The 56006-nt window shown below is 61.3% G+C and carries 57 protein-coding genes (2 of these 57 cut by a window edge); 28 read left to right on the plus strand and 29 right to left on the minus strand.

Annotated elements, in window-relative coordinates; genetic code table 11:
• From KW846_RS18785 to KW846_RS18800, 4 genes are all read right to left on the minus strand, one after another.
• Nucleotides 1-24: the beginning of a sensor histidine kinase gene (locus tag KW846_RS18785; RefSeq protein ID WP_218484181.1), read on the minus strand. 1470 nt of this gene lie to the left of the window's left edge; the window shows 24 of its 1494 coding nt (coding positions 1-24); its start codon is at nt 22-24; its stop codon lies beyond the left edge, outside the window.
• A 103-nt stretch (nt 25-127) separates the two neighbouring features.
• Entirely contained in the window at nt 128-1240 is a 1113-nt protein-coding gene (locus KW846_RS18790; RefSeq protein ID WP_218484183.1) for an SCO family protein, read from the minus strand.
• A 17-nt stretch (nt 1241-1257) separates the two neighbouring features.
• Nucleotides 1258-4065 (minus strand): multicopper oxidase domain-containing protein, encoded by a 2808-nt coding sequence (locus tag KW846_RS18795; RefSeq protein ID WP_218484185.1) that lies wholly within the window; start codon nt 4063-4065, stop codon nt 1258-1260.
• A gap of 185 nt (nt 4066-4250) precedes the next feature.
• A complete protein-coding gene (locus KW846_RS18800) occupies nt 4251-5696 on the minus strand; it encodes a HAMP domain-containing sensor histidine kinase (RefSeq protein ID WP_218484187.1) in 1446 nt (481 codons plus the stop codon).
• A 279-nt stretch (nt 5697-5975) separates the two neighbouring features.
• On the opposite strand from KW846_RS18800, the gene KW846_RS18805 reads away from it, so the two are divergent.
• From KW846_RS18805 to KW846_RS18820, 4 genes are read left to right on the plus strand one after another with little or no spacing between them, the layout of a single operon-like run.
• Nucleotides 5976-7322 (plus strand): hypothetical protein, encoded by a 1347-nt coding sequence (locus tag KW846_RS18805; RefSeq protein ID WP_218484189.1) that lies wholly within the window; start codon nt 5976-5978, stop codon nt 7320-7322.
• Between the two features lie 35 nt (nt 7323-7357).
• A complete protein-coding gene (locus KW846_RS18810) occupies nt 7358-9607 on the plus strand; it encodes an Ig-like domain-containing protein (RefSeq protein ID WP_218484190.1) in 2250 nt (749 codons plus the stop codon).
• Nucleotides 9608-9667: 60 nt separating this feature from the next.
• Complete coding sequence (locus KW846_RS18815; RefSeq protein ID WP_218484192.1) at nt 9668-10129, plus strand: curlin; 462 nt, start codon at nt 9668-9670, stop codon at nt 10127-10129.
• 29 nt (nt 10130-10158) lie between these two features.
• A complete protein-coding gene (locus KW846_RS18820) occupies nt 10159-11610 on the plus strand; it encodes a curlin (RefSeq protein WP_218484195.1) in 1452 nt (483 codons plus the stop codon).
• Nucleotides 11611-12271: 661 nt separating this feature from the next.
• Here the strand turns inward: KW846_RS18820 and KW846_RS18825 are convergent.
• Nucleotides 12272-12568 carry a DUF1330 domain-containing protein gene (locus KW846_RS18825; RefSeq protein WP_095967716.1) on the minus strand — a complete coding sequence of 99 codons (297 nt, stop codon included), beginning with the start codon at nt 12566-12568 and terminating at the stop codon, nt 12272-12274.
• 70 nt (nt 12569-12638) lie between these two features.
• On the opposite strand from KW846_RS18825, the gene ribBA reads away from it, so the two are divergent.
• The 6 genes from ribBA to KW846_RS18855 all read left to right on the plus strand — a co-directional run bounded on the left by ribBA (nt 12639) and on the right by KW846_RS18855 (nt 19986).
• A complete protein-coding gene (gene ribBA / locus KW846_RS18830; protein ID WP_218484197.1) occupies nt 12639-13748 on the plus strand; it encodes a bifunctional 3,4-dihydroxy-2-butanone-4-phosphate synthase/GTP cyclohydrolase II in 1110 nt (369 codons plus the stop codon).
• Between the two features lie 304 nt (nt 13749-14052).
• Complete coding sequence (locus tag KW846_RS18835) at nt 14053-15078, plus strand: ABC transporter substrate-binding protein (protein ID WP_218484200.1); 1026 nt, start codon at nt 14053-14055, stop codon at nt 15076-15078.
• Nucleotides 15075-16019, plus strand: a complete 945-nt coding sequence (locus KW846_RS18840; protein ID WP_007976229.1) for an ABC transporter permease — start codon at nt 15075-15077, stop codon at nt 16017-16019. The genes KW846_RS18835 and KW846_RS18840 overlap by 4 nt, the downstream gene beginning before the upstream one ends.
• A 6-nt stretch (nt 16020-16025) precedes the next feature.
• A complete protein-coding gene (locus tag KW846_RS18845) occupies nt 16026-16835 on the plus strand; it encodes an ABC transporter permease (RefSeq protein ID WP_007976227.1) in 810 nt (269 codons plus the stop codon).
• Between the two features lie 16 nt (nt 16836-16851).
• Complete coding sequence (locus KW846_RS18850) at nt 16852-18006, plus strand: ABC transporter ATP-binding protein (protein WP_104448743.1); 1155 nt, start codon at nt 16852-16854, stop codon at nt 18004-18006.
• A gap of 264 nt (nt 18007-18270) precedes the next feature.
• A complete protein-coding gene (locus tag KW846_RS18855; protein WP_218484202.1) occupies nt 18271-19986 on the plus strand; it encodes an amidase in 1716 nt (571 codons plus the stop codon).
• Nucleotides 19987-20029: 43 nt separating this feature from the next.
• On the opposite strand, the gene KW846_RS18860 is transcribed toward KW846_RS18855, so the two are convergent.
• A complete protein-coding gene (locus KW846_RS18860) occupies nt 20030-21028 on the minus strand; it encodes a bile acid:sodium symporter family protein (RefSeq protein ID WP_218484204.1) in 999 nt (332 codons plus the stop codon).
• 84 nt (nt 21029-21112) lie between these two features.
• Between KW846_RS18860 and KW846_RS18865 the strand changes: the two genes are divergently transcribed.
• Complete coding sequence (locus tag KW846_RS18865) at nt 21113-21901, plus strand: helix-turn-helix domain-containing protein (RefSeq protein ID WP_116582605.1); 789 nt, start codon at nt 21113-21115, stop codon at nt 21899-21901.
• Nucleotides 21902-22102: 201 nt separating this feature from the next.
• Here KW846_RS18865 and KW846_RS18870 read toward each other — a convergent pair whose 3' ends face one another.
• Nucleotides 22103-23203 (minus strand): polyamine ABC transporter substrate-binding protein, encoded by a 1101-nt coding sequence (locus KW846_RS18870; RefSeq protein ID WP_057395996.1) that lies wholly within the window; start codon nt 23201-23203, stop codon nt 22103-22105.
• Between the two features lie 15 nt (nt 23204-23218).
• Here KW846_RS18870 and KW846_RS18875 point away from each other — a divergent pair, with 15 nt between their 5' ends.
• Nucleotides 23219-23491 (plus strand): hypothetical protein, encoded by a 273-nt coding sequence (locus tag KW846_RS18875; RefSeq protein ID WP_218484207.1) that lies wholly within the window; start codon nt 23219-23221, stop codon nt 23489-23491.
• A 48-nt stretch (nt 23492-23539) separates the two neighbouring features.
• Here KW846_RS18875 and KW846_RS18880 read toward each other — a convergent pair whose 3' ends face one another.
• Nucleotides 23540-24865 (minus strand): OprD family porin, encoded by a 1326-nt coding sequence (locus KW846_RS18880; protein ID WP_218484209.1) that lies wholly within the window; start codon nt 24863-24865, stop codon nt 23540-23542.
• A gap of 347 nt (nt 24866-25212) precedes the next feature.
• Between KW846_RS18880 and KW846_RS18885 the strand changes: the two genes are divergently transcribed.
• Nucleotides 25213-25833 carry a glutathione S-transferase family protein gene (locus KW846_RS18885; protein WP_218484210.1) on the plus strand — a complete coding sequence of 207 codons (621 nt, stop codon included), beginning with the start codon at nt 25213-25215 and terminating at the stop codon, nt 25831-25833.
• A gap of 165 nt (nt 25834-25998) precedes the next feature.
• Here KW846_RS18885 and KW846_RS18890 read toward each other — a convergent pair whose 3' ends face one another.
• Nucleotides 25999-27405, minus strand: a complete 1407-nt coding sequence (locus KW846_RS18890; protein WP_218484213.1) for a cytosine permease — start codon at nt 27403-27405, stop codon at nt 25999-26001.
• A gap of 324 nt (nt 27406-27729) precedes the next feature.
• Here KW846_RS18890 and KW846_RS18895 point away from each other — a divergent pair, with 324 nt between their 5' ends.
• The 5 genes from KW846_RS18895 to KW846_RS18915 all read left to right on the plus strand — a co-directional run bounded on the left by KW846_RS18895 (nt 27730) and on the right by KW846_RS18915 (nt 31918).
• The gene (locus tag KW846_RS18895) at nt 27730-28215 is read left to right on the plus strand and encodes a flavin reductase family protein (protein ID WP_218484215.1); all 486 of its coding nucleotides are present in this window, start codon (nt 27730-27732) and stop codon (nt 28213-28215) included.
• A 167-nt stretch (nt 28216-28382) separates the two neighbouring features.
• Nucleotides 28383-29426 carry an LLM class flavin-dependent oxidoreductase gene (locus KW846_RS18900; protein WP_218484218.1) on the plus strand — a complete coding sequence of 348 codons (1044 nt, stop codon included), beginning with the start codon at nt 28383-28385 and terminating at the stop codon, nt 29424-29426.
• 213 nt (nt 29427-29639) lie between these two features.
• Nucleotides 29640-29792 carry a hypothetical protein gene (locus KW846_RS18905; protein ID WP_007976201.1) on the plus strand — a complete coding sequence of 51 codons (153 nt, stop codon included), beginning with the start codon at nt 29640-29642 and terminating at the stop codon, nt 29790-29792.
• Between the two features lie 90 nt (nt 29793-29882).
• Nucleotides 29883-30560 carry an isochorismatase family cysteine hydrolase gene (locus KW846_RS18910; protein WP_218484221.1) on the plus strand — a complete coding sequence of 226 codons (678 nt, stop codon included), beginning with the start codon at nt 29883-29885 and terminating at the stop codon, nt 30558-30560.
• A 5-nt stretch (nt 30561-30565) separates the two neighbouring features.
• Entirely contained in the window at nt 30566-31918 is a 1353-nt protein-coding gene (locus tag KW846_RS18915; protein WP_218484223.1) for a cytosine permease, read from the plus strand.
• Between the two features lie 302 nt (nt 31919-32220).
• Here KW846_RS18915 and KW846_RS18920 read toward each other — a convergent pair whose 3' ends face one another.
• The 4 genes from KW846_RS18920 to KW846_RS18935 form a co-directional block, all read right to left on the minus strand.
• The gene (locus KW846_RS18920; RefSeq protein WP_007976195.1) at nt 32221-33567 is read right to left on the minus strand and encodes a glutamine synthetase family protein; all 1347 of its coding nucleotides are present in this window, start codon (nt 33565-33567) and stop codon (nt 32221-32223) included.
• 20 nt (nt 33568-33587) lie between these two features.
• Complete coding sequence (locus KW846_RS18925) at nt 33588-34142, minus strand: helix-turn-helix domain-containing protein (protein ID WP_007976194.1); 555 nt, start codon at nt 34140-34142, stop codon at nt 33588-33590.
• Between the two features lie 25 nt (nt 34143-34167).
• Nucleotides 34168-35457 (minus strand): FAD-binding oxidoreductase, encoded by a 1290-nt coding sequence (locus tag KW846_RS18930; protein WP_116582614.1) that lies wholly within the window; start codon nt 35455-35457, stop codon nt 34168-34170.
• A 138-nt stretch (nt 35458-35595) separates the two neighbouring features.
• Complete coding sequence (locus KW846_RS18935) at nt 35596-36798, minus strand: NAD(P)/FAD-dependent oxidoreductase (protein ID WP_218484225.1); 1203 nt, start codon at nt 36796-36798, stop codon at nt 35596-35598.
• A 309-nt stretch (nt 36799-37107) separates the two neighbouring features.
• Here KW846_RS18935 and KW846_RS18940 point away from each other — a divergent pair, with 309 nt between their 5' ends.
• Nucleotides 37108-37668, plus strand: a complete 561-nt coding sequence (locus tag KW846_RS18940) for an Rrf2 family transcriptional regulator (protein WP_015095711.1) — start codon at nt 37108-37110, stop codon at nt 37666-37668.
• 148 nt (nt 37669-37816) lie between these two features.
• Here KW846_RS18940 and KW846_RS18945 read toward each other — a convergent pair whose 3' ends face one another.
• Nucleotides 37817-38152, minus strand: a complete 336-nt coding sequence (locus KW846_RS18945) for a hypothetical protein (RefSeq protein ID WP_218480568.1) — start codon at nt 38150-38152, stop codon at nt 37817-37819.
• Nucleotides 38153-38431: 279 nt separating this feature from the next.
• On the opposite strand from KW846_RS18945, the gene KW846_RS18950 reads away from it, so the two are divergent.
• The gene (locus tag KW846_RS18950) at nt 38432-38671 is read left to right on the plus strand and encodes a hypothetical protein (protein ID WP_116582618.1); all 240 of its coding nucleotides are present in this window, start codon (nt 38432-38434) and stop codon (nt 38669-38671) included.
• A 13-nt stretch (nt 38672-38684) separates the two neighbouring features.
• The gene (gene osmE, locus KW846_RS18955) at nt 38685-39035 is read left to right on the plus strand and encodes an osmotically-inducible lipoprotein OsmE (protein ID WP_218484227.1); all 351 of its coding nucleotides are present in this window, start codon (nt 38685-38687) and stop codon (nt 39033-39035) included.
• A 121-nt stretch (nt 39036-39156) separates the two neighbouring features.
• Here the strand turns inward: osmE and KW846_RS18960 are convergent, their stop codons facing one another.
• A complete protein-coding gene (locus KW846_RS18960; protein WP_102701582.1) occupies nt 39157-39357 on the minus strand; it encodes an SPOR domain-containing protein in 201 nt (66 codons plus the stop codon).
• A gap of 219 nt (nt 39358-39576) precedes the next feature.
• On the opposite strand from KW846_RS18960, the gene KW846_RS18965 reads away from it, so the two are divergent.
• Complete coding sequence (locus KW846_RS18965; protein ID WP_218484229.1) at nt 39577-39939, plus strand: NUDIX hydrolase; 363 nt, start codon at nt 39577-39579, stop codon at nt 39937-39939.
• A 3-nt stretch (nt 39940-39942) separates the two neighbouring features.
• On the opposite strand, the gene KW846_RS18970 is transcribed toward KW846_RS18965, so the two are convergent.
• From KW846_RS18970 to KW846_RS19010, 9 genes are all read right to left on the minus strand, one after another.
• A complete protein-coding gene (locus tag KW846_RS18970) occupies nt 39943-40641 on the minus strand; it encodes an alpha/beta hydrolase (protein ID WP_218484230.1) in 699 nt (232 codons plus the stop codon).
• Between the two features lie 42 nt (nt 40642-40683).
• Nucleotides 40684-41457, minus strand: a complete 774-nt coding sequence (locus tag KW846_RS18975; protein ID WP_218484232.1) for a 1,6-dihydroxycyclohexa-2,4-diene-1-carboxylate dehydrogenase — start codon at nt 41455-41457, stop codon at nt 40684-40686.
• Nucleotides 41458-41604: 147 nt separating this feature from the next.
• Nucleotides 41605-42618 (minus strand): benzoate 1,2-dioxygenase electron transfer component BenC, encoded by a 1014-nt coding sequence (gene benC, locus KW846_RS18980; protein WP_218484234.1) that lies wholly within the window; start codon nt 42616-42618, stop codon nt 41605-41607.
• A gap of 10 nt (nt 42619-42628) precedes the next feature.
• A complete protein-coding gene (gene benB, locus KW846_RS18985) occupies nt 42629-43117 on the minus strand; it encodes a benzoate 1,2-dioxygenase small subunit (RefSeq protein WP_007976171.1) in 489 nt (162 codons plus the stop codon).
• Entirely contained in the window at nt 43114-44478 is a 1365-nt protein-coding gene (gene benA / locus KW846_RS18990) for a benzoate 1,2-dioxygenase large subunit (protein ID WP_218484237.1), read from the minus strand. The genes benB and benA overlap by 4 nt, the downstream gene beginning before the upstream one ends.
• A 276-nt stretch (nt 44479-44754) precedes the next feature.
• Entirely contained in the window at nt 44755-45714 is a 960-nt protein-coding gene (locus KW846_RS18995) for an AraC family transcriptional regulator (RefSeq protein ID WP_305733737.1), read from the minus strand.
• A gap of 172 nt (nt 45715-45886) precedes the next feature.
• Nucleotides 45887-46816, minus strand: a complete 930-nt coding sequence (gene catA / locus KW846_RS19000; RefSeq protein WP_102672559.1) for a catechol 1,2-dioxygenase — start codon at nt 46814-46816, stop codon at nt 45887-45889.
• A gap of 53 nt (nt 46817-46869) precedes the next feature.
• Nucleotides 46870-47160, minus strand: a complete 291-nt coding sequence (catC, locus tag KW846_RS19005) for a muconolactone Delta-isomerase (protein WP_007978984.1) — start codon at nt 47158-47160, stop codon at nt 46870-46872.
• A gap of 10 nt (nt 47161-47170) precedes the next feature.
• Nucleotides 47171-48310, minus strand: a complete 1140-nt coding sequence (locus KW846_RS19010; protein WP_218484240.1) for a muconate cycloisomerase family protein — start codon at nt 48308-48310, stop codon at nt 47171-47173.
• Between the two features lie 124 nt (nt 48311-48434).
• Here KW846_RS19010 and KW846_RS19015 point away from each other — a divergent pair, with 124 nt between their 5' ends.
• Nucleotides 48435-49322 (plus strand): LysR family transcriptional regulator, encoded by an 888-nt coding sequence (locus KW846_RS19015; RefSeq protein ID WP_218484241.1) that lies wholly within the window; start codon nt 48435-48437, stop codon nt 49320-49322.
• A 220-nt stretch (nt 49323-49542) separates the two neighbouring features.
• Here the strand turns inward: KW846_RS19015 and KW846_RS19020 are convergent, their stop codons facing one another.
• Together KW846_RS19020 and KW846_RS19025 are read right to left on the minus strand one after the other, a co-directional pair.
• The gene (locus tag KW846_RS19020) at nt 49543-49782 is read right to left on the minus strand and encodes a DUF1652 domain-containing protein (RefSeq protein ID WP_007978990.1); all 240 of its coding nucleotides are present in this window, start codon (nt 49780-49782) and stop codon (nt 49543-49545) included.
• Between the two features lie 119 nt (nt 49783-49901).
• Nucleotides 49902-50801, minus strand: a complete 900-nt coding sequence (locus KW846_RS19025; RefSeq protein ID WP_218484244.1) for a polysaccharide deacetylase family protein — start codon at nt 50799-50801, stop codon at nt 49902-49904.
• A 172-nt stretch (nt 50802-50973) separates the two neighbouring features.
• Here KW846_RS19025 and KW846_RS19030 point away from each other — a divergent pair, with 172 nt between their 5' ends.
• Nucleotides 50974-51654, plus strand: a complete 681-nt coding sequence (locus KW846_RS19030) for an SOS response-associated peptidase family protein (protein WP_218484246.1) — start codon at nt 50974-50976, stop codon at nt 51652-51654.
• Nucleotides 51655-51841: 187 nt separating this feature from the next.
• On the opposite strand, the gene KW846_RS19035 is transcribed toward KW846_RS19030, so the two are convergent.
• The 3 genes from KW846_RS19035 to KW846_RS19045 all read right to left on the minus strand — a co-directional run bounded on the left by KW846_RS19035 (nt 51842) and on the right by KW846_RS19045 (nt 53063).
• Nucleotides 51842-51988, minus strand: coding sequence for a hypothetical protein (locus KW846_RS19035; RefSeq protein WP_218484248.1), 147 nt, complete (start codon nt 51986-51988; stop codon nt 51842-51844).
• A 65-nt stretch (nt 51989-52053) separates the two neighbouring features.
• On the minus strand, nt 52054-52365 hold the full coding sequence (locus KW846_RS19040) for an AzlD domain-containing protein (protein WP_165824817.1): 312 nt from the start codon (nt 52363-52365) through the stop codon (nt 52054-52056).
• Complete coding sequence (locus tag KW846_RS19045; protein ID WP_041474903.1) at nt 52365-53063, minus strand: AzlC family ABC transporter permease; 699 nt, start codon at nt 53061-53063, stop codon at nt 52365-52367. The genes KW846_RS19040 and KW846_RS19045 overlap by 1 nt, the downstream gene beginning before the upstream one ends.
• A 169-nt stretch (nt 53064-53232) precedes the next feature.
• Here KW846_RS19045 and KW846_RS19050 point away from each other — a divergent pair, with 169 nt between their 5' ends.
• From KW846_RS19050 to KW846_RS19065, 4 genes are all read left to right on the plus strand, one after another.
• The gene (locus KW846_RS19050) at nt 53233-54168 is read left to right on the plus strand and encodes a sensor domain-containing diguanylate cyclase (protein WP_218484250.1); all 936 of its coding nucleotides are present in this window, start codon (nt 53233-53235) and stop codon (nt 54166-54168) included.
• 286 nt (nt 54169-54454) lie between these two features.
• Nucleotides 54455-55330 carry a 4-hydroxy-tetrahydrodipicolinate synthase gene (gene dapA / locus KW846_RS19055; RefSeq protein WP_218484253.1) on the plus strand — a complete coding sequence of 292 codons (876 nt, stop codon included), beginning with the start codon at nt 54455-54457 and terminating at the stop codon, nt 55328-55330.
• Between the two features lie 60 nt (nt 55331-55390).
• Nucleotides 55391-55765, plus strand: coding sequence for a DUF2784 domain-containing protein (locus tag KW846_RS19060; protein ID WP_218484255.1), 375 nt, complete (start codon nt 55391-55393; stop codon nt 55763-55765).
• A gap of 42 nt (nt 55766-55807) precedes the next feature.
• Nucleotides 55808-56006 carry the start of a LysR family transcriptional regulator gene (locus tag KW846_RS19065; RefSeq protein ID WP_218484257.1) on the plus strand. 719 nt of this gene lie beyond the right edge of the window, so 199 of the gene's 918 nt are visible here — the first part of the coding sequence; its start codon is at nt 55808-55810; its stop codon lies beyond the right edge, outside the window.

Here is a 56006-nt window from a genome sequence, read left to right on the forward strand (position 1 = left end):
TTTTTGTTGTTCCAGTATCTGCATGGGGTCTGTCCTGAGTCCTTGAAAACCAGCCTTTCCAGCCCTGTATCAAGTCAGTGTAGGTAACATTGATAGCAATTGACTGGCCAACGTAACTATTTTGACGCTATTGCATTTGGGGCACGTTCGGTGGCGTAACTGAATGATGATGTTCAGGCTCCTCGCTACCACTGGCCAATGGCGCCACGGGCGGATGCTGACGGTCGGTTTCTTCGTGCAGGAAGTCGATGATGGACTGGGCGGACTTCTGGTCCAGCCGCAAGTTGGGCATCGAGATTCTGTTGTAGCGATCGAACAGCTCCATCGCAATCGGGTCCTTTTCCGCCAGCATGCGATCCGGTTCACGGATCCAGCGGTTGAGCCAGGTCGGATCGCGCTGACGAGTCACGCCGATCAGGTCCGGGCCGATGCTGCGCAAACCAATGCCCTGTCCGTCCTGAGGGCCGAGGCTGTGGCAAGACGCGCAGCGGGTGCGGAACAGCTCTTCGCCATTGCTTGGCGGACGAATTTCCGGTGCATCGACGTAGCTTTCTTCCACACTGGGCTGCTTCCAGTTCTGCAGGGTGTTGGCCAGTTGGTCGGCCAGGATCCACGGATTTTCGAACGGCGAGGCCTTCATCCAGCGGCCCGTTTCCTGGTTGCCGACGATCAGGCTCAGGTTGTGGTCCTTGTTGCGTCCGTTGTCGATGCCGTCGATGAACAGGCCCAGTTTCTGCCGCAGCTCGGTGACGTCGGCGAATTCCCCGGTGAGGAATTTCCACCCGGGCCCGACCTGGAAGCGTTGCGCATAGGCCTTGAGCACCTCGGGGGTATCGCTCAAAGGGTCGATGCTGATGGAGTAGAAGAAAATATCCTTGCCGACCCTGTCTCCCAGCAGTTTCTGCACCTGACGCAGACGCGCGGTTTCCAGGGGACAGGAGTCGCTGCACGTGGTGAAGATGAAATTGATCACCACCACCTTGCCTTTGATCATGTCATCGAAAAAACGCAGCTGCCGACCGTCCTGGTCGGTCAGCAGGGTGTTGGGGAAATAACCGGCACCCCAGGGGGTGGCGTCCTCGACGACAGCGGGTTCGGCAGCGGCTGCCGGAGCCGGTGTGGGCGTCGACAATGGCTGGCTGGCGACCAGCAGCTGGCTGGCCAGCAAACCGGTCACCAGCATCAGCACCAGGTGCATGCCCAAAGCGCGTGAGCGTGGTGAATGCAGCTTCGTGTTCATGTCGACACCCTCCCGGTTCATTTCGTGACGGTCACTTTCGGACCGTAACCATCACCGGTACGGAAGGTTGGCAGCGCGGCAGAGTTCACGTAGCGCACACCATCCCAGCTCGGCAGCGGTGTCGGCATCAACTGGAATTGCCCCGGGTGTTCAATGTCCCAGCGCAGCAGCATCGAGTTGTCCTCGTGCTGCGTGTTGTGACAATGCTCCATATAGGTCCCGGCGAATTCGCGGAAGTTGATCGCCATCTCTACGCTGTCCAGGCCATCCTTTTCCGTACCGATGCGGTACACGTCCTTGCGCGCCCATTTTTCCCACTCAGGCGGCGCCTTGCCGCCGCGGCTGAGAATGATCCCCTCCTCGAAGTGCACATGCACCGGATGGCTCCAGCCACCGCCGCCGAGCTTGATGTTCCACACCTCCAGGGTCCCGAAGCCCTTGACGCCGGCATCGGTCGGGCCACTGGCCAACTGGGTGGCCGTGTTCAGGCGACGTGGATCCATGTGGAAGCCGAAGCCACCATCGGTCTTGACCGTCCAGGGCGCCTCATCGGTGCCGTCGGAGCGGCCGAAGGTGAAGGTGCGATGGCGGGCCTTGGCCAGCAGTGCCTTGTCGACCGTGTTGTCGCGATGGATCTTCAGCGGGATCATCACCAGGCCTTCAGCCTTGCCTGGTTTGGCCGGCTCGTACAGTGCAGGGTCCATGGCCAGGTCCTGGCCGGTGTAGGCCTTGACGTTGAGCTGCAGGATCTTGCCCACCGCCGGATCACCCCTGTCCCATTGGGGCCCATTGCTGCTTTGCTTGATCACCGCCAGGTATTTTTCCGAGAGCACGTCCGCCAGCGCCACCGGCTCTTTCGGGCCTTTGCCGTCGTCATGCACCAGCAGGTTGACGAAGAAGATCTTGTCGCCGGGCTTGATGCCGTTTTTCGCGAAGTTGACGATGATGTCGAACCGCTCGGCAATGCCCTGGGTGGGCAGGATGGCGTTGTGGTTCTGTTTGTCGCCGTCGGCGTCCAGGTCCATGCTGCCGTCGAAAGGCACGCTGTGTTCCATGATGTTGCCGTCGTTGGCGATCATGTGGAACGGCACCCGGGCATAGGACACACCCGAGCCTTTGGGGCCCTGGAACTCGCCGCTGGTGCCCTTGATTTCACGTACGAGCGCCAGTTTGTAGTAACGCGATACCGAACCGTTGAGGATGCGGAACCGGTAGCTGCGGGCCCGCACGTCCAGGGTCGGTTTCCACTGCCAGTTGACCAGCACCTGGTCACCGATGAAGCCGTCGGTGTTGAACGGGTTGAACCATAGCTGACCAGTCTGATCCCAGGCCTTGTCGGCCACTACCAGGTTGACGTCGTAGTCGCGGTTACCCCAAGGCAAGGCGCTGCCGCTGGGGAAACGCAGGTTGACGCCGTCGTTCACCGATTCGTTGCCACGGTCCAGGGCGCTGTAGTAGTTCATCATCGCCGCGTTGCCCTTGTAGACATTCTGCGCGGTGAAATCGAGCATGTGGTCGTGGAACCAGTGGGTACTCATGGTTTCACGCCAGTCGCCGCGGATCTTGATGGTGCCGTGGTCGCAGGTTTTCAGGCCAGGGCTGCCGTCGTTGGTCCACAGGGTTTCGCCGGGCGAGCAAGGGAACGCCGCACGCGGATCCTTGGCATCAGTATTGATGCTGTCATAGCCGGCCAACTGGATCGGCCAGCGATAATCGTAATACTGTCCCGGAAAGAAAAACGCGTTGGCATAGCCGTCGCTTTCCGCCGGAGCGTGACCGTTGTGCTCGTGGGTGCTGATGGTGTGCAGGCCGAAGCCCATGTTCGCGCCCGGGTCGATCGGCAAGCCGTTGTAGTGACGCATCAACACCGGCTGGCCATACCTGACCATCAGCAGTTTCGGCGGCAAGGTGCCGTCGAAGGTCCACACCGAGTTGTGCTTTTGCACCGGCATGTTCGGGTGAAAACGTGCATCGACGCCCTTGGAGGTGCCATCGGTTGCCGGTACACCGGCGACGTTGTGATACAGACCGCCAGGACCGAACTCGCCCACGGCGTAGTGGTGCATTTGCCGGGCATCACGGATACCGCCATTGACCCGTGCGCCGGTCTGCACGGTTTTGTAGGCGTTCTGCGGGTAGAACTCGTTCCAGCGCTGATGGGACCAGCCCTTTCCTGGTGGACGACCTTCGGCGGCAGAACCGATATGACGGTTGAGGAAATATTCGATCTGCGCCTGCCACGGATTGCGGTCAACCGCATTGGAATACTGGCTCGGAAAGGGTGTCAGCCCCGGCTGGCGCAAAAAGGCATCGAGCGCTGCGCTGGGCGGTGCACTGCGCGCCGCACTGGTAGGGTCCTGTTGCGGCAAAGGGCCAATGGCCGGTGGTGGAAACGGCAGCGGTGCAGAGGGAGTGGTGGGGTCGAGTTTTTCCGGCCCGAATTCCTCGAACAACACCAATTGCTGGGTAAATGGCTGCGCGCCGAACAACGGGCTGGGTTTGCCATTGGTGGGGTAGTTGAAACTGGTTTGCTGTGCCGGCGGAAGTTGGTTTTCCACCCGGGTGGTATCCCGCGAGCCTTTGTTCCCGTCAGGCAGATCGAAGGAGTCCTGGTTGGCCTCCGGCATGCTCAAAATGGCATTGAGCGCCGCCGGTTCATCCGCGGGTTCGTCGTAATACGCTGAAGGATCGGTAGGCTCTGGCTGTCGCTCGTCGTCGATGGGGCTGGCGCGCAATGTCGCGGTGCCCAGCGCCATTGTCAGTAAGACGCCCAAAGGCGTTAACAGTGTCAGACGTTTGAAGTTGTGCCGAGCTTTTCTTTCCATCACCAGCCGCCTCGATGTCGTGAAGGGGGTGATGGTGGCTGTGCAAGGACCTCGCCAGCTTTGTAACTGTTTTATACAAAAGTATTAACACTCGATAAAACAATGGCTTATCAACATCGATGTGCCATGAGCGTGGAAATGACTGGGGAGTGACACCCGCTAACGGGGATAGCTCGTCCCCGCTTTCAGGGGACGAGCATAAACGACAGACGGACCGTGGTGCCCTCGCCTTCACGGCTATCGAGGGTCACTTCACCGCCAAAACGCTCCATGATCCGCTTGACCAGTACCAGCCCGACGCCCAGACCACTCTGCTTGGTGGTGAAGAACGGCCGGAAGGCCATGGTGCGCTGTTCTTCGCTCATGCCTATGCCGGTATCGCTGACCGTCACGCTGACACGCTGGGCTTCGCGCGGCTCGATTCGGATGGTCAGCGTTCCGCCGCTGCCCATGGCTTCCAATGCATTGGACAGCAGGCTATTGAGGATCTGGGTCAATTGCACGTGCTGGCTCAGGACCATGGGCGTCTGGTCCGGCTCGAACACCACGTTGACCCTGGCCTTGCCGATCTGCTGCTCGTAAGCCAGCAGGCTGTCGTGCAGTGCAGCCACCAGGTTCACCGGTTCCGCCTCGTCATTGAGCGGTCGCAGGGACTGGAGCAACTCCCGTACCCAATTCGACATGCGATCGACCTGACCGATGATGTCGGTGATGTTGCCGTGTGCCGGACCGTCGTCGAACTCTATCGCCAGCTCGGCGCTTGAACGGATGTTCGCCAACGGATTGCGCAGACTGTGGGCGACCGCGGAGGACATCTCCCCCAGCGCGACGAAGGTTTCGTTGGTGATCAACTGCTTCTGCTGCGTCGCCAGCAGGATCGCCGCACGCCGCACGATCCAGTACAGCCCCAGGTAAATCAGAGCGCCGCCCAGGGCGGTCGCCAGCCAGATCAGCACCAGGCCGCGCTCCATGCGGTTGATCAGGTCCTGCGGTTCCTTGTAGATCTCGACCATCGCCGTGACGGTGGTGCCATCGGCGTCGAACAGGGGAATGTAGTTCTCGAGGAAGATGAATTTGGGGCGCACCGCGAACTTCTGCTCCATGCGGGACTTGTCCACATCGTGATAACTGGTCGACACGGAAGTCTTCGAGTTGAATGCCCGCTCGAGGTCTTCATCGTCATGAATCGTGGTGCCCATCAACGACGGATTGGTCGACCAGATCACCATGCGGTCGGGGGCATAGATATTGGCCAGGATCACGTCCGGCAGATTTTCGATATGGTCGAGGAATTCATCACGGGCACTGGCCCGGGCCAGCGGGTCGACGTCGGGAAAGTCCTTGTCTGTTCGTGGGTCGAGCAACTCGCCCATGGTCCGCACATTGGGCATCGACACATGGCGCACCTCGGCCGTGGCAATCGCCTGGACGAACTGTGAGGTCAACAGCGCATCGCGCTGCACGCTTTCGGTAATCACGAACCGCGTCGACACCGCCCCCAGCGCCACCGCCACCGTGCCGATCACCGCCATGCTGATAAGCGAAAACCAGCGCAGCAGATCGAAAGGCTGCTTGCGCGTTCTCAAGCGGACTTCGCTTTCGCTCGCAAGCACTTTGGCGATTGTGGTCATGGACACGTTCCCGGTAACCCCCCATAGGTTTATAGCCCACTCAAGGCAAATTGCCCGAACCTGGGGGCTGTGATTCCCCACCCTCCCCTACGCCCCATCACCCCCAATGTTGGGGACAACCGCCCGTTTGAGCATTTCCCGGTCTGTCGGCCGCGACTGCGCCAACGCCTTTACTCCGGGCCTCTCACCGGCGTTTTCGCTAATTGGTATGGAAGTTGCCAACTTCCCAGCCAACTGACCCACCCCTATGGGGCAGGTACTTCGATAGAGGGAATACTCATGCACCCTTTACTGTACAAAACCGCGACCGCGCTGGTCGTGACCGCTCTGGCCCAAGGCATCGCCCAGGCAGCGCTGTTTGCCGTAGACCCCGGCCCCTACCTGCCAGCCAACGGCAATTTCGCCGCCTGGTATCAGGATGCCCACGGCCGAACACTTGACCTGTGCCTGTCAAAAGCTGTCAGTTCCAGGGTTGCCAGCGCGCCTGGCGCCCCGACTTACATGTGCTCGTTGATCCCGAACCCCGGGATTTTCGATGACACCCAACCGTTGGTCTTCCCGACCAACTTCCCCGACGAAGCGTTCTGGGCGACCGGCGAAACGACCATCGTCGACGCCGCCCGAGGCATCGACCTGACCTATGTCTCGGCGCTCGAAGCCGCCTTCAGCGGTGGTGATCCGCTGGAGGGCGATCAGATCAGCTTCGCCCGTATCCGTATCCGCGTCGACGTACCGGTGGCCGGCACCTATGTCATCACCCACCCCTACGGCGTCGAGGTATTCAATATCGACACCCCCGGCCGGCGGGCGATCAACATGACCCGGGACATCGGCATCGGCGCGCCAAAAACCTACAACGGCGCACTCAAGGGTGACGTCGGGCCATTCCTGCGCAGCCTCAACGGCCCCTATACCGAGACCAACCCGACCACGGGCCAGGCGGAAACATTCGTCGGCGATCCGAACCTCAACGAAGCCGTCACCGGCAGCCCGTTCAACACTAACTACGTGCGCATCGAAGGCCCCAATGGCCTGGACTTGCGCACCACCCTCTTCGCCGTTTCCGGCAAGTTGTCGTCGGTGGTTCGGCCGACCCCGGTGATCGCCGAACGCAGCACCTACTCGCGTCATGCCGGCGCCAGCGCACCGGTGGCCCAGCAGGATGTGTTCGTGATGGCCCCGCCGCCGCCGGCCAGCGTGACCCTGACCAGCAACAACCCGGTGCTGAATTTCTCCGAAGCGGACACCACCGGCCACTGGTATGCGCAGTCACCGACCAATCCGGCCCTGCCGAGCACCTTGCAGGTGACCGCCGACAACCACCTGGCCATCCCAAGCAGCACGCCGACCGTCCTGCCAATGCCGCTGACCGACCTGGTGACGATCTCACGGGCCGAGTACAGCCTGAGCACCGGGCAAATCAGTATCACCGCCTCGACCAGCGATGAAACATCGCCACCGGTGCTCACCGCTACCACCGGCACCGGTCTAGCCATCGGCGCCCTGAGTGGCGACGGCGCCGAGAAAAGCCTGGCCACCGGCATCACGCCGATTCCGCCAGCCCAGGTTCGCGTGACGTCATCCAATGGCGGCAGCGATACCGAAGAAGTGGTCATCGTGCAATGAACGCTCACATGCCCAGATCCTCATCAGGAGGCATCATGAACAAATGGCCACGCCTGGCGGTCAACGCCCTGGGACTGACTCTATCGCTGTCCGGCAGTGCTTTCGCGCAACTCGCCGCCGTCGATCCCGGCCCTTACACCTTTGCCACCGGGAAATTCCCGATCTGGTATCAGGACCAAAATCAGCTGTCGATGGAGCTGTGCCAGTCCCGTGCCGTCAGCACGAGGGTCGCTGCCAGTGTGCCGCCGGCCTACATGTGCACCCTGCTGCCGACACCCGGCATTTTCGACGACACCCAACCGATGGTGTTCCCCGATAACTGGCCGGACGAAGCCTTCTGGTACCTGGCCGAAACCACCATCCCCAACAACGCCGCCGGCTATGGCATGGATGCTTATGTCGCCGGGATCGAGGCTGCCTTTGCCGGCGGCAATCCGGTCGACGGCGACCAGATCAGCTTCGCGCGGATTCGCATGAGGATAAATGTTCCCACTGCCGGGACCTACACCATTACCCACCCCTATGGTGTGGAAACGGTCAACGTCACCACTCCCGGACGGCGTGCGATCAACATCACCAGGGACGTCGGCATCGGTGCGCCAGGGGTGTTCACCGGTGCGGTCAACGGCGCGATCGGGCCGTTCCTGCGCAGCGTCAACGGCCCCTACACCGCGGTGAATCCGGACACCGGCGCCATCGAAACCTTCATCGGCGACCCGAACCTCACCGAGGCCGTGACCGGCAGCCCCAACAACACCAACTTCGTACGCATCCAGGGCCCGGCCGGGACCATCCAGACCAACCTCTTCACCGTGGCTGGCAAGGTGCTCGACAGCCGCGCGCAAACCGCGGTGGACATGAGCCGTGCCACCTACCGGCGCACCGCCGGCACGGGAGGCAACAACACCCGGGTCGAAGTGTTCGCCAAAGCCGACAATGGTTCGACCCTGTGCTTTCGCGAAAGCATCGCCCTGGTGCCCGGCCCGCCACCCACGCCTTGCCAGACCAGCATGGTGAGCGATAACAACGGCACGTTCTTCGCCCAGCATCTGCTGGCCAACGGCACCGTGCCTCAGGTCGTGGTGGTGACCGCCACCAACCCGGCCGGCACCACCCGCCCGACGGCCGTGTCAAGCAAGCTCTCGGACGTGGTGAAAATCCAGACCGCTCGGTATAGCTGGAGCAACCACAGCCTGCTGATCGAAGCCTCCTCCACAGACGAAGTGGTGGTACCGGACATGGTCGCCCAGGGTTTCGGACGACTGACGAAATCCGGCACCCTGCAAAGCCTGACGGTGGCTGACCTGGCCCAACCACCTGCAACCGTCACGGTGAAATCCGCCGCCGGTGGCAGTGACACCGAGCCGGTTGTCGTCGTCGGCACTGCACCGGACACCGGCGCGAACCAGGCACCGATCTCCGTTGCCGATACCGGCAGCACCAGCTTCGGCGTGCCGATCACCCTCAACCTGCTGGCCAACGACAGGGACCCTGATGGCAACACACCGCTGAGCATTACCGCGCTGACCCCACCGGCGACCGGCCAAGGCACCGTGGCATTGAGCGGCACCACGGCGGTGGTCTACACCCCACCTGCCGTGGTCAACGCGCCGCTGACCACGACCTTCACCTACAAGGCCCAGGACATCAAAGGCCTGGCCTCGACGACGGCGGCAACCGTGACCATTACCGTGGCGCCTAACCGGCCTCCGGTGGCAGTCGCCGATGCCGTCACGACCCTGGGTGTGGCGATCCCTATCAGCGTGCTGGCCAACGACACCGATCCGGAAGGCAACCTGCCGCTGGCCGTCGCCAGCTTCACTCCGCCACCGACAGGTAGCGGCACCGTTAGCAGTAACGGCACAGTGCTCACCTACACGCCACCGGCCAGCGTCCCCACGGCCTTCACCACGACCTTCACCTACTTCGCCAGGGACAGCTTCGGCGCCGTGTCGACGACGCCGGCCACGGTCACGGTGCAGGTCTCGCCAAAGCCTGCTGCGGAAACCTTCGCAGTGACCACCGCAACGGTGAGCGCCCGCTCCAATAACCGCTTCACCTGGAACTTTGCCGGCACCTCATCGGTGACCACCGGCAACACCATCACCGTCAAGGTCACGACCCCTGCCGGGCTGGTCACCCTGGGCACCACCTCCGTACCGGTGAATGGACGCTGGAAGTTGACGGTGAACAACACCACCACCGTGGTTCCGTCGGCGAACCCGACTGCCACGATCACCTCGTCCCAAGGCTCCGTGCGTTCGGTGCCGGTGATCGCCAACTGAACCCGCGCCCCATCAGCCACGCTGGCTGATGGGGCCGGCTTCAAACCTAAGGACAGGTCCATGAAAACTTCGACTGCCACCTTGCTCTGCCTGCTTCTGCTGTGCGGCATTACAGGCGTGCGCGCCGACGATTTGATGGAAAACGAGGACCTCGGCCCCGGTGGCGATCTTGGTGAGTTGCCACCACCGGCAGGTCAGCACGCGCTGATCGACCAGAACGGCCAGGCCAACGTCGCGATGCTGCAACAGAACGGTCAGTCGTTGCTCGGCACCATCGTCCAGGCGGGAAGCAATCAGGAGGCTTACATCCTGCAACAAGGAAGCGACTTGATGGCAATGATCAATCAGCAAGGCTCCGGTAACGATGCCTCGATTACCCAGACAGGCAGCCACAACCGCGCCCGGATCTCACAGAACGGCAATGACAACAGCGCCAGCATCGACCAGGCCGGCACGGGGCTGCAAAGCGCCGTGAACCAGTCCGGGAACGGCATGAGCGTTTCGGTCAAACAATATCGTTAAAGCACTGCACCCAATATGGAGATTCAATCATGTTCAAATTGACGCCCCTCACCGCCGCGATCCTCGTCATGGTCAGTGCCCAGGCCATGGCTGAAGACAGCATTTCCAACCAGTTTCAGGACGGCACCGCCAACATCGCCGACGTGAAGCAGATCGCGGCTGCGCTCAGTAGCGCCAATCAACAGCAACAGGGTCTGGGCAACGATGCCGCGGCGGTGCAGGACACCGCCACCAGCACCATCGACCAGCAACAGTCCGGCCAGTACAACGCCGGATATGCCGAGCAGCTGTATGAAAACGGCAGCACCATCCATCAGCTGCAGTCCGGCACGTACAACAACACCCATGCCAGCCAGTCAATCGGCGTGGGTAGCAGCGAGGCCTTGCAGCAACAGGAAGGTAACGGCAACTTCTCGCTCATCTACCAGAGCAGTCAGGACGGCGCGTCCGCCAAAACCTTCCAGTTCGGTGACAACAACGAAGCCAACGTCGAACAGACGGAGGTGGGCATCGGCAACAAAGCGACGGTCACCCAGCACGGCAACGAGAACTACGGCACCGCCGAACAGGTTTTGCACAACGGCGCCCGGATGGACATCAACCAGAACGGCGACGGCAACTATGCCTATGGCGACCAGCGCAACGGCCAGGGCGGCAACCTGAGCATCAACCAGTACGGCAACGGCAACGGCACCGAAGTCTGGCAAGAGACTCAGGTCGCCAGCCAGGCCACCATCAACCAATACGGGAACACCAACGAAACCATCGTCGACCAGAGCTTTGGCGATAACAACGTGGCTTCGGTGCTGCAGGTCGGCAACCTCAATGCCCTCTATGCCGACCAGTACGAATCCACCAACGCGACCCTGGCGCTGTATCAACAAGGCAACAGCAACGTGCATTACACCTATCAAAACGGCACTGACCAGGTGCTCAATGTCACCACCACAGGTGACGGCAACAAGGTCTACGCCAGCAACTGGAAAGGCCCGCAGACCGGCGGCCAGTTCGGCACTGGCCAGCGTGCGACCATCAACCAGAATGGCTACGACAACGTCGCCAACTTCACCCAGAACGGTACCGGCCATATCGTGACCACCCACCAGACCGGTACCGGCAACAAAACCACCGTCAGCCAGGACAATTTGTATAACGAGCTGTACTTCGACCAGAACGGCACTGACAACATCCTGATCTCCGACCAGCGCGGCGAGACCAACCTGGCCATGGGCAGCACAATGGGTACGGGCAACAGCACCGAATTCAATCAGGACGGCAGCAGCAACCGCGCCTACACCCAGCAATTGTCCGGCAGCAGCGACAACATGATCACCGTCAAACAGGCCGACACCATGAACGTGGCGTACGTGACCCAGGGCGGCACCGGCAACATCGCCAACATCGACCAGAGCGGCATGACCCAGACTGCCACCGTGCAACAGTATGGTTCGACCAACCAGGCCACCGTGCTGCAGCAGTAATCGGGGGGGGGGGGGGCGGGTTACGTGGAAAAACGAAACGCCGCCCGGCCTGTAGGCGCGAGCTTGCTCGCGATGGCGGTCAACGATGATGCGGGGAGCCTGCCCCCCGCGGTGCCCTCAGGTTTTTCGTCGGAACGCCGCCCGGAGCAAGCTCGCTCCTACAGAGCCCGTCAGCCTGATTCTGATGCGTAGGTGATCCCCTGTAGGAGCTGCCGCAGGCTGCGATCTTTTGATTTTGTTTTTTAAGAGCGGAAGATCAAGATCAAAAGATCGCAGCCTGCGGCAGCTCCTACAGGGGGTCGGCGTACACAGACACTCTTCACCACTCATCAGGCCGAGCGTTAGCTCGCCTGCAACTCTTGATCTTGATCCACCCGCCCCCTCGGCAGGCTGAGCGCAGGTGTTCATCCGGGGATGGGCGCGCAGCGCCGTTCGACGCAGTCGAACTCATTGCATGTAGGTCGAAGCGAAGCCGACCGGAGGGCAATACCCCCCGGATGAATACCAGAGCGAAGGAACCCCGAGCCTCAGCGAGGGGCCGTACGTAAGGGGCGAGCGTTTTTTGCTTACTTTTTTAGGCGCTTGTAAAAAAGTGAGTCGCCGTAAGGGCGAAACCATAAGCCGCCGTTACCGAAGAAACGGATATGTACACAATCGCAATTCAAAGCGGCGCCACCCCTTCAACGATGATGACCTCAGCCAAAGCCACCCCCTCACGATACCCCCTCGCCTCCTGATACAACGCCGAGTGATAGCAAGCCACCGCCTGCTCATAGGAATCGAACTCGATCACCACACTGCGCTGCGGTGTCGCCCGACCTTCCATCGCCTCGCTACGCCCGCCCCGCGCCAGAATCCGACCGCCATACAGGGCAAACGCCTGTGGCGCCCGCCGGGTGTATTGGCTGTACTGATCAGGGTCAGTGACATCCACGTGAGCAATCCAGTACGCCTTCATAGTGACCTCTCGATTTGTTTTGTATTATGGTATACCACATTGCTCATCCCACAAACACCGAGACTCCAGCATGGCCTTCAACAGCATCGAAGAAATCATCGAAGATTACCGCCTCGGCAAAATGGTCCTGCTGGTCGACGATGAAGACCGGGAAAACGAAGGCGACCTGTTGCTGGCCGCCGACTGCTGCACACCCGAGGCGATCAGCTTCATGGCCCGTGAAGCCCGTGGCCTGATCTGCCTGACCCTGACCGACGAACACTGCAAACGCCTGGGCCTGGAGCAAATGGTGCCGAGCAACGGCAGCGTGTTCAGCACCGCGTTCACCGTGTCCATCGAGGCTGCCGTCGGAGTGACCACCGGTATCTCCGCCGCCGATCGTGCCTGCACCGTGGCCGCCGCCGTCGCCGCCAACGCAGGTCCTTCCGACATCGTGCAACCCGGGCACATCTTCCCGTTGCGCGCCCGGGAAGGCGGTGTGCTGACCCGCGCCGGTCACACCGAAGCCGGTTGCGACCTGGCCCGCCTGGCCGGCCACACGCCTGCCTCGGTGATCGTCGAAGTGATGAACGACGACGGCACCATGGCCCGCCGCCCCGACCTGGAAGTGTTCGCGCGCAGGCACGGGATCAAGATCGGCACCATCGCCGACCTGATCCACTACCGCCTTAGCACCGAGCACACCATCGTGCGCATCGGTGAACGTGACCTGCCGACGGTGCACGGCACCTTCCGTCTGATCACCTTTGAGGATCGCATCGAAGGCGGTGTCCACATGGCCATGGTCATGGGCGATCTGCGCCGCGAAGAGCCGACGCTGGTGCGCGTGCATGTGATCGATCCGTTGCGCGACCTGGTCGGCGCCGAATACAGCGGGCCGACCAACTGGACCTTGTGGGCCGCCTTGCAGCGTGTCGCCGCCGAAGGCCACGGCGTGGTGGTGGTGCTGGCCAATCACGAATCCTCCCAGGCGCTGCTGGAACGCGTGCCGCAATTGACCCAACCGCCCCGGCAGTTCAACCGTTCGCAGTCGCGGATTTATTCGGAAGTCGGCACCGGCGCGCAGATCCTGCAGAACCTGGGTGTCGGCAAGCTGCGCCACCTCGGTCCGCCGTTGAAGTATGCGGGCTTGACCGGGTACGACCTGGAGGTGGTGGAAAGCATTCCGTTCACCGAGTGATCCTCGGCTGAATGCAATCCCCTGTGGGAGCGGGCTTGCTCGCGAAAGCGGTATGTCTGACAGAGAGATGTCGACTGACACTCCCTCTTCGCGAGCAAGCCCGCTCCCACAGGGGGAATGCGTCGACACTGAAAAACCGCTTTTGGCTGATAGCCGGTACGGCAAAGTGCTTGCACAAAGTTTGGAATACCATAATATGATATTCCATAGACCGGACAGTCAGCACTGACTCGACGGACCTACTGCTCCCGATAGGCGGGCACTCGAAAGCCCCGCTCATAAACACAACAATGAGGGCGTGAAAATGGTGTTGAACAAACGTGCGACCGCGGTTCTTTTTGCGGGACTGCTGAGCGTCACCAGCCAGGCATTGCTGGCGGCTGAAAGCGTCAACTTCGTCAGTTGGGGCGGCAGCACCCAGGATGCGCAGAAGCAGGCCTGGGCCGATCCGTTCAGCAAGGCCAGCGGCATCACCGTTGTGCAGGATGGCCCGACCGACTACGGCAAGCTCAAGGCCATGGTCGAAAGCGGCAACGTGCAATGGGACGTGGTCGATGTCGAAGCCGACTTCGCCCTGCGCGCCGCCGCCGAAGGCTTGCTCGAACCCCTCGATTTCAAAGTCATCGAGCGCGACAAGATCGACCCGCGCTTCGTCAGCGATCACGGCGTCGGCTCGTTCTTCTTCTCCTTCGTCCTCGGCTACAACGAAGGCAAGCTCGGCGCCAGCAAGCCCCAGGACTGGTCCGCGCTGTTCGACACCAAGACCTACCCCGGCAAACGCGCCCTCTACAAATGGCCGAGCCCTGGCGTGCTCGAACTGGCGCTGCTGGCCGACGGTGTAGCGGCGGACAAGCTCTACCCGCTGGACCTGGACCGCGCGTTCAAGAAACTCGACACCATCAAGAAAGACATCGTCTGGTGGGGCGGCGGCGCGCAGTCGCAGCAACTGCTGGCCTCCGGTGAAGCGAGCATGGGCCAGTTCTGGAACGGCCGGATTCATGCCCTGCAGGAAGACGGCGCCCCGGTCGGCGTAAGCTGGAAGCAGAACCTGGTCATGGCCGACATCCTGGTCATTCCCAAGGGTTCGAAAAACAAGGACGCGGCGATGAAGTTCCTGGCCAACGCCAGCAGCGCCAAAGGACAGGCCGACTTCTCCAACCTGACCGCCTACGCCCCGGTCAACGTCGACAGCGTGGCACGCCTGGACTCGGCGCTGGCCCCGAACCTGCCGACGGCCTACGCAAAGGATCAGATCACTCTTGATTTCGCATACTGGGCCAAGAACGGTCCAGCCATTGCGACACGGTGGAACGAATGGCTGGTCAAATGAAAATGACGGCAACCGCGCCTCGACCTTCCACGGCCTCCGGGAGCGCCATCGGCGCTGCCGGTCCGGCAGTCGGCCAGCCCCTTGCAAAGCAACCCTCGCCATCGCTGAAGCAGCGTTGGCGTGGCGCCAGCAACCTGGTCCCCGCCCTGCTGTTCCTCGGCCTGTTCTTTCTCGCGCCGCTGATTGGCCTGCTGTTGCGCGGCGTGCTGGAACCGGTGCCGGGCCTGGGCAACTACGAGCAACTGTTCGCCAACTCGGCCTATGCCCGGGTGTTGCTCAACACCTTCTCGGTGGCGGGCCTGGTCACGCTATTCAGCCTGCTGCTGGGCTTCCCGCTGGCCTGGGCGATCACCCTGGTGCCGCGTGGCTGGGGGCGCTGGATCCTCAACATCGTGCTGTTGTCGATGTGGACCAGCCTGCTCGCCCGCACCTACTCCTGGCTGGTGTTGCTGCAAGCCTCCGGGGTGATCAACAAGGCGCTGATGGCGATGGGCATCATCGATCAACCGCTGGAGATGGTGCACAACCTCACCGGCGTGGTGATCGGCATGAGCTACATCATGATCCCGTTCATCGTGCTGCCGTTGCAGGCGACCATGCAGGCCATCGACCCGATGATCCTGCAGGCCGGTTCGATCTGCGGCGCCAGCCCCTGGACCAATTTCTTCCGGGTGTTCCTGCCGCTGTGCCGGCCGGGGCTGTTCTCCGGTGGCCTGATGGTGTTCGTGATGTCCCTCGGTTACTACGTGACCCCGGCGCTGCTGGGCGGTGCGCAGAACATGATGCTGCCCGAGTTCATCATTCAGCAGGTGCAGTCGTTCCTCAACTGGGGCCTGGCCAGCGCCGGCGCCGCGTTGTTGATCGTGATCACGCTGGTGCTGTTCTACTTCTACCTGAAGCTCCAGCCGGAATCCCCGGTTGGCGCCAGCAACGCGAGGTAAGCCGTCATGCTCCTGACCCCCAATGCCATGAGCCGCCGGATGCGCTTCGGCCTCTATGCCACCACCGGGCTGATCGGTCTGTTCCTGCTGCTGCCGATCGTGTTCATCGTGCTGCTGTCGTTCGGATCGTCGCAATGGCTGGTGTTCCCGCCGCCGGGCTGGACGCTGAAATGGTACGGCCAGTTCTTCTCCAACGCCGACTGGATGAACGCGGCGATGGCCAGCCTCAAGGTCGCGGTGCTGACCACGTTCTTCGCCGTCGCGCTGGGCCTGCCAACCGCGTTCGCACTGGTACGTGGCCGCTTCCCCGGCCGCGAAATGCTCTACGGCCTGTTCACCCTGCCGATGATCGTGCCCCTGGTGATCATCGCCGTGGCGGTGTACGCGCTGTTCCTGAAACTGGGCTACACCGGGACCATGTTCGCCTTCGTAGTCAGCCATGTGATCGTGGCGTTACCGTTCACCATCATCTCCATCATCAACTCGCTGAAGCTGTTCGATCAGTCGATCGAGGATGCGGCGGTGATCTGCGGCGCTTCGCGCCTGCAAGCAGTGTTCAAGGTGACCTTCCCGGCAATCCGCCCGGGCATGGTCGCCGGCGCCCTCTTCGCCTTCCTCGTCTCGTGGGATGAAGTGGTGCTGAGCGTGATGATGGCCAGCCCGACCCTGCAAACCCTTCCCGTGAAAATGTGGACCACCCTGCGCCAGGACCTGACGCCCGTGATCGCCGTCGCCTCGACGCTGCTGATCGGCCTCTCGGTATTGGTCATGGTGATCGCCGCCGCTCTGCGCCGGCGCAACGAAATCAGCGCTTGAGCGCCAGGAGTACGACATGAGTGCAGTGATCAAAGATTCCGCGCAGCAAAATGACAAACCCCTGGTCAGCCTGCGTAACCTGAACAAGCACTACGGCGACTTCGCCGCCGTGGACAACATCTCGCTGGACATCAAGGACGGTGAATTCCTCACCTTCCTCGGCTCCAGCGGCTCGGGCAAAAGCACCACGCTGTCGATGCTCGCCGGCTTCGAAACGCCGAGCAGCGGCGAGATCCTGGTCAACGGCCAGTCGCTGGTCAACGTGCCGCCGCACAAGCGCGACATCGGCATGGTGTTCCAACGCTACTCGCTGTTCCCGCACCTGTCGGTGCGCGACAACATCGCCTTCCCGCTGGCGATCCGTAAACTGGCCACGGCCGAACGCGAGCGCCGGGTCGATGCGATGCTCAAGCTGGTGCAACTTGAGCAATTCGCCCATCGCCGCCCTTCGCAACTGTCCGGTGGTCAGCAACAGCGCGTCGCCATCGCCCGCGCACTGGTTTACGAACCACGCATTTTGCTGATGGACGAACCCCTCGGCGCGCTGGACAAAAAACTGCGCGAAGACTTGCAGGATGAACTGCGCCAGCTGCATCGGCGCCTGGGCATCACCATTGTCTACGTGACCCACGATCAGGAAGAAGCCATGCGCCTGTCCCAGCGCATCGCGATTTTCAGCCACGGCAAGATCGTTGGCCTGGGCAGCGGTTACGACCTGTACCAGAACCCACCGAACGCCTTTGTCGCCTCGTTCCTGGGCAACTCCAACTTCCTCAAGCTCAAGGCCCAGGGGAATGCGGTGGCGACCTTCGAGGGGCAACCGCTGTCGATCCGACTCACCGCCAGCCTGCAAACCGACCAGGACGTGCTGCTGATGGTACGCCCGGAAAAAGCCCTGGCCCTGAGCAATGAACAAGCCCTCGCCGAACCGCTGGCCGCCGGCTGGAACGAAGTCTCGGCCAAGGTCGTGGAAGTGCTGTTCCTCGGCGAAAGCCAGACCTGCAGCGTGATCACCGCTGGCGGCACCTCGATGACGGTCAAGGCACTGTCCGCCGCCGGCATGCCGCTCAAGGCCGGCGACCCGGTGCGGGTGCGCTGGGCCACCGCCGACGCCTGCGTCTACACCGAATGGGCCGAAAGCGACCTGAACAAGGCTGCCGGCGCTCACTGATCCATTGGCCTGCGCGCGCGGGCCACTATAATGCGTCACCCTCGGGCCACCACAACGTCGGGTTGTGGTGGCCTTTTTTCTGTCACCTGTAAGATAAATTGGACAACGGATTCCTAAAATCCCGGTTTAATGCTAAATAGTGCTCAGTATTTTTAACACCCGACCCTGTCGTGCCACACAGTGCAACGAGAATAACGATATGAAAGTCCATTTCGAGAAAAGTGAAGTGTTTGGGACCCTCCACCTGCAAGCGGCGGTGGCAGCATGATCGAAGTCACCGAAGTTTCCATTGCCGAGCTGCGCGCCGCGCTCGAATCCGGCCAGACCACCTCGGTTGAACTGGTCCAGGCCTATCTCGCGCGGATCGACGCCTATGACGGACCCGAGACGCCCACGGCACTGAACGCGGTGGTGGTGCGCAACCCCGAGGCCCTCGCTGAAGCGCAGGCCGCCGACGCCCGTCGCGCCAAGGGCCAGGTGCTGGGCCCGCTGGACGGCATCCCTTACACCGCCAAGGACAGTTATCTGGTCAAGGGCCTCACCGCCGCTTCCGGCAGCCCGGCCTTCAAGGACCTGGTCGCCTATCGCGATGCGTTCACCATCGAACGCCTGCGCGCCGCCGGGGCGATCTGCCTGGGCAAGACCAACATGCCGCCGATGGCCAACGGCGGGATGCAGCGCGGCGTCTACGGCCGTGCCGAGAGCCCGTACAACGCCGGCTACCTCACCGCCCCTTTCGCCTCCGGTTCGTCGAACGGTGCCGGCACGGCCACCGCGGCCAGTTTCGCCGCTTTCGGTCTGGCGGAAGAAACCTGGTCGAGTGGTCGCGGCCCGGCTTCGAACAACGGTTTGTGCGCCTACACCCCTTCGCGCGGCGTGATCTCGGTACGCGGCAACTGGCCGCTGACCCCGACCATGGACGTGGTCGTGCCGTTTGCCCGGACCATGGCCGACCTGCTCGAAGTGCTCGATGTGGTGGTGGCCGATGACGCGGATACCCGCGGTGACCTGTGGCGCTTGCAGCCTTGGGTGCCCATTCCGAAATCGTCCGAGGTACGCCCGCAATCCTATGCCACGCTGGCGGCGAACAGCGAAGCCCTCAAGGGCAAGAAGTTCGGCATTCCGCGCATGTACATCAACGCCGACCCTGAAGCTGGCACTTCCGAAGCGCCGGGCATCGGTGGCCCGACCGGCCAGCGCATCAACACCCGTCCTTCGGTGATCGGTCTGTGGGAACAGGCGCGCAAGACCCTCGAAGACGCCGGGGCGCAAGTGATCGATGTGGACTTCCCGCTGGTCTCCAATTGCGAAGGCGATCGCCCTGGCGCGCCGACCGTGTTCAATCGCGGCATCGTCTCCAAGGAATTCCTGCACCATGAACTGTGGGACCTGACCGCCTGGGCGTTCGATGACTTCCTGCAGGCCAACGGCGATCCGAAATTGAATCGCCTGGCCGATGTCGACGGCCCGCAGATCTTCCCTCACGACCCGGGCACCCTGCCCAACCGCGAGGGCGACCTGGTCGCCGGCATGGACGAATACGTGCGCATGGCCGAGCGCGGCATCACACCGTGGGACCAGATCAGCACAGTGCCCGACGGCCTGCGCGGACTGGAGAAGACCCGCAAGCTCGATCTGGAAGACTGGATGGATCGCCTGGGCCTCGACGCGGTGCTGTTCCCGACGGTCGCCGATGTAGCGCCGGCGAATGCCGATGTCGATCCGCAGTCGGCGGATATCGCCTGGAGCAACGGTATTTGGGTCGCCAACGGCAACCTCGCCATCCGCCACCTCGGCGTGCCAACGGTCACCGTGCCAATGGGCGTGATGCCGGACATCGGCATGCCGGTCGGCCTGACGTTTGCCGGGCGCGCCTATGACGACTCGTCGCTGCTGCACCTGGCATCGGCGTTCGAGTCGACTGGGAACAAACGCATGATCCCGCCGCGCACTCCGCCATTGGCGGCTGACAAGCGGTAAGCAACTCCGGGACTGGAGCCATTACCGCTCCAGTCCCGGATTTTCAGGGATCGACCTGAGCCATCAGTTCCGGAATCGATTCCGGCCGATTGGCAAAACGCTGTGCCAGTACCGCACAGACCATCAGTTGAATCTGGTGGAACAGCATCAACGGCAGGATCAACACGCCAATGGTGCTACCGGCAAACAACACCTGCGCCATCGGCACACCAGTCGCCAGGCTTTTCTTCGAACCGCAGAAAAGAATGGTGATGCGGTCTTCCTGATTGAAGCCGAACGCCTTGCCCAGTACGGTCGAGGCCACCAACACCAGCGCCAGGACCACGCAGCACACCACCACCAGCCCGACCAGGTCCAGCAACGGAATCTGGTGCCAGAGGCCTTCGATCACCGCCTCGCTGAACGCGCCGTAGACCACCAGCAAAATCGAACCCTGATCGACGAACTTCAGCCAACTCTTGTTGCGCCCCACCCAGTTGCCGATCCAGCGCCGCGCGATTTGCCCGGCAATGAACGGCAGCAGCAACTGCACGCTGATCTTGAGGATGGCGTCGAGGGTCGAGCTGCCTTCGCCATGCACTTTGAGCAGCAGGGTCACCAGCAAGGGCGTGAGGAAAATCCCGAACAGGCTGGACGCCGCCGCGCTGCAAATCGCCGCCGGGATGTTGCCCCGCGCCAGCGAAGTAAAGGCAATCGCCGACTGCACCGTGGCGGGCAGCGCACACAGGTAGAGCATGCCCATGTACAGGTCGTTGCCGATCAGCGGTGACAGCAGCGGCTTGAGCGCCAGGCCGAGCAGCGGGAACAGCACGAAGGTCAGGCTGAACACCAGCAAATGCAGGCGCCAGTGCCCGGCACCGGCAATGATCGACTCGCGGGACAGCTTGGCGCCGTGCAGGAAAAACAGCAGCGCAATGGCGATGTTGGTCAGCCAGCCAAAACCGACCGCGACCTGGCCGCTGGCAGGCAGCAGGCTGGCGAGCGCGACCACGCCGATCAGGGTCAGGGTGAAGTTGTCGGGTAACAAACGGGGGCGCGTCATGGGTTGATCATCCGGGGGTTGCCAGTACATGAAAGCGACTCTAACGTGACTGGATATTACCGACTAACGCCGATGAGCCCACCGATGCCGCCTAAAGGACATGACAAAAGTATCCGGCGCAGTATTCCCGGGCTGTCCAGCCTGCCCAGGCCACTCTACGGCCGTACCGAATCGCTGCCCAATCGCGCCCTGACCCGGCGCCACAGCCACCCGTGGGTGCAACTGTCCTATGCGATCCAGGGCGTGCTCGAAATCCAGACCGGCGTCGGGCGCTTCGTCGCCCCGCCGGAGCGTGCGGTGTGGATTCCGGCAGGCATGCCGCACCGGGTGTTCAGTTCGCCGCGCACGGAAATGCGCAGCCTGTACATCGATTGCAGCGTCTCGACCTGGGCGCCGCCGGGCTGTCATGTGTTGGCGGTCAGCGATCTGTTGCGCGAGTTGATCCGTGCCTTCAGTCAGATTCCGGTGGAATACGATCAGGATGGCGCGCACGGCCGGTTGGCCCAGGTGATTCTCGATCAGTTGGCTGAGGCCCCGCAGATCGACCTGATGCTGCCGCTGCCCCAGGACAGCCGGTTGCGGCAAATTGCGCAAAGCCTGGAGTCGCACCCCGAACAACAAACCACCCTCAGTCACTGGAGCGACCGATTCGGCGTCACCGAGAAAACCCTCAGTCGCCTGTTCCTGCGCGACACCGGCCTGACCTTTCGCGCCTGGCGCCAACGTTTGCGCCTGCTCGGCGCCCTGACACCCCTGGAACAGGGCGAGCGAGTGACCGACGTGGCGTTGGCTTGCGGCTATGACTCGACGTCGGCGTTTATCGCGGCGTTTCGTCAGCAGTTTGGTGAAACGCCGGGGGAGTTTTTTCGCTAGGCCTGCACCGTACAACCTGTGGGAGCGGGCATGGGATTTGTGCTCGACATCAATCAAATGTGGGAGCGGGCTTGCTCGCGAATGCGGAGTGTCAGTCAACACATTCTTGACTGACACTCCGCATTCGCGAGCAAGCCCGCTCCCACAATGGATGTTCGCCGCCCGCAGGATTTGTGTTCGACGCCTGCAAGGATCTCGGAGTTACTGATCGGACTTGATGCTGGTCCACACCCGCGTGCGCACCCGCTCGAGCTTTTGCGGCAATGGCTGCACGACGTACAGCGTCTTCAATGCCTCGCTGGTCGGTGTCAGGTTCGGGTTGCCGGTGATGTCCTTGTCGATCAGCGCCAGCGAGTCCTTGTTGGCATTCGGGTAACCGAGGAAGTCGCTAATGGGTGCGATGACTTTCGGGTCCAGCAGGTTGTTGAGGAATTCGTGGGCCTCGGCGACGTTCTTCGCGCTTTTGGGGATGGCGAAGGTGTCGAACCAGATTGGCGCCCCCTCTTTGGGCAGGCGCCAGTCGACGACCACACCGTTACCCGCCTCTTTGGCGCGGTTGCCGAACTGATAGAAGCTGCCGGAGTAACCAATGGCCACGCAGATATCGCCGTTGGCGATGTCGGTCATGTACTTGGCGGAGTTGAAGTAGGTGACGTAAGGACGAACCTTGAGCATCAGCGCCTTGGCTTTTTCGTAGTCATCCGGGTTCTGGCTGTTCGGGTCCAGCCCAAGGTAATGCAGGGCCAGCGGCAGGATCTCCGATGGCGAGTCGAGCATCGCGACGCCACAGGCCTTGAGCTTCTCCATGTTCTCGGGCTTGAACACCAGGTCCCAGCTGTCCACCGGCGCATTCTCGCCCAGCGCCGCCTTGACCTTGGCCGGGTTGAATCCGATCAGCACGGTGCCGTACATGTAGGGCACGCCGTACTGGTTGCCCGGGTCGTTCTTGTCCAGCAGCTTGAGCAACGCCGGGTCCTGGTGCGACCAGTTCGGCAGCTTGGACTTGTCGAGTTTCTGGAACACGCCCGCCTTGATCTGGGTTTCGATGAACTGGTTCGAGGGCACCACCAGATCGTAGCCCGAGTTGCCGGTGAGCAGCTTGGCTTCCAGGGACTCGTTGGTGTCGAAGGTGTCCCAGGTCACCTTGATCCCGGTGTCCCTGGCAAAATCCTTGGGTACGGACGGCAGGATGTAGTCCGCCCAGTTGTACACCCGCAATTCGTGCTGTTCGGCGTGCACCGCGCTGGCCAGCAGCGACAGTCCGCAAACGGTGGCGCCCAGTATGCGTTTCATTGAGTCCATGGATCATTTCCCCAAGTGTGGCGTGAGTTCGATGGTTTTTATGTTCTGTACACGGCAGCGGCCTTGAAAATTGCCAAGGGCAAGGAAGTGAAGTTTCTGGTGTTGATTCTTGCCGAGGGCGTGGCCGGTTCACAGCGTGAGTCAGGCCAAAAGGAGATCGAAACGGCCAAAATACCTGTCCGCATTGATCAGCGACGCGACAGTGCGGCGGCCAGTCCACGAATCGATTTTTGTGGGAGCGGGCTTGCTCGCGAAGAGGCCGGCACATTCAATACCAGTGTCGCCTGACACACCGCTTTCGCGAGCAAGCCCGCTCCCACAGGGGGATGTGCGTGATTACAGCAATGACAAGGTGTAGTTGATGATGAACCGGCTCTGGTCCACATTGCGGCCGGCGTCGGTGTTCGATTTGGCATTGCGCAGTGTGAACCCCACCCCTTTGAACGTGCCCGACTGCAACACGTAGTCCAGGGTCATGTCGCGCTCCCATTCGGACTGATCGCTGGCGTTTTGCGCCTTGATGTCCGTGCCCTTGAGATACGCAATCGAGGCTTTCAGGCCCGGCACGCCCATGGGCGCGAAGTCGTAGGTGTATTGCCCGAAGTTCGTCTGCTCTCCGGCGCGGGCAAAGTTCTGGATCATCTTGTCGGTGGGCAGGTAGACACTGCCGCCGCCCGCCCCTTTGTCCACCAGGCTGCCCTGGTTGGGCTGGACGAAGTTGCTGCCGTCGCCCACCCGTTGATGACCCACCGACACCGCATGCCCGCCATGGGTGTAGGTGACCATCGCCACCCAGGTGCTGTTGTCGATTTCACCATCGTTGTCGTCGGTGTACCCGGATACCCGATAACCTTGCGCACGGCCGGAGGCTGAGCTGTTGGCACCGCTGGACGTGGTGCGGAAGTAGCGCAGGTCGGTGGTCAGTGAGCTGGCGCTGTCGATGGACAGAATGTGCGTCAGGCCGAGAAAGTTCTGGTTGTAGAAATCCTCCAGCTGCGCGAAGTAATACTGCGCCTTGAGGCTTTTGGTGAGGTTGTAGTCAGCGCCGGCGTAATAGAACTTGTTGCTGTCCTGGGTGCTGCCGGCGACCGACAGCCCTGTACGGTCGGTCGAGGCACGCCCGACCGCGTGCTCGAGCACACCGCTGGTCAGGGTCAGGCCATCGATGTCGTTCGAAGTGACCTGCGCACCGGTAAACGATTGCGGCAACACACGCGCATCGTTGGCCAGCAGGATCGGCAACTTCGGCAACAAGGTGCCGTAGCGAAATTCAGTCCTGGCCAGGCGCATCTTCGCCGTGGGGCCGAAGCTGCTCCAGGTGTCGGCCGCGCCGTCGCCGTCGGAAGGAATCATGCCGCTACCGACGTGGCGCCCCGCTCCGCTGTCCAGCGTGATGCCGAGCAACGCCTGGGCATCGAGCCCGAACCCTAGCGTGCCCTGGGTAAACCCGGACTCATAGCGCAACACGAAGCCCTGGGCTGACTCTTCGGTTTTCGAAGGCTCCGCTGCGCCATCACGATTGTCGCTGTTGAAGTACAGGGTGCGCATCGACAGGCTGGCCTTGCTGTCTTCGAGAAAACCATGGGCGGCGGAATCGGCGGCCTGTGCACACAGCGAACCGGTGGCCAACAGAACTGCGGTGGGAATCGCACGTTTGAACATAGGGTGCTCCTGGGTCTTTCTTATCGTTTTTGAAGGTTTCACCGCCAGGCAGGACCCGATTGCCGCCCACGCAACAGCGCTCAACACGAACGCGACAACAGGCGCGCTCGATGAGTGATGCGAATTGTTCGAGGTGAGGGTTTACTGACTGGCTTGTGAAACTCTTAAAACATTTCGGCAGGCTATTATCAAACGCGGTGAAAGTAGTTTTCGTAGAGGGATACGGCTTGTCGCGCAGGGGTATGGACGATCACTGTTTTTGAATATCGGTGCGGCGGATTTTCATCATACTGATCTCATCGGCAGTGTTCGCTGGCTGCCTGTGTGTCACCCAAGGAGCAATGCCCATGAACGATCGGATAGAGCTGTTCGGCGCCAATACCGGCAACAGTCTGCGAGCCGCAATCGCCCTCGACGAGTCGGGCATCGCCTACACGGCACGCAAGCTTGACCTGTATGCACAGGAGCACCGCGGGCCGGACTTCCTGGCGCTCAACCCGGCCGGGAAAGTGCCGACCCTGATCGATCACGGGACGACGCCGACGCTGGTCATCAACCAGTCCAACGCCATCATCCAGTACGCCGACTCCATTGCCCCCGGAAAGCTGGCACCGGCGCAGCCGGGACCTGTGCGCACCCGGGTGATCGACCGCTATTTCTTTTTCGTGACCGATGTCATCGCCCCCAGCCATGCCGCGTTTTTCCTGCACCAGGCAGGCCAGGACAAAGCGGCGGCGATCATCGATCTGCGGGTGATCGAACAACTGACCTACTCGGAAAGTTTTTTGACCGGCGAATTCATGGCCGGCGAACAGTTTTCCATGGCCGACATTTCGGCGTTCACCATTGCCATGGCATTCCGTGACCGGCTGGACTGGAAGCTGCTGCCACAACTATCGCGCTGGTTCGACGCGGTCGAAGCCAGGCCGGCGGTACAACGCGGCCTGAATGTGTTCAAGCATTCCTGAGCGGAGAGAGAATCCGGGGCGAACAAAAAAACTGTGGCGAGGGAGCTTGCTCCCGTTGGGCTGCGAAGCGGCCCTTGGAGGGGACAGCTACGCAGTCCAACGGGAGCAAGCTCCCTCGCCACAAGATCAGCGTTACGTTTCAGACAAATACAGAACCTTGTTGCCTCAGTCGGTGTAGCCGAACGTCACCGCACGGCTTTCCTGTGCCTGGCTTCGCGTAGCGAGGCAGTAATACAACGGGCATGTCACCACCAGACCCACCAGCCACGACAGGTCCGCGCCGTCCACCAGATTGGCGTACGGCCCGACATACAGTGAAGTGTTGGCGAATGGCAGCTGCACGATGATGCCGATGAAGTAGGCGATGATCGCGTGCAGGTTGAAACGCCCGTAGATGCCGCCGTCCGCGCGGAAGATCGAGGCGATGTCGTAGCGGCGACGCTTGATCAGGTAGAAGTCGATCAGGTTGATCGACGCCCAGGGCACCAGCACCAGCAACAGCGCCAGAATCAGGCCGATGAACTGCGAAATGAAGTTCGCCGAGGCACCCAGCGCCACCACACAGCAACCCGCCAGGACGATGCCCGACAACACCACGCGCACCTTGATGCTCGGCGTCCACTGGCTGGCGAAGGTCTGGATCGAGGTGATGATCGACAGCACTGCGCCATACAGATTCAGGGCGTTGTGGCTGATGATGTTGAGCAGGAACAGCACCATCAGGATCGGCCCCAGCCAACCGGTGGACTGCTTGACCGCCGCCATCGCCTCGGTGCCTTCGGGCGTCGCCAGGACCGCCACGGCACCGAAGGTGAACGACAGGATCGTGCCCAGGGTCGCCCCCAGGTAAGTGGCGAAGAACGGCCGGGTGATGCCGATGTCCGCCGGCAGGTAGCGCGAATAGTCCGACACATACGGCGAGAAGCTGATCTGCCAGATGATGCCCAGCGAGACCGTGGCCAGCCAGCCCGACAGGTTGAACCCGCCGCGAGTGAAGAAGTCCGCCGGCAGGTCATGGGCGAAGATGTAGAGGAAACCGGCGAGCAACGCGCTGCCCATGACCCAGGTACCGATGCGGTTGAGGGTGTGGATGAAGCGATAACCGATCACCCCAATGGCCGTGGCGCTGAGGGCGCCGATCAGAATGCTCGCCGGTACCGGAACCGACGGCACAATGCCGACAATCGATTTGCCTGCCAGCACGATGTTGGAGATGAAGAAACCGATGTAGATCAACGCGGCGAAGAACACGATCAGCAGCGCGCCGTAGCGGCCGAACTGACCACGGCTCTGGACCATTTGCGGAATACCCATGCATGGCCCCTGGGCCGACGCCAGCGCAATCACCACACCGCCGACCATGTGCCCGAGGGCAATCGCCAGCAGGCCCCAGAACAGATTGAGGTGAAACACCTGGACCACCATCGCGCCGGTGACGATGGGCAGTGGCGCGATGTTGGTGCTGAACCACAGGGTGAAAAGATCGCGGGCCTTCCCATGGCGCTCTGCGAGTGGAACGTAGTCGACCGTATGGTTCTCGATCAACGGATCTTGCCGGGACATCTGGGACATGTGCATGAACTCGAGTTTGTCTGTTCTTATCTTTGTATGAAGCCAAACCGGGGGGACTCTCTGGCCGCCCCTCAGATGCAGACCATATTATGGTATTCCAAACTTTAAACAAGACTGATCCGGTCTTTGAACAAGCCTCTGAGCCGGTATCCTGCCCGATTCAAGCCCACATTTGTTAGCCAATATCCCTGTAATCATTGGGTTCTCGAGGAAAGCAGTACGTTTATCGGTTCACTCAAAAAGACCTTGCAATCGATGTATTACGGTATACCATCAGACCTATAAACACATAAAAACCGCGTCACACCACCCGAGGACCGTCCAATGATCGATGCCGCCATCTACAAACAAGTCATGGGCTCGTTCCCGTCCGGAGTGACCGTGATCACTACGCTCGATGAAGAGGGGCAAATCGTCGGCCTGACCGCCAGCGCCTTCAGCTCGCTGTCGATGGACCCGGCCCTGGTGCTGTTCTGCCCCAACTACAGCTCCGACTCCTATCCTGTCCTGATCAGGAACAAACGTTTTGCGATCCACGTGCTGTCCGGCGGCCAGCAAAGCGAAGCCTATGCCTTCGCGCGCAAAGGCAAGGACAAGGCCCAGGGGATCGAGTGGACGCTCAGCGAGTTGGGCAACCCGATCCTGGCCAACGCCACGGCGGTCATCGAATGCGAGTTGTGGCGCGAATATGAAGGCGGCGACCACGCCATCATGGTCGGCGCGGTGAAGAACCTGATCGTGCCTCAACAGAGCAGCGGGCCACTGGTGTATTGCCACGGCAAGATGGGCGCCCTGCCTGTTCTGGCTTGACCATTGAAAAGATCGCAGCCTGCGGCAGCTCCTACAGGGGCATACGCATCTCGTTGTAGGAGCTGCCGCAGGCTGCGATCTTTACCACTCAATTCGTATTATGGTATACCAATAACCATCAGGCCCGCAGTCGACAGGCCAACAACAAAAGATCCGAGGTAAGTGTCATGAAGTTTTCCCTGTTCGTACACATGGAACGTTGGGACGAAAGCGTCAGCCACCGCCAGTTGTTCGAAGACCTGACCGAACTGACGCTGATGGCCGAAGCCGGTGGTTTCAGCACCGTGTGGATCGGCGAACACCACGCCATGGAGTACACCATTTCGCCGAGCCCGATGCCGTTGCTGGCTTATCTGGCGGGCAAGACCACTACCATTCACCTGGGTGCCGGCACCATCATCGCGCCGTTCTGGCATCCGCTGCGGGTGGCCGGTGAATGCGCGTTGCTCGACGTGATCAGCAATGGCCGCATGGAAGTCGGCCTGGCCCGTGGCGCCTACCAGATCGAATTCGACCGCATGTCCGGCGGCATGCCAGCCTCCTCCGGTGGCCAGGCGTTGCGGGAAATGGTTCCGGTGGTGCGAGCCTTGTGGAACGGCGACTACGCCCACGACGGCGACATCTGGAAATTCCCGACCTCCACCAGCGTGCCCAAGCCGATCCAGCAACCGAACCCGCCGATGTGGATCGCCGCCCGCGACCCGGACTCGCACAACTTCGCGGTGGCCAACGGCTGCAACGTCATGGTCACGCCGCTGATGAAAGGCGACGAGGAAGTCCTCGACCTGAAGAACAAATTCCAGGCCGCCCTGGACAACAACCCTGGCGTGCCGCGCCCGCAACTGATGGTGCTGCGTCACACCCACGTGCACACCGCCGACGATCCGCAGGGCTGGGAAGTCGGGGCCAAGGCGATCTCGAAGTTCTATCGCACCTTCGATGCCTGGTTCGGCAACAAGACCACCCCGGTCAACGGTTTCCTCGCGCCGAGCCCGGAAGAGAAATTCGCCGGTCGCCCCGAGTTCGAACTCGAGAGCCTGCACAAGACCGCCATGATCGGCACCCCGGAAGAAATCATTCCGCGCATCAAGTACTACCAGGAACTGGGCGTGGACGAATTCAGCTTCTGGTGCGATAACAGCCTGCCCCACGCGGAGAAGAAAAAATCCCTGGAGCTGTTCATCAAGCATGTGGTGCCAGCGTTTCGCTGATTGCGCCGCCCTGCGACATCAACTGTAGGAGCGAGCCTGTGGCGAGGGGGCTTGTCGGATCGCCGCATCGCCCCGTTCGACTGCGAAGCAGTCGTAAAACCAATACTTGCGGTACGTCTGACACACCGCGGTCACAGGCTGCAGGGCCGCTCCGCAGCCCAACGGGGGCAAGCCCCCTCGCCACAGGTTCGCTCCTACAGGGGGTCGATTTCCATGTTCACTGATCGTCTCCCATCACTCGCCCTTCCCTCCGGCGCCGCGCGGGCTTACCTGCGCGGTGAATGGACCGCCTCGCACCTGCATTTCAAGCGTCTGCGCGCTAGCGTTTCGGCCAAGCAGAACGGCTTCTGGCAAATAGTTCACTGAGCCCACCCGAACAGCCAATCATGCACCCCGCGTCTCGCCATGGCCTGGCGCGTGCGGTGTCTTGTATTCGCCTTTGATCAGGTTTGCCCAATGAACAATAACAACGCGCTGTTGATCATCGACATGCAGCAGGAGGACGGTTTCGTCCTGGAAAACTTCGACAGGGTGCTCGCCCATACCGCCGCCCTGCTCGATACCACCCGCCATCAGCGGATGCCTGTCATCTATACCCGCCACATCAATCAGGCCGACGGCAGTGACCTGCCCCACGGCGAACCCCTGGCCGCCGACGGTGGCCCCGGCGGTTACCGCGCCGGCACCCGGCAAGTGGAAATCATCGAGTCGCTGACGCCGCAGCCCGGTGAATGGATCATCGACAAGGGCCGTTACAGCGCCTTTCACCGCACCGACCTCGATGCCCGACTCAAGGCCATGGAGGTCGACACGCTGATCGTCTGCGGCGTACTCACGGACGTTTGCGTGCTGACCAGCGTGTTCGATGCCTTCGCCCTGGGCTACCGCGTGCGCCTGGTCAGCGATGCCTGCACCACGACCACCGAGGCCGCGCATTACTCGGCCCTGCTGATCATGGCCAACTGGGTCTACTCGCTGGAAATCCTCACCACGACCGAATGCCTGCGCGCCCTGGAACAGCGCGACTACCTGAGCCTGATCCCCGAGCGTCCGGACCTGTTTGCCCACCAGCCCCATGAGCTGCAAAGCACCATCGCCCGTCTGCAATCCCGTCTCGTCCGGACTCAGGAGTGATCGCCATGCAAGTCGAAAAAAGAAGCATCGATTTCATCCCCGAGACCGAACGCCACGGCAAGCCGGGTTCGCTGTTCTATATCTGGTTCGGCGCCAACATGAACATCACCACCATCGCCTCCGGCGTGTTGCCGGTGGTGATGGGGCTCAACCTGTTCTGGAGTGCGCTGGCGATCATCGTCGGCTCGTTGCTGGGGGCGATTTTCATGGCCTCCCACTCGGCCCAGGGACCGAAGCTGGGGATTCCGCAGATGATCCAGAGCCGGGCGCAATTCGGTGTGCTGGGGGCGGTGTTGCCGCTGCTGTTCGTGATGCTGATTTACCTGGGCTTCTTCGTCAGCAACACCTTGCTCGCGGCCCAGGCGCTGGAGTCCGTCAGCCCACTGCCGATGTCCGGCAACATCTACCTGATCGGCGCGTTGTGCTTCGTTGTCGCCCTCTATGGCTATCGGTTGATTCACCGCTTGCAGAAGCTGCTGTCGATTCTGTCGCTGGTGGTGTTCGTGGCCGCCACGGTGCTCGCCTTGCAGTTGCCGATCCCGGCCGAACAATGGCTGCCGACCGGCTTCTCGTTGTCGAAGTTCCTGGTGGCGGTGAGCATCGCCGTGACCTGGCAACTGTCCTACGCGCCTTACGTCGCCGACTACTCGCGCTACCTGCCGAGCAACACGCCGACCGCCCAGGTGTTCTGGTACAGCTATGCCGGCACGGTCAGCGGTGGCGCGTGGATGATGATTCTCGGGGCGATCCTGAGCGTCGGCATCGGCGACTTTTCCAGCAACGTCGGCGGGCATGTCGCCGGTTTGTTCGGCACTGGCGCACTGCTGCTGTTCGCCTTCATCGTCTATGGCCAGGTGTCGATCAACGTGTTCAACCTGTACGGCGCGTTCATGTCGACCATCACCGTGATCGAACCGTTTGCCCGACTCAAAGTGACGCCGCGGGTGCGCGGTGTGTTCATGCTGCTGATCAGCCTGGTGGCCACGGCCCTGTGCACCATCAGTCAGGACGACTTCATCAACTTCTTCCTGAACTTCATCTTCTTCATGAGCTACTTCCTGATCCCGTGGACGGCGATCAACCTGGTGGACTACTACTGCCTGCGCAAAGGCCAATACCTGATTGACGATATCTTCGACCTGAACGGGATCTACGGGCGGGTCAACCGGATTGCCTGCGGCAGTTTCCTGCTGGCGATCGCCCTGGAAATCCCGTTCATGAACACCACGCTGTACGTCGGCCCGGTGGCCACGGCGCTGGACGGGGTGGATCTGGCGTGGGTTGTCGGGTTGCTGGTGCCGGCGGTGAGTTACTACTGGCTGATGAAAATGAACGCGCGCGTCAGCGTACCTGCGTAGTCATCAGCATTTGACGGCAAAAAAGATCGCAGCCTGCGGCAGCTCCTACAAAGGCAAGACGTACATCCTTGTAGGAGCTGCCGCAGGCTGCGATCTTTTGATTCTCAACGACCGACCACATTGCAGGCAAAAAAAATCCCGGGCAGCTGATGGACGCCCGGGACTTAAAAATGCATAAACCGTGGTGGTGAACGCGGCGCGGATATTACGGAATATTTCGGCCTGTAACAAGATATTTTAATTCACTATCCAGTTACTAAACGCTCTAAGCCCTTATATATCCACATATTTTCTAAGGGCGACTACAAGAACCAGCGATACTCACGCGCGCTGATGTCATGCAGAAATGCCAGATGATCCTGACGTTTGTTTTCGCAATAGACGTCTACAAACTCCGCCCCCAAGCCTTCGCGCACGGCTGGATGATGTTGCATGGACTGCACCGCTTCGAGCATTTCCAACGGGAAATCGATGCCACTGCCGCGGTCTTCGTTGAGCGGTGCAATCGGCTCGCGCTCCCCTTCCAGGCCCTGCTCCAACCCCACCAGGATCGCCGCCAACGCCAGATACGGGTTGGCATCGGCGCCCGCCAGGCGATGTTCGATGCGCAGGTTCTTGACGTCCGACTCCGGAATACGCAAGCACGCATCGCGATCCTCGAAGCCCCAGCTGGCGCGGGACGCGACGTTCACCGTGCCACTCAAGCGACGCATGGCATTGTGGTTCGGGGCAAAGATCGGCATGCAGTGCGGCAACACCTCCAGGCAACCGGCCACCGCATGGCGCAGCGCCCGCTGACCGTTCGCCGCCAGCAGGTTGTTGCCGGCCTGGTCATACAGGCTGACGTGCACGTGCATGCCGCTGCCGGGGTGTTGCAGGTAAGGTTTGGCCATGAAACTGGCGCGCAGGTTGTGCTTGAGCGCCACGCCCCGGGTGCTGCGGCAGAACAGGGCCGCCCAGTCGGCGGCGCGCAGGCCGTCATCGCAATGTCCGAAGTTGATTTCGAACTGGCCCGGGCCGAGTTCGGCAGTAATCACCGTGGCATCGATGCCTTGGGCGCGCGCGGTCTCGACCATTTCATCGAGCACCGGGGCGAAGCGCGACAAGCGTTCGATGTGCATGTTCGGCTGATCATCGGCGTCACCCGTCAGCTCATCACGGGGGAACTGTGGCAGGCCGTCCTTCAAGCGGCTGTCGAACAGGTAAAACTCCAGCTCGAAGGCCACCACCGGAAAAATACCTTTACGGTGCAGGCGGTTCAGCACCTGGGCCAGCACTTCACGGGGTTCGAATTCGATGGGTTTTTCCGTGCCGTCGGAGGTGATCAGCATCTGGCCCAGAGGCTGCTTTTCCCAAGTCACCAGCTTCAAGGTGCCAGGCACCAAACGCCGCAACGCATCCGGGTCGCCATCGTTGAAGCAGTAGTCACCAATCTTGAACAGCCCGCCCTGGGTGCCGAGCAGCACACAGTTTTGCGGCAGTTTCAGTGCACTGCCGGCAGCGACTTTCTCCAGCATTTCGATCGGGTAGCGCTTGCCGTAGAAATGCCCCGGAATGTCCAGGGAGATCAGGTCGACATAACGCACTTCGGGGTTGCAGTGGCGGAAGTTGCGAACTTCGGCCAGCAGTTCAGAGCACACGGCATCCATCGTTTTGGTCCTTGTTGTTATCAGGTGTAAACCCAAAGCACGCGGGTCAGTTGGTCGGACAGGTTGCCGTAGCGGCAGTGCGCATGGCTGGCCAGTTGAAAGCTGTCGCCGGGATGCAGGGTCACCGGTTCGTTGTCGTCGAGCCACAGGGTCAGCTGCCCTTCGAGGACATAACCGCCCTGCTCCGAGCTGTCCTTCATGTGCCGGTCGCCGCTGCTGGCGCCGGGTTCGAGCTGGCTTTCAAGCATCGAGAAGGACGCGCGCATTTTTGGCGAAACGAGGATGTCGGTGATGCCGTCGGCGTAGTACAGCGTGCGGCGCTCGTCCGGGCGGGTGACCCAGGACAACGCCATGGGTTTGGGCAGGCTGTAGAAATAAGTGGTCGGCACGCCGAGGGTTTCGCTGATCGCGGTCAGGTCTGCCACCGTCGGGCGCGACAGGCCGCGCTCGACCTGGGACAGAAAACCGACGGAGCGGCCGATTTTGTCCGCCAGTTCCTTGAGGGTGTACTTCTTGTGCTTGCGCAGGTCCTGGATCAGGATCGCCAGCGCCGAGATTTCTTCTTGCATGTCCATCTTGAGGCTTCCAGAAAGTGTCGCTTCAAATGCTGTCGCGCAGTCGATACCAGGCCTTGCCTATGGCTTCCAGCGGCGCGGCCAGGTATTTGCCGCCGGGAAAACTGCCGTTGTTCAGGCCCTGGTACAGGGACAGTTCGTCGGGTTGACCGAGGATCGCGTCGGACACCGCCCGCGCCGCGGCCAGCGTCGGTAGCACGCCATGCCCGGAATAGCCCTGCATCCAGTACAGATCGCCGCGCCGTCCGATGTCCGGCGTGCGTTTGAGGGTCAGGTCGATGTGTCCGCCCCAGGCAAACTCAAGCTCGACGCCCGTGAGTTGCGGGAACACCCGCTCCAGGAACGGCCGGGTCGCCGCGGCGATGTCCTTGGGCATCCCGCCCAGGTAAGTGCAACCGCCGCCGAACAGCAGGCGGTTATCCGGGGTGCGGCGGAAATAATCGAGCACGAACTGGTTGTCGGTCACGCACACGTTGCTCGGCAGCAGCGCAGTGGCCTGGTCCCTGGTGAGCGGCGCGGTCGCGACCTGATAGGTGCCGACCGGCAACACACAACTGGCCAGTTGCGGGTCGAGCCGATCGAGGTAGGCGTTGCACGCCAGCACCAGCACATCGGCGCGAATACGACCGCGCTCGGTCGTCACCACAAAGCCTTCGCCCTCCTCGCCATAACTCAGCGCCTTGCTTTGCTCGTAGATACGGCCGCCAGCCCGCTCAACCGCCTCCGCGAGGCCCAAGGCAAGTTTCAGCGGATTCAAATGCCCGCCCTCGGGGTCGAACAGGCCGGCCTGATAACGCTCGCTGGCGACCCATTGCGGCAGCTGTTGCCGGGGGATGAATTGCAGTTTGTCGTGACCCCACTTGTGGCTGGCCTCGTGCTGCCACTCGGTCAGCAGCCCCACTCGCCGCGGCATCACCGAGGTCCAGAGATGGCCAGCGCGGTAGTCGCAATCGAATTCATGGCGGCCGGGCAGATCACGCAATTCGCGCGCGGCCCAGCGCATGCCGTCCCACAATCGCCGCGCCCGCTCGTATCCCAGCGCCGCTTCCAGCGGTGGCATGTCGCACGACCAACCGAGAATCGCCTGCCCGCCATTACGCCCGGACGCGGCCCAGGCCACCCGGCTGGCTTCGAGCAGGGTCACGCGCTTGCCGGCCAGCGCCAGGCGCAACGCCGTGTGCAATCCACTGAAACCGGCCCCGATGATCAGCACTTCGGTGTCTTGCTCACCTTCAAGTGCGGTGCGATTGACCAGTCGATCGGCGCAACTATGGGCGTAGTAACTGGCGACATGCCGGGTGGATTGCTGAAACATACGGCCTCGTGAAATTTTGTATTTTTAATTTCATGAAAAAATACACGGTTAATTTCATGCAGGCAATCGAGACGTAAAAAATCCCGCTTCGGCGAACCCGAGCGGGATTGTCTTGTTCAGACGCGATGTTCGAATCAATCAGGCCACAGGAATCATCGGATCCGCCGAAGCCAGTGCGGTGACTCGATCTGCCGCCGGTGGGTAGATCCACTGGGTGTTGATCTGGGTCTTCAATGCCTTGGCCTCATGCTTGACCAACTTGACCTGGCGGTCCCAACCCTCGGTGTAGACCGCGCCCCAGGCGCCGAGGTCCAGGCAGGTCACGTACTTGGGCTGGCTGTACGGCGTCGGGGCGACACCGAGGATCTGCGCCGCCACGTTGTTGCCGGCGTGGCGGCCCAGCGAAATCGCGTGCTGGCAGGTCATCAGGGCGTAGTTGCCGATCTCGTCGCTGGCTGCGTAGGCGACGTCGCCGGTGGCGAAGATGTCGTCCTGGCCAATCACTTTCAGGTGGGCGTCGACATGCAGGCGACCCAGGCGATCGCGTTCGGCCGGGATCTGTTCGGTCAGGGAGCTGGCGCGAACGCCGGTGGTCCAGACCACGGTCCTGGCATCGATACGCGCACCGTCGGACAGGGTGACGCCGTTGGCATCGACCGACACGACCGAGGCGTTCAGGTGCCATTTCACGCCGGTCGCCACACTGGCCTCGACGATCGACTCGGCGATTTCCTCACCCATCGAGCCGCCGATTTTATCGCCACGGTCAACGATGATCACATTGATGTCGGCACGGTCGCCGAGGATGGTCCGCAGGCGGGTCGGCATTTCAGTCGCCGTTTCGATCCCGGTGAAACCGCCACCGGCCACCACCACCGTGTTGCGTGCGTCGCTATCGGGCTGATTGGCCAGTGCCTTGAGGTGGTTTTCCAGGCGCACGGCCTGTTCGATCTGGTCGACGTCGAATGCATGTTCGGCCACGCCCGGGGTGTTTGGCGAAGCCAGGCCGCTGCCGGTGGCCAGAACGAGTTTGTCGTAGCTGCAGACTTGTCGGGCACCGGCGGCATCGACATAGCCGACCTGCTTTTGCTCGACATCGATGGTCTGCGCCGCGCCCTTGATGAACCTGATCCCTACAGCATCGAACAGATCGCCGATCGGCGCAGCCAGTTGATGGGCGTTCGGTTCGTAGAAGCGCGGACGCACACGCAGCTCGGCCTGGGGCGCCAGCACGGTCACTTCTACGTCGTTGTGGCCGTGAATGTCGAACAGGCGCGTAGCACTCAAAGCGGTCCACATGCCACCGAAACCTGCGCCAATCACCAGAATGTGCTGTTTCATCTTTAACTCCAGGGGATAAACAAGGGTTGTGAGTCACGCTCATCGGGAGCCGGCATGAGGTCGGTATTTTTCGAGAACCGTCGACCTGTGCCGCTCGAACAACTACGACTGTATTGATCCTAGTTAAATCCTGCAACTCGTTTTTTTTGATGGCCGCCATCGAACCTGTCGATGCTTCGGCAGAAAAGCCTCAAGGACGCGGTTGACAGGGATTTTTCGAGCTGACTAAAAAATTTCAGGGCGCGACGATTCATTGCCTGGCTTAGGCTCGGCTGCTAGAATTGGCGACTAATCAAGTCGGAGATTTGTATGTCTCTTTACAGCGCGGGTGTCGAGTACGGCATCCACTGCCTGCTTTTTCTCGTTGGCAACGGTGGCGACTCCCGTGAAGCGAGTGTGCGCGACCTTGCCGAACTGCAAGGTGTTCCCCTGGACTATCTGGCGAAAATCTTCACCAAGCTGGCCAAAGGCAAACTGGTGGTCGCCACCGAAGGCATGCGCGGAGGCTTCAAGCTGGCCCGGCCCGCCGACGAAATCACCCTGCTGGATATCGTCAACGCCATCGACGGCCGCAAGTCGATCTTCGATTGCCGGGAAATCCGTGGCCGTTGCGCAGTGTTCGACGGCACCCCGCCGGCCTGGGCACTGGACGGTCCGTGTGCGGTCCATGGCGCGATGATGGTTGCGCAAAAACGCATGGAAGAGGCCCTCGCCCAGCAAACCATCCTCGACATCGCCAGGAAATTCGGGCGCAAGGCCCCGGCCGAATTCGGCGTCAAGGTGGAGAGCTGGATGAACGAGCGTCGGGAAAGGAAAAGCAGCGCCCAGGCCAGTGAGCAGATCATTCCTGCGACCAACCTTTCAGACTGAGCCGCATAAAAAGGTTCTTCACGGCACAGATTACGAAATATCCCGGAATTACGTGATGAACCATAAAAAAACCGGATGCACGCCAGGCATCCGGTTTTTCTCGGCTCAGGCGAAAAGCGGTCGGTGACCGATTTTCACCTTCTCGCGCTTAAAGGCAGTCGCGCACGATTTTGCGCAGGTCGCCGGATTTGGCCCAAGGTGGCCCCTGATACAGCGAAATCTGGCTGCCATCCTTGTATTTCACGATATCCAGCACTTCATCGGCCGTTATCACGCTTGGTGCGGTGATCCGGTAGCCGTTGGAAATCGAAACCTGGGTCGTATTCGATACTTCCTTCTGCCAGGCCGGCAAAACGCACGCCGCATACTCTTTTGGCGTCTTATCGCTGTGCTTGCTGACATTCGGCTCGCCCGGTACCAGCGACGCCGGCAACGAACACCCGCCCAGCAATGCCAGCGCGACTCCCCCCATCAACATCCGCATGCTGCTTCCTTAAATTCGAAAAGAGAAAATGTAGCTTGCCGCCGACCGTACATCCATCCCGACGATTCGGCGAGTCATTGATATCACTTTGCCCAGTTAGTTCCTTGCTGGTTGTCATTTGACGTCGTCCTGGCTTGAGAACACCGGCACTAGAGCGGGACAGCGCATTGTCCTGTTCGCTTTTCCCGACCAAAGGAAACCCCGCTGACTCAGACGAACACAACATCCGGTCCGGTAAACGGGTCTAAAATTGCGGAGTGCAGCATTCAGGAGGTCATCATGTGGCTTAACGATTCGGAACAGCAACTTCGGCGTGACCTGCAAGGGCTTGCGTCAGACCTGCGCTGGTCGGCGGTGGAGCTTTTGCGCATTGAGCAGCGGTTGCGCGAGCTTGGCAGCGAAGGCGACGCGCAAGCCGTGCAAAGACTGTGTGCTTTGTTTCAGGGTGATGAACAAAAACTGTCCGGCTATGCCGAGGAAGTGAAAGCCAAGGTCATTAGCCGCAACAAGGCTCAATAGCGGGAGCGCTGCCATGAACAGGCCTCTATTCACGCTGGTCGCCGTACTGACCGCGTTGCCAGGCTGCAGCACCAACTCGATCTATCAGGACCAGCCGCTGGTGGCGAAAGTCGACACCGGCATGACCCGCGAGCAAGTCCGGCAAATCGGCGGCCAGCCCCTGGCGGTCACGGATCGTACCGTTGAACCCGGTACCTGCTTTGACTACAAACTGACTCACGAAGGCCATCAGCAGGCGTACAACGTCAGTTTCGATGGCCGCGGCATGGTCGACCACAAGAGCTTCATGACCTGCGCGGAATGGAGTCACACGCAGCTAAAGGCCCGGGAGCCCTCCCGGCCCAGCGGTGGAGGTGGCTATTAATTATTAATACTGTAGGAGCGAGCTTGCTCGCGATGGACGTCAACGATGACGCGCCCTGTCTGAATGAACGCGTTATCCGGACGTTTTTCGCGAGCAAGCTCGCTCCTACAGGAGATTGACATCACTTTGTTTGATGGCTGCCTGCTGGCTTGCCGGCACGCGCCCTGTAGCCAGGCAGTGACGCGGCAAACGCCAATGCCTCCTCTCGACTGTTGAACGAGCCAAGCCGGTCACCCTGGGTGCATACCCGCCAGGGGCCGTTGTTCACGCTGAGTACGTCATAGCCGTTCATGTGCATCTTGTTCAGCATCGAAACGCTCATGGTCACCTCCTCCTGGGCAGTGCTATCCGGTTGACTTGCTTACCTTACACCCACCCTTCTCCAAAATACCGACCAGACGTCGCCATGGAAATTCCCCCTTTCGGTTGCACTTTTCGTCTGATCGGCCGCTCAAACTAACCGATGGCAGCACAATTGCAGCCTTGGCCCGAACGCTGCATCTTCCTGCCTGTTCCATGACAACCGGCCATCGGGTAACCCATGAAAGTACGCGCAACCATCATCTGCGAGCAGGACAGGCATGTACTGCTGGTACGCAAGCAAGGCGGTCGCTGGACGCTGCCCGGCGGCAAGCTCGAACGGGGCGAAAGTGCAGCCGACGCTGCCATTCGCGAGCTGTGGGAAGAAACCGGCCTGCGGGTCGACGAGTTGATATACGTGCTGGAGCTGGAAACGGACGGCACCCGACACCACGTCTTCGAGGTGTCGGTGCTTAACCTTGAGCAATTGCAACCGCTGAACGAAATCACCGATTGCATCTGGCACCCGCTGGATGCGCTACACAACCTGAACATCAGCGACGCCATGCGCAGTATCGTCAGCGCCTTTGTGCGGCGCTTGTAGACCCTAGCCTTTGGCCAACGCCGTCGCGGCCCTGTCGATCAAGGCTGCCACTTCGGCGGGCATCGACGCCAATGACGCATGGCTGGCATGCAAGGTCAGGATCTCCCGGGCGTTGAGCCGCGCCGCCATCCACTGCTGGTTTTGCGGGGCGATCATCCGGTCGTCGGTGGAAACCTGATACCAGGATGGCTTGTTCTTCCAGGCCACCGTGCCAATGGTGTCGCCGAAGGTGCTCGCCAGCGGCGCTTTCTGGGTGAGGCCCATGACCAGCCCTTCGGTCGCCGGCAGGTCCTGGCAGAAGCTCTCGTGGTAGAGCTCGGGCTTGACCCACAGGTAACCGTCGCTGTCCGGCGTCAGGTTGGCCGCTGCCGCTGGCGGGTGCCGTTGCGTGATGCCGCCGGGACTTTCACCGGCGTCCGGGGCGAACGCGGCGATGTACACCAGCCCGACCACATTCGGCAAATCCCCCGCTTCAGTGATGACCGCGCCGCCATAGGAATGCCCCACCAGCAGCACCGGACCGGGCACCTGGGCGATCATCTTGCGCGTACGCTCGGCATCATCAGCCAGCGAAGTCAGCGGCAATTCGACGGCACGAATGTGCGTGTCGCCCCGGCTGAGCAATTTGGCGATGACCTTGTTCCAGTGGGCAGCACCGCCCCAGAATCCATGGACCAGCACGATCGTGGGTTTGTCACTCATCACCATGACTCCGTTTGCCGATGGGGTTGTTCGCCACTCGCCTCAGCCCTGATCGCCGCCGCCCACGGGCATGACCATGCCGGTGATATAGGACGCTTCGTCGCTGGCCAGAAACAGAATAGCCCCCGCCTGCTCATCCAGGGTGCCGTAGCGTTTCATCAGGCTGCTGTCGAGGGTCTGGTCGACGATCTGCTGGTACCAGAGTTTTTCCTGCTCACTCTGCTCGGCACCATTGCGGGGTATGCGCCGCGGCGGTGCTTCGGTGCCGCCAGGCGCCGTGGCGTTGACCCGCACGCCACGACCGGCGGTTTCGAACGCCAGACAAGCGGTCAAGGCATTCACCCCACCCTTTGCCGCACCGTAGGGCACGCGGTTGAGGCTGCGGGTGGCGATGGAAGAGACGTTGACGATCGCCCCGCTGCCCTGCTCCAGCATGAACGGCAGCGCAGCATGGCAACACCACAGGGTCGGGAACAGCGAACGGCGGACCTCGGCCTCGATCTGCGACGCCTCGTAGTGCTCGAACGGTTTGGCCCAGATGGTGCCACCGACGTTGTTGACCAACACATCGAGGCGGCCGAAACGCTCGACGGCGGTTTGCATCACCCGGCTGCATTCGTCGTATTGCTCAAGGTCGGCGGCCAGGGCCAACACCTGAGTGGTCGCGGCCAGTTGTTGCTGCACTTCGAACACCAGCTCGGAACGATCCACCAGGATCAGCTTCGCCCCTTCGGCTGCCATGCGTTCGGCCACCCGCTGCCCGATGCCTTGGGCAGCGCCGGTGATCAGCGCGACTTTTTCGTGAAATCTGTTCATGGTCATCCTCATGCTCCCGCCAACGCCACCCCTTGTAGGAGCTGCCGAAGGCTGCGATCTTTTGATTGTGTTTTTTACAAACCAGGATCAAAAGATCGCAGCCTTCGGCAGCTCCTACAGGTACAGGGGGGATTGGCGTACGGAAGGTTATGCCGCGCTGGCGGCGAATTTTTCGTAGTAGAAGTTCGCAGGCGCGATGCCTTGTTCGCGAATGAACTTGCTGACGGCCTCGACCATCGGCGGCGGGCCGCACAGGTAGACGTCGACGTCGCCCTCGTTCAAATGCTTTGGCTCGATGTGCTGGGTCACGTAGCCCTTGAGCGGATGCTGGCTCTCGGGGCTGGCGACGCAGGCGCTGAAGGTGAAGTTGGGGATGCGCGCGGCAAAGGCTTCGAGGCGGTCGATTTCCACCAGGTCGAAATCGTGGGTCACGCCGTAGATCAGATGCAGCGGGTGATCGCTGCCCTGCTCGGCGATCTTCTCCAGCATCGCGGTGAACGGCGCCAGCCCGGTACCACCGGCCAGCAGCAACAGCGGCCGACGGATGTCGCGCAGATAAAAACTGCCCAGGGGACCTGCCAGGCTCATGCAATCGCCGGCCTTGGCCATGCCGGTGAGGAAACTGCTCATCAAGCCGCCGGGCACGTTGCGGATCAGGAAGCTGACTTCACCATCGCGCTGCAACGAGCTGAACGAATAGGCGCGGGTTTGTTCGCTGCCGGGAATTCCCAGGTTCACATACTGTCCCGGCAGGAACGCCAGTTTGCTCAGGGCTTCGCCCTTGATCGACAGGGCGATGGTACTGTCGGACAGCTGGCGCACGGCGCTGATGGTCGCGTCGTAGCTGGCCTGACGGGTGCGGCAGACCTCGGAGGACGTCGGCACCCGCACTACGCAATCGCTCTGGGCGCGCATCTGGCAGGTCAGGACAAAACCCTGCGCGGCCTCTTCGGGGCTGAGGGCGTCTTCGATGTACTCCTCGCCCAACTCGTACTGGCCGGCTTCGGCAAAACACTTGCAAGTGCCGCAGGCGCCGTCGCGGCAGTCCAGCGGGATGTTGATGCCCTGACGATACGCGGCATCGGCCACGGTCTCGCCCACGTTGGCGTCGATGAAACGGGTGACGCCGTCTTCGAAATTGAACGCAATGGAATGGGTCATGACGCCAGCCTCACAAGTGGTAAACATCGATGACCTGACGAACGTAGTCGTTCTTCAGGATCACTTTCTTGGCCTTGATCAACGGGTTTTCACCGCGTACGTCGAGGGTGTAGAAACTGCTGCCGAAATAGCTGTCGACGGTCTTGTAGCGAAAGCTCAGGGTGTGCCAGTTGAAGCGCACCTTGCACAGTCCGTCGGCTTGCTCGAGCAGCTCGATGTTGCTGATGTTGTGGGAGGTGCGGGTGTCCGGCACGCTGGCGCTGGAGCGCTCGGTCTTGATGCGGAAGACGCGGTCTTCCAGGCCGGTGCGGTTGCCGTACCAGATCAGCGAGATTTCCCGCTGCGGATCGATAGTCAACTCGTCGTTGTCGTCCCAGGACGGCATCCAGAAGGTCGCGTCCGGGGCGTACAGCTCCAGCCACTCGTCCCACTGGCGGTCGTCGAGGTAACGCGCTTCGCGGTAGAGAAAGTCACGCACGGTGTCATGGGAAATCGTCATTGCACGTCCTCCACGGCGATCAGTTTCGATTGCTCGGCGGCGAGGGCCTTGAGCATGGTCTGCTGCCAGTACTTGTGTTGCAGCACGAACAGGCCTTCGTCCTCGGTGCGCACACCACTGAGCAGCGGGTGCAGGTCGATCTCTTTGGCGGCTTCATCTGCACCTTCGATCCAGTGCTCGGCGCCCCGGGACATGTCGTTCCAGGTGGTGACGCTGCCCTGATAGCTGGTCTGGCAGGAACGGAATTCCTCCAGATCGTCCGGCGTGGCCATGCCGCTGACGTTGAAGAAATCCTCGTACTGGCGAATCCGGCTGGACCGGGCGTGGTCGCTCTCGCCTTTGGGGGCGATGCAGTAGATGGTGATCTCCGTGCGGTTGACCGAGATCGGCCGGGCGATGCGGATCTGCGAGCTGAACTGGTCCATCAGGTACACGTTGGGGTACAGGCACAGGTTGCGCGAATTCTCGATCATCCAGTCGGCGCGAGCCTTGCCGAAATCCTGCGCCAGCTCATCGCGGCGCTCGTACAGCGGACGGTCCTCGGGGTTGGCCCAACGGGTCCAGAGCAGCATGTGGCCCTTGTCGAAGGAATAGAAACCACCGCCCTGCTTGGCCCAGCTGCCGGCGCTCATGGTCGGGTTGGCGTCACCGGCTTCACGCTGCTTACGCTGGTTCTGGGTGGCCGCGTAGTTCCAGTGCACGGAGCTGACGTGGTAGCCGTCGGCGCCGTTTTCGGCGGTGAGTTTCCAGTTGCCTTCGTAGATGTAGCTGGAGGAGCCGCGCAGCACTTCCAGGCCATCGGCGGATTGGTCGACGATCATGTCGATGATCTTCGCCGACTCGCCCAGGTGCTCGACCAGTGGCAGGACATCGGCCTTGAGACTGCCGAACAGGAAGCCGCGATAGGACTCGAACCGCGCGACGCGGGTCAGGTCGTGGGAGCCTTCGCAGTTGAAGCTCGCGGGATAACCGGCGTTGGCCGGATCCTTGACCTTGAGCAGCTTGCCGGAGTTGTTGAAGGTCCAGCCGTGGAACGGACAGGTGTAGGAGCTCTTGTTGCCGGACTTGTGCCGGCACAGGGTCGCGCCACGGTGGCTGCAGGCGTTGATGAAGGCGTTGAGCACACCGTCCTTGTTGCGCGCAATGAAGATCGACTGGCGCCCCATGTTCGTGGTGTAGAAATCGTTGATGTTGGGGATCTGGCTTTCGTGGGCCAGGTACAGCCAGTTGCCTTCGAAGATGTGTTCCATCTCCAGATCGAACAGACGCGGGTCGGTGAACATCTCGCGCTTGCAGCGATAGAGGCCCTGCTCGGGATCGTCTTCAAGCAGGGAATGCAAATATTCGGGTCGCAGGGTCATGGCCACCGCCTCCATTGTTATTGTTCAGGCAGGGGTCATGCTAGGACGGTGGATCAGGCGGGAGTATCCGCGGGGTGCAGACCTTTATCCGTTTTGTGCAACGGGTATTGGATGGGAAAGGCTAAACCTGTGGCGAGGGAGCTTGCTCCCGCTGGGTCGCGCAGCGGCCCCAAAACCTGAGACTTCGGTGAACCAGAAACACCGCGACCACCGAATTTGCGACTGCTTCGCAGCCGAGCAGGAGCAAGCTCCCTCGCCACAAATTATCGGGTGAACTCAATACCGGCGTTTGAGGGTATCGGACGGCAATTCGCCGAACTGCTTGCGATAGCTGTCGGAGAACCGTCCCAGGTGCAGGAAGCCGTAGTCCATGGCCACTTCGGTGATGTTGCGCACGTTGCAGGTCGGGTCGCTGAGGCAGGCGTTGATGCACTCGAGGCGCTTGCGGCGGATGTAGTTCTTCGGCGTGTCACCGGCATTGCGTTCGAACAATCCATACAACGAACGCAAGCTCATGTGGGCCTGGCGCGCCAGTTCTTCGCTGTCGATGTCCTGCTTGAGGTTGTTGGCGATGTAATCGGCAATCGCTTCGAACGTGGCTGCCTGCGAGCCCAGCTCGAGGCGGCTGACGTTGGTTCTCATCAGGCTGAGCATCTTGCTGACGATGATCTGCGTGTAATGCTCCTGCACCCTGGGGATCTGCTCGGTGGACTCGGCCTCCTGGCAGATCATCGCCAACAGGTTGACGAAACCTTCCAGTTCATTGAGCTGGTAACGGTTTTCCAGAAACCGCACGCCCTGCTCCGGATAGCGCCAGCGCTGCTCATCGCAGACCGATTCAAACAAGCGGGTCGGGACCTTGAGGATGAATTTTTCGCAATCGGCAGAGTACGTCAGGTCCACCGGATCGTCGGGGTTGATCAGCAACAATTCGCCGGGGGCGAAGTAATGCTCCTGGCCGTGTCCACGCCACAGGCAGTTGCCGCGCAGCAGCACTTGCAGGTGATAAATGCTGTCCAGCGCACCGGACGTCACGCGCACACTGGCACCGTAGCTGATGCGGCACAGGTCGAGGCTGGCGAACTTGCGATGATCAAGGCTGGCCAGCGGGCTGCCGGCACGGGGCATGAGAATGCAGTGGTTACCGACGTGCTGATTGACGTAGCCCGACACGGCGTAAGGGTCGGCATGGTCGAACACCCGGCTGCGCTGACTCAACAGTTGCGCTTGCATCATCAGGTCACTCTCGTTGTTGTTATGAGTTGCTTCAGTTCATTCTAGAACCGAAACACTTGTAGGAGCGAGCCTGCTCGCGATGGACTCGAGGACGCCGCGGGGCATCAGGCACCCAGCGTCATCGTTGACGTCCATCGCGAGCAGGCTCGCTCCTACAGGGGAGCGCGGATTATCAGTCTTCCAGGGCGCGGACCCGCTCGTGGCGCTGCTGTTCTTCAGGTTGTGCAGACGACTGCAGGGTGAAGTCGAAGTCGATTTCGGCAAAGCGACCGCTCACGCCATGGGCCGCCGCGCGCTGTTGATCGTCGCTGAAGGTGATCTTGGCGATCAGTTCGTCGCGGGTGGCGTAGGCGAAATCGTCGTGCAGGTATTGATCACCGTCGAGGTTGATCTGGGTGGTCAGGTGGCGGTGATCCGGCGCGGAAATGAAGAAGTGCACGTGCGCCGGGCGCTGGCCATGTCGGCCCAGTTGATCGAGCAGTTGCTGGGTCGGACCGTCCGGTGGGCAGCCGTAGCCCGACGGCACGATGCTGCGAAAACGGTAGCGGCCTTCGGCGTCGGTAACGATGCGGCGACGCAGGTTGAATTCCGACTGCGTGGTATCGAAGTACGAGTAGGTGCCACCGGTGTTGGCGTGCCAGACATCTACCACGGCGCCGGCCAGAGGTTCACCAGCGGTGTTGAACACGCGGCCTTGCATGAACAGGGTCACACCCGGATCGACGCCGTCGTCCAGACGCGCTTCGCCAACCGACAGCGGCGCACCCGCCACGTACAGCGGGCCTTCGATGGTGCGCGGGGTGCCGCCGGACTTGCCGGCCTGCTCGTCTTCGGCGTCCATCAGCAGGTCGAGGTAGTGCTCCAGACCGAGACCGGCCACCACCAGCCCGGCTTCCTGGCGAGCGCCCAGCACGTTGAGGTAGTTGACGGCTTTCCAGAATTCTTCCGGAGTCACGGCCAGGTCTTCGATGATGTTCACCGAATCACGCAGGATGCGGTAGACCAGCGCTTTGGTCCGTGGATTGCCGGCGTCGTTGAGCAGGCCGCTGGCTTCTTCGAGAAATTTCTGGACTTCGGCAGTGTGGGAAATCTTGACGTTCATTTTTCAGGGTTCCTCATCTTGTAATTATTAGCGTAGCGCTGAGCAGGCTGGGCTCAGCGGTCATCGTCACGGATGGAAGAAGGATGCCGGCACATCGCGTCGATTTCGATGGCCATGTAGGGAAACAAAGGCAATTGCATCAGCAGGTCATGCAGTTCCTGAACGCTGTCGACATCGAACACGCTGTAGTTGGCGTAGTGCCCGGCGATGCGCCACAGGTGACGCCACTTGCCCTGCTCTTGCAGGCGCTGGGCCAGGGCTTTTTCGTCAGCCTTGAGTCTGGCTGCCGCCTCCGGATTCATGTCGACCGGCAGGTTCACGGTCATTTTTACGTGAAACAGCATAATGCTCTCCTCAGGCTTGATGAGTGGTCTTGTCGCGACGGAAGAACGCCAGGCGCTCTTCATCCAGGCTCAGGCCCAGACCCGGTGTTTTCGGCACGTGCAGTTCAAAATCGCGATACACCAGCGGCTCGCTGAGAATGTCTTCGGTCAGCAGCAGCGGGCCGAACAGTTCGGTGTCCCACGCCAGTTTGTTCAACGTGACGAAGGCATGGGCAGACGCCATCGTGCCCAGGCCGCCTTCGAGCATGGTGCCGCCGTACAGGGCGATGCCGGCCGCTTCGGCGATGCAAGCGGTGCGCAACACGGCGCGCGGGCCACCGTTCTTGGCAATTTTCAGGGCGAACACCGAGGCCGCGCCTTCGCGGGCCAGGTTGAACGCATCTTCCACGCATTCGATGGATTCGTCGGCCATGATCGGCGCCGGGCTCATGGCATTCAGTCGGGCCATGCCGGCGCGGTTGTTGCGCGAGATCGGCTGTTCGATCAGGTCGATGCCATTGGTACCGAGGATTCGGCAGGCACGTATCGCGATGGCTTCGTCCCATGCCTGGTTGACGTCGACCCGCACGCTGGCGCGGTCACCCAGGGCTTTCTTGATGGCGATGACGTGGGCCAGGTCGCGGTTGACCTCGCCGGCACCGATCTTCAGCTTGAAGATGCGGTGGCGGCGCAGGTCGAGCATTTTTTCCGCTTCGGCGATGTCTTTTTCCGTATCACCGCTGGCCAGGGTCCAGGCGACGGGGAGCGCGTCACGCACGCGGCCACCGAGCAATTCACTGACCGGCAGGCCAAGGCGCTTGCCCTGGGCGTCGAGCAGCGCGGTTTCGATACCGGATTTGGCGAAGGTGTTGCCACGGATGCTGCGCTCCAGGCGCAACATGGCGGCATTGACGTTGCCGCTGTCCTGGCCGATCAACAAGGGGGCGAAGTGCGTGTCGATGTTGGTCTTGATGCTGTCCGGGCTTTCATTGCCGTAGGCCAGGCCACCGATGGTGGTGGATTCGCCGATGCCTTCGATGCCGTCGGCGCAACGCACGCGGATGATCACCAGGGTCTGGTTCTGCATGGTGTGCATGGCCAGCTTGTGCGGGCGGATAGTCGGCAGATCGACGATGATCGTCTCGATCGACTCAATGGCGGTTGCAAGCATTTCGATACCCGTCAGGTTCTTGAAGTTCTGAGTCGGATTCTCATACGGCTTTTTCCGGGCGGCCAATATAGAATTGGTCTGGCTTGATACCTTAAAGGTATTCAATTGAAAATCCGGAGGCCCCATGGAACTGCGTCACCTGCGTTACTTTCAGGTGCTGGCTCAAACCCTCAACTTCACCCGCGCCGCCGAGCGCCTGCACATCGCCCAACCGCCGTTGAGCCGGCAGATCCAGCAACTGGAGGACGAACTGGGGGTAATGTTGCTGGAGCGCGGCCGCCCGCTGAAGTTGACCGACGCCGGGCGGTTTTTCCATGAGCACTCCACCGCCCTGCTCGAACAACTGAACAAAGTCTGCGACAACACGCGGCGTATCGGTCTGGGTGAAAAGACCTGGCTGGGTATCGGCTTTGCGCCATCGACCCTGTATGGCGTGCTGCCGGAACTGATCCGCCGGTTACGCAGTGGCGAACCGCTGGAGCTGGAATTGGGCCTGTCGGAAATGACCACCCTGCAACAGGTGCAGGCATTGAAGGCCGGGCGCATCGACATCGGTTTTGGCCGGATCCGCATCGACGACCCGGCCATCGTCCAGACCGTGCTCACCGAAGACCGCCTGGTCGCCGCCCTGCCCGCCGGCCATCCATTGCTCGCCGGTCCCATCAGCCTGCGGGAACTGGCCAGGGAACCCTTTGTGCTGTACCCCGGCAATCCACGCCCGAGTTACGCCGACCATGTGATCGCGCTGTTTGAGTCCTATGGCGTGAGCATCCACGTCGCGCAGTGGACCAACGAACTGCAAACGGCGATCGGTCTGGTGGGGGCGGGAATCGGGGTTACGCTGGTGCCGGCCTCGGTACAGCTGCTGCACCGCGACGACATCGGTTTCACACCCTTGCTGGAAGACAACGCGACCTCGCCGATCATCCTCAGCCGACGGGTGGGCGATGTTTCGCCGGGGTTGAGCCATTGTTTGCGGATGATTGATGAGCTGTTGCCGCCGGCCTCCTAAGCAGATAGAGCGGCAAGCCATTACTTGTGGCGAGGGGGCTTGCCCCCGTTGGGGCGCGTAGCGGCCCTAAAGGCCGTTACTCGGTTTCTCGGAGATGAACGTCAGGACTATTTTTTTTGGGGGGGCGCTTCGCACCCCAACGGGGGCAAGCCCCCTCGCCACAGGCAAGCCCCCTCACCACAGGCAAGCTCCCTCGCCACAGGACAGTGCTTACCTTCGATCAGCCGGCAAACGCTCGGCGCCCGGCCTTCATCTCGGTACGCAGCTCGCCGATAAAATCAGAGATGGCGCGCACGCTGGTCAGTTCGGCTGTCGAGACACCGCTGATCAGCAGCTCCACCCGCCCGGTGACGGGGTCGAAGACTTCGATACGCAGCAGCCCGAGACTCTCGGTGCACTCGCACGACAGCGGCTCAAAACCGGACTCTACGATGTTGCAAAGCACTGAAATCGGAAGCATGGCCGGTCCCTCGGGCGACAGTCAATTCGATTGGATCCGTTTCAGCATAGTTACACTTTGCCGATTCTGCGCCAGTAAATTGCCGTCAATTTTGTTATACCCCGCGCATTTCCGGCAACTCAGTGGGAATTACCACCCCAGATCCAGTTCCAGAACCCCGGCAACTCGACCGGCTGCGAGCCATCGCGCACGGTTCGCGCCATGGCCGCCCGCTGTAGCGCAGCCTGGTCGTAGTAAAACGGCTTGTCCGCGGTTTTCACGCCGGTCTCCCGGGCGCTGTCGAGCAGAATCTGCAGGTATTCACGGGTATGCCGGGCGGTGTAGCGGTTGAGGTCGTGAAACGTCACCACGACCGGAATCACCCCATCGACCACCGGCAATTCGCCACGAGCGATGCGTTCGCGCACTTCAGACATCGAGCGCAGCATGTGCGACCGGCGCCGGGGGCTGGCGTTGAAACCCCAGATCTTGCCGTCATTGGCGCTCAAGTCCGTGAGCAGCACGTGCAAGCCATGCTGTTGATAAGCGGCGAAGGTGCGTTTGTCGTAGTTCCAGAATGGCGGGCGCAGCAGGGTTGGGGGGGCACCGGTGATCGCCGCGATGTCGGCGCTGCCATCGGTCAGGGCCTGCTCCAGTTCTTGCGGCTCCAGCGAGCGATGATTGGTGTGCCAGGGCGTTGCCGTGTGGAAGCCCAGAATGTGACCTTCGGCGTGTTCGCGCCGCATGATGTCCCGGCCCAATTCGCTGCCACCGGCGCGCGGCGCGCGGGTTTGCACGAAGAACACGGCCTTGATCCCCGGCTGCAGCGGGTTTTGCGCCAGGCTCTCAAGCACCGTGACGGTCGGATTCCACCAGCTCGATGCACTGGGACCGTCATCGAACGTCAGCAGAAAACGGATGGGCGGTTGCGCCTGCAAACGCTGTTCGGTCTGCGGCGTCATTGCAATGGGTGCGGCGATACAGCCCAGCAAACCAACTGCCAGGGCGCACACCGCTAAACACTTGAACCACTGTTTCATCTTTTGCCTTGGGCCAGACCATCACGATTGAAATGCAAGTTGGCAGGAGTCCTTCGCCCGAGACGCCGGGCCGAGGTTGGATAAGGTACACAGGCTTTGGTTCCAACGCTTGCCAAGCCTGTTTCGTCGCCAGCTACTAAACTGAAAAAACGCTCAACCAGAGTGTCAGGCCATGTGCGGACGACTGTCGCAATACCGCGGGATTCACGACTTCGTGGCGGTGCTGAGCATCCCCGACGCGCTGGTCAACCACGTCGGCAACGACCCCCTGGCGTACTATAACGCCGCGCCCACCACGCAACTTGCCCTGCTGCACCTGGAGAACGAGCGGCTGCACGCTGACGCCGTGCGCTGGGGTTGGCGGCCGCACTGGGCAGCGGATCGCACGGAGCCGATCAATGCCCGGGTCGAGAAAGTCGCCCACGGCCCGTACTTCCGGGCCATCTGGCCGCATCGCGCGATCTGCCCGATCGATAACTGGTTTGAATGGGTCGACGCCGGTGACGGCAACAAACAACCCTGGTTGATCCGGCGACGGGACCGGGCACCGGCTTTCTGCGCGGCCATCGGCCAGTACCCCATCGGCGGAGCCCCGCACAGGGAGCACGACGGTTTCGTGATTCTCACGGCGGACAGTGCAGGCGGCCTGCTTGACGTGCATGACCGGCGGCCGGTGGTGTTCTCGCCCGAACTGGCGCGGGAATGGCTGGACCCGGCCACGCCCAAGGAACGCGCCGAGGAAATGGCGTTATCCCAGGGTGAGGTCAGTAACGTATTTGAGTGGTACAAGGTGGACAAGGCCGTCGGCAATGTCAGGAACCAGGGCGCCGCGCTGATCAAGGAAGTCCCATGAATCTGCCGATAACGACAAAGCCCCACTGAATGGAAAGGAAATTGTAGGAGCGAGCTTGCTCGCGATGGTCGTTAACGATAACGCGTGTTTACTGGCTAAACGCGGCGCTCTTGAGCCCATCGTCGGATCGCCGCCCGGAGCAAGCTTGCTCCTACAATGGCGCGGCTTTGTTGTATTCGCGTGCCGGTCAGAACTTGCGGTCAGGCTCTGACAGTTCCTTACCGTCGTCAGGATGCTTCCAGTCCGGCATCGACCGCTTTTGCTGCTCAATCTCTTCTTCCGAAGGCTCATCCTCGTCTTCTTCCGGGTCCGGACGCTTGGGTTCATTGGCCATGTTCACCTCACTTTCTGAAGGGATCGGTCATCCACTTAAAGCTTAGATCAGTTCCCCTGCTCCGCTCAGAGCCACCAGCGCAGCAAAAAGAAAAAGCCCATGCTCAACAGCATGCTGAGCAACGTATTGCGCGTGTAAAGCACCAGCCCCACCGCCACCAGCGAGCTGATCAGATAGGGGTTGTCCCAGTGCAGGTTCAGCTGTTTTTCCGGCATGAACACAATCGGCCCACAGATAGCGGTCAACATGCCTGGTACGGCAAACCCGAGGAATTGCCGGGCATTGCTGCTCAGGCGCACCGGCAGGCGCGGCTCGAGAAAAACGTAGCGGTTGAGGAACACCAACACGCCCATTCCGATAATCACAGCCCAGACCATCATGTGCGTCCACCGTAGAATTTATTGCAGACAAAACCGGCGGTCATCCCCGCCAGCCCCGACAGCACCAGCGCTGAACCCCATTGCCAGTAGCTGAACAGCACCGAACAGAACAGCGACACTGCAACACACACCACGGTCGGCACGTTGCGGACCACCGGGGTGATCAGGGCAATGAAGGTGGCCGCGATGGAAAAATCCAGGCCCAGATGTTCAAGACCCGGAATGCTGCTGCCGAGCACAATGCCCGCCAGGGTGAACAGGTTCCAGGCGATGTAGAACGTCAGGCCCACGCCCAGGGCGTACCAGCGGTTGAATTGCTGCTTGTCGTGCTGGCTGGTCAGGGCGAACAGCTCATCGGTGAGCAAAAAACCCAGGCCCGCACGCCAGCGCCCCGGCAATGGCGAAATCACTGAACGCATGCTCATCCCGTAAAGCAAATGCTGGGAGGTCAGCAACAGCGTGGTGAGCAAGATCGAAAAGATCCCGGCACCGCCCTTGAGCATGCCGATGGCCACCAGTTGCGCCGCACCGGCAAACACAATGCTCGACAGGCCCTGGCCTTGCAGGGGCGTGAGGTTGGCTTCGATGGCCATGGAACCGGCCAGCAAGCCCCAGGGCGCGGTGGCCAGGGACAGCGGCATGATCGCCGCAGCGCCGCGCAAAAATGCACTGCGCGGCATGAGTGAGTTGGGCATGACACTCTACAGACAGGGAAAGACCTGAGACTTTGCCAGCTGTGACGGCCATTGGCTTGAACAATCTTGCTCACTGAGACGTCTGCGTGCCATTCATCGGCTAACCGCTTGATTCGCCTCAGTGATAGCAACATGATGGCCCTGCATTTTTCTTCGAGGCAGGCCCTTCATGAGTTCAGTCGAAACCGACAGCGACGTTTACAAAACCCTGCTTGAGTCGACCAAAGCCATTCCCTGGCGCATCGACTGGAAAACCATGACCTTCAGCTACATCGGGCCACAGATCGAAGAACTGCTGGGCTGGAAGCAGCATAGCTGGGCCTCGGTCAATGACTGGGTCGAGCGCATGCACCCGGATGATCGCGACTACGTGATGAACTTCTGTGTCTCGCAATCGCGAGCCGGTATCGATCACGAGGCCGACTATCGCGCACTGACCGAAAGCGGCGAGTACGTGTGGATCCGCGATGTGGTGCACGTGGTGCGCAAAGACGGCGAAGTCGAGGCGCTGGTGGGGTTCATGTTCGATATCAGCGAGCGCAAGAAAACCGAAGAACACCTGATCCGCCTGCAAAAACAACTGGAAGAATATTCCTTCCAGGACGGCCTGACCGGCATCGCCAACCGCCGCATGTTCGACACCGTGCTGGAGCGCGAGTGGAACACGGCCCAGCGCACCGCGTTGCCGTTATCGGTGATGGTGCTGGATATCGACTACTTCAAGCAGTACAACGACCACTACGGCCACATCAAGGGCGACGAATGCCTGCGCCGCGTCGCGCAAACCTTGTCCCTGGCGGCGAACCGGCCACGGGACTTCATCGCCCGGATCGGCGGTGAAGAGTTCGTCTGGCTGCTGCCGGAAACCGATGCCGAATCCGCCAGACTGGTGGCGCACAAGTGCCTGCACCTGATTCGCCAGCAGCAGATCCCCCATGAATTCTCGAACGTGTCGAAACTGCTGAGTATCAGCCTCGGCGTCGGCACCACCCTGGCATCGATGCACGCGACGGCCCTGGAGTTCGTCGAGCAAGTCGATCATTTGCTCTACAAGGCCAAGCACAATGGCCGAATGCGCGCCGAGTTCGCTGATTTTCGTGATTGACAAAAGGCGCGCCGGCTTTTAAAACTGGGCGCCTCACTCAGGGTGTAAGCAAGTATGTCCGCAACCTTCAACCTCAACACTTCCGTCATTGGCTTGATTGCCAAGGCGCAAGGTTGCGTTGCGCACGCCCTCAAATCGAAGAAACAGTCGCTCATGTGACCGGGGCGCGCTGTCCCGTCAGATGAGCTGACAGGACATTGAGCGCGACGGACCACACTCCCCTTGCTTACTCTCCTTCCATGCCCCTGACGGTGACGAAATCGGTCAACCATCAGGAGAAAAAAGCATGTCAGCGTTTCAGGGTATCTGGGTTCCACTGGTCACCCCCTTCCACAACGGCGCCATCGATTTCGTCGGCTTGCGCCGGCTGGTCAGCCATCTGCTGGAAAAAGGTGTCGACGGCCTCATCGTTTGCGGCACCACCGGCGAGCCGGCGGCGATGGGCAAACACGAGCAACTGGCAGTGCTTGATGCGGTGCTGGAGCGGGTGCCGGCGCAACAGGTGGTCATGGGCCTGGCCGGCAACAACCTGACCGAGTTGTTGCAGTTCCAGAGCGAGATCCTCAAGCGCCCGGTGGCGGGCCTGCTGGTGCCGGCGCCGTATTACATCCGCCCGTCCCAGGCCGGCCTCGAAGGGTTTTTCCGCACGGTCGCCGATGCCTCCAGCGTGCCACTGATTCTCTACGACATCCCCTACCGTACCGGCGTGGCCTTTGAACAGGCGACCCTGCTCAACATCGTCGCCCACGAGCGGATCGTCGCAATCAAGGATTGCGGCGGTAACTTTTCCAACACCCTCGCCTTGCTCGATAGCGGCCATGTCGACGTGCTGTGCGGCGAAGACAACCAGATCTTCAATGCCCTGTGCCTGGGCGCCAAAGGTGCGATTGCCGCGTCGGCGCATGTCCATCCGGACCTGTTCGTGCAGTTGCACCGGCAGATCCGCGACAACCAATTGGCTGAAGGTCGCGCCACGTTTTTCCGATTGCTGCCGCTGATCAACAGCCTGTTCCTGGAGCCCAACCCGGCCCCGGTGAAAACCGCGCTGGCCCTGCAAGGCTTGATCGGAGACGAACTGCGCGCACCGATGCAACGCAGCAGCGAATCGATGACCGAACGTTTGAAAGGCGTGCTCAGGACATTGGATCGCGGCAATCGATAGAGCGCCCGCCACCGGCCCGAGTACCATGGAGCGATTCGATCAGCCTTCAGGGGCACCGACATGCTGTACCGAATCGCCGCCGACGGGCTGATGCTGTTTCACCTGTCGTTCATTGTGTTTGTCGTGTTCGGCGGGCTGCTGGTGCTCAAATGGCGCCACCTGATCTGGTGGCATCCGCCCGCTGCGCTGTGGGGAATGGCGGTGGAGTTCTTCCACCTGCCCTGCCCGCTGACCGACTGGGAAAACCGCATGCGCCAGGGGGCCGGGCAAACCGGCTATGGCGGTGGGTTCATCGAGCATTACATTTGGCCGGTGATTTACCCGGCGGGCCTGACGCCCGGCATTCAGCTGGGTTTGGGCAGCGTGGTGTTGGTGATCAACGTGTTGGTCTATCTTCGATTGATCAGGCAGTGGCGATTGCGGCGGGCAATCTGAGGCTGCGATCTTTTGACCCCTTACCCCTCAAGGATTTTGCACATGCTGTCGACCGAAGACCTGGCGCTGCTCGAAGCGATCCGCGAAACCGGCAGCCTGTCGCGGGCGGCGGCGCACCTGGGCAAGGCGCCGTCGACCTTGTCCTATGCGGCGCGGCAGCTGGAGGAGCGCTTCGACGCGTTGCTGTTCGACCGCCGGCGCTACCGTTTGCAACTGACCCCGGCGGGTGAGTTGCTGGTCA

Origin of the sequence: Pseudomonas sp. PDM32 (assembly GCF_019219225.1) — a bacterium.
Lineage (GTDB): Bacteria > Pseudomonadota > Gammaproteobacteria > Pseudomonadales > Pseudomonadaceae > Aquipseudomonas > Aquipseudomonas laurylsulfatiphila.

Coding starts and splice junctions, on each gene's coding strand:
- KW846_RS18790 (WP_218484183.1), bottom strand. CDS start 1,240: ATGAACACGAAGCTGCATTCACCACGCTCACGCGCTTTGGGCATGCAC.
- KW846_RS18795 (WP_218484185.1), bottom strand. CDS start 4,065: ATGGAAAGAAAAGCTCGGCACAACTTCAAACGTCTGACACTGTTAACG.
- KW846_RS18800 (WP_218484187.1), bottom strand. CDS start 5,696: ATGACCACAATCGCCAAAGTGCTTGCGAGCGAAAGCGAAGTCCGCTTG.
- KW846_RS18805 (WP_218484189.1), top strand. CDS start 5,976: ATGCACCCTTTACTGTACAAAACCGCGACCGCGCTGGTCGTGACCGCT.
- KW846_RS18810 (WP_218484190.1), top strand. CDS start 7,358: ATGAACAAATGGCCACGCCTGGCGGTCAACGCCCTGGGACTGACTCTA.
- KW846_RS18815 (WP_218484192.1), top strand. CDS start 9,668: ATGAAAACTTCGACTGCCACCTTGCTCTGCCTGCTTCTGCTGTGCGGC.
- KW846_RS18820 (WP_218484195.1), top strand. CDS start 10,159: ATGTTCAAATTGACGCCCCTCACCGCCGCGATCCTCGTCATGGTCAGT.
- KW846_RS18825 (WP_095967716.1), bottom strand. CDS start 12,568: ATGAAGGCGTACTGGATTGCTCACGTGGATGTCACTGACCCTGATCAG.
- ribBA (WP_218484197.1), top strand. CDS start 12,639: ATGGCCTTCAACAGCATCGAAGAAATCATCGAAGATTACCGCCTCGGC.
- KW846_RS18835 (WP_218484200.1), top strand. CDS start 14,053: ATGGTGTTGAACAAACGTGCGACCGCGGTTCTTTTTGCGGGACTGCTG.
- KW846_RS18840 (WP_007976229.1), top strand. CDS start 15,075: ATGAAAATGACGGCAACCGCGCCTCGACCTTCCACGGCCTCCGGGAGC.
- KW846_RS18845 (WP_007976227.1), top strand. CDS start 16,026: ATGCTCCTGACCCCCAATGCCATGAGCCGCCGGATGCGCTTCGGCCTC.
- KW846_RS18850 (WP_104448743.1), top strand. CDS start 16,852: ATGAGTGCAGTGATCAAAGATTCCGCGCAGCAAAATGACAAACCCCTG.
- KW846_RS18855 (WP_218484202.1), top strand. CDS start 18,271: ATGATCGAAGTCACCGAAGTTTCCATTGCCGAGCTGCGCGCCGCGCTC.
- KW846_RS18860 (WP_218484204.1), bottom strand. CDS start 21,028: ATGACGCGCCCCCGTTTGTTACCCGACAACTTCACCCTGACCCTGATC.
- KW846_RS18865 (WP_116582605.1), top strand. CDS start 21,113: ATGCCGCCTAAAGGACATGACAAAAGTATCCGGCGCAGTATTCCCGGG.
- KW846_RS18870 (WP_057395996.1), bottom strand. CDS start 23,203: ATGGACTCAATGAAACGCATACTGGGCGCCACCGTTTGCGGACTGTCG.
- KW846_RS18880 (WP_218484209.1), bottom strand. CDS start 24,865: ATGTTCAAACGTGCGATTCCCACCGCAGTTCTGTTGGCCACCGGTTCG.
- KW846_RS18885 (WP_218484210.1), top strand. CDS start 25,213: ATGAACGATCGGATAGAGCTGTTCGGCGCCAATACCGGCAACAGTCTG.
- KW846_RS18890 (WP_218484213.1), bottom strand. CDS start 27,405: ATGTCCCAGATGTCCCGGCAAGATCCGTTGATCGAGAACCATACGGTC.
- KW846_RS18895 (WP_218484215.1), top strand. CDS start 27,730: ATGATCGATGCCGCCATCTACAAACAAGTCATGGGCTCGTTCCCGTCC.
- KW846_RS18900 (WP_218484218.1), top strand. CDS start 28,383: ATGAAGTTTTCCCTGTTCGTACACATGGAACGTTGGGACGAAAGCGTC.
- KW846_RS18905 (WP_007976201.1), top strand. CDS start 29,640: ATGTTCACTGATCGTCTCCCATCACTCGCCCTTCCCTCCGGCGCCGCG.
- KW846_RS18910 (WP_218484221.1), top strand. CDS start 29,883: ATGAACAATAACAACGCGCTGTTGATCATCGACATGCAGCAGGAGGAC.
- KW846_RS18915 (WP_218484223.1), top strand. CDS start 30,566: ATGCAAGTCGAAAAAAGAAGCATCGATTTCATCCCCGAGACCGAACGC.
- KW846_RS18920 (WP_007976195.1), bottom strand. CDS start 33,567: ATGGATGCCGTGTGCTCTGAACTGCTGGCCGAAGTTCGCAACTTCCGC.
- KW846_RS18925 (WP_007976194.1), bottom strand. CDS start 34,142: ATGGACATGCAAGAAGAAATCTCGGCGCTGGCGATCCTGATCCAGGAC.
- KW846_RS18930 (WP_116582614.1), bottom strand. CDS start 35,457: ATGTTTCAGCAATCCACCCGGCATGTCGCCAGTTACTACGCCCATAGT.
- KW846_RS18935 (WP_218484225.1), bottom strand. CDS start 36,798: ATGAAACAGCACATTCTGGTGATTGGCGCAGGTTTCGGTGGCATGTGG.
- KW846_RS18940 (WP_015095711.1), top strand. CDS start 37,108: ATGTCTCTTTACAGCGCGGGTGTCGAGTACGGCATCCACTGCCTGCTT.
- KW846_RS18945 (WP_218480568.1), bottom strand. CDS start 38,152: ATGCGGATGTTGATGGGGGGAGTCGCGCTGGCATTGCTGGGCGGGTGT.
- KW846_RS18950 (WP_116582618.1), top strand. CDS start 38,432: ATGTGGCTTAACGATTCGGAACAGCAACTTCGGCGTGACCTGCAAGGG.
- osmE (WP_218484227.1), top strand. CDS start 38,685: ATGAACAGGCCTCTATTCACGCTGGTCGCCGTACTGACCGCGTTGCCA.
- KW846_RS18960 (WP_102701582.1), bottom strand. CDS start 39,357: ATGAGCGTTTCGATGCTGAACAAGATGCACATGAACGGCTATGACGTA.
- KW846_RS18965 (WP_218484229.1), top strand. CDS start 39,577: ATGAAAGTACGCGCAACCATCATCTGCGAGCAGGACAGGCATGTACTG.
- KW846_RS18970 (WP_218484230.1), bottom strand. CDS start 40,641: ATGAGTGACAAACCCACGATCGTGCTGGTCCATGGATTCTGGGGCGGT.
- KW846_RS18975 (WP_218484232.1), bottom strand. CDS start 41,457: ATGAACAGATTTCACGAAAAAGTCGCGCTGATCACCGGCGCTGCCCAA.
- benC (WP_218484234.1), bottom strand. CDS start 42,618: ATGACCCATTCCATTGCGTTCAATTTCGAAGACGGCGTCACCCGTTTC.
- benB (WP_007976171.1), bottom strand. CDS start 43,117: ATGACGATTTCCCATGACACCGTGCGTGACTTTCTCTACCGCGAAGCG.
- benA (WP_218484237.1), bottom strand. CDS start 44,478: ATGACCCTGCGACCCGAATATTTGCATTCCCTGCTTGAAGACGATCCC.
- KW846_RS18995 (WP_305733737.1), bottom strand. CDS start 45,714: ATGATGCAAGCGCAACTGTTGAGTCAGCGCAGCCGGGTGTTCGACCAT.
- catA (WP_102672559.1), bottom strand. CDS start 46,816: ATGAACGTCAAGATTTCCCACACTGCCGAAGTCCAGAAATTTCTCGAA.
- catC (WP_007978984.1), bottom strand. CDS start 47,160: ATGCTGTTTCACGTAAAAATGACCGTGAACCTGCCGGTCGACATGAAT.
- KW846_RS19010 (WP_218484240.1), bottom strand. CDS start 48,310: ATGCTTGCAACCGCCATTGAGTCGATCGAGACGATCATCGTCGATCTG.
- KW846_RS19015 (WP_218484241.1), top strand. CDS start 48,435: ATGGAACTGCGTCACCTGCGTTACTTTCAGGTGCTGGCTCAAACCCTC.
- KW846_RS19020 (WP_007978990.1), bottom strand. CDS start 49,782: ATGCTTCCGATTTCAGTGCTTTGCAACATCGTAGAGTCCGGTTTTGAG.
- KW846_RS19025 (WP_218484244.1), bottom strand. CDS start 50,801: ATGAAACAGTGGTTCAAGTGTTTAGCGGTGTGCGCCCTGGCAGTTGGT.
- KW846_RS19030 (WP_218484246.1), top strand. CDS start 50,974: ATGTGCGGACGACTGTCGCAATACCGCGGGATTCACGACTTCGTGGCG.
- KW846_RS19035 (WP_218484248.1), bottom strand. CDS start 51,988: ATGGCCAATGAACCCAAGCGTCCGGACCCGGAAGAAGACGAGGATGAG.
- KW846_RS19040 (WP_165824817.1), bottom strand. CDS start 52,365: ATGGTCTGGGCTGTGATTATCGGAATGGGCGTGTTGGTGTTCCTCAAC.
- KW846_RS19045 (WP_041474903.1), bottom strand. CDS start 53,063: ATGCCCAACTCACTCATGCCGCGCAGTGCATTTTTGCGCGGCGCTGCG.
- KW846_RS19050 (WP_218484250.1), top strand. CDS start 53,233: ATGAGTTCAGTCGAAACCGACAGCGACGTTTACAAAACCCTGCTTGAG.
- dapA (WP_218484253.1), top strand. CDS start 54,455: ATGTCAGCGTTTCAGGGTATCTGGGTTCCACTGGTCACCCCCTTCCAC.
- KW846_RS19060 (WP_218484255.1), top strand. CDS start 55,391: ATGCTGTACCGAATCGCCGCCGACGGGCTGATGCTGTTTCACCTGTCG.